Genomic DNA, 48,399 nt, shown 5'->3' on the forward strand with positions numbered 1-48,399 from the left:
TGGTGTGGGGTGGCGGTGGTTGAGCCCGGGGTGGGGGCGGGGGTCGGGCGGCCCCCCCCCCCCCCCCCCCCGCGGGGGCCCCCCCCCCGGCCCCCCCCCCCCCCCGCCCCCTGGGGACTCCCCGGCGCCGGGCCGGGGGACGTGACGAACGACTCGTCCGGGATCAGCCGGCGAGCCTGGCGAGGGCCGCGTCGATGCGGGCGAGGGTCTTCTCCTTGCCCAGGATCTCCAGCGACTCGAAGAGCGGCAGGCCGACCGTGCGTCCGGTGACGGCGACGCGGACCGGCGCCTGGGCCTTGCCGAGCTTGAGGCCGTGGGCCTCGCCGGCGGCCAGGACGGCCTCCTTGAGGGACTCGGCGCTGTTCCAGTCCGCGGCGTCGAGCTTCTCGCGCGCCGTGGTCAGCAGGGCCGCCGGGTCGCCCTTCATGGCCTTCTCCCAGGAGGCCTCGTCGAAGACGGGCTCGGGGAGGAAGAGGAAGTCGACGTTGGCGGTGATGTCCGACAGGACGGTCACGCGGGTCTGCGCGTGCGGCGCGATGGCCTCCCAGGCCGCCTCGTCGAACTGCTCCGGGGTCCAGGGCGCGTGCGGGGCCTGGAGCCAGGGGGCGCAGGCGTCCGCGAAGGCCTTGGGGTCGAGGCGGCGGATGTGCTCCGCGTTGATCGACTCGCACTTCTTGAGGTCGAAGCGGGCCGGGTTGGCGTTCACGTCGGCCACGTCGAACTTCGCCACCATCTCGTCGATGGTGAAGAGGTCCTGGTCGGCGGAGAAGGACCAGCCGAGCAGCGAGAGGTAGTTGAGCAGGCCCTCGGGGAGGAAGCCGCGCTCGCGGTACAGGTTGAGCGAGGACTGCGGGTCGCGCTTGGAGAGCTTCTTGTTGCCCTCGCCCATGACGTACGGCAGGTGGCCGAAGACCGGGATCTCCTTGGCGACGCCGAGCTCGATCAGCGCCTTGTAGAGCGCGATCTGGCGCGGGGTGGAGGAGAGCAGGTCCTCGCCGCGCAGGACGTGCGTGATCTCCATCAGCGCGTCGTCCACCGGGTTGACCAGGGTGTAGAGGGGGGCGCCGTTGGCCCGCAGGATGCCGTAGTCCGGCACGTTCTCCGGGGTGAAGGTCAGCTCGCCGCGGACCAGGTCGGTGAAGGTGATCGGCTCGTCGGGCATGCGGAAGCGGACGATCGGGGTGCGGCCCTCGGCCTCGTACGCGGCGCGCTGCTCGTCGGTCACCACGCGGCAGGTGCCGTCGTAGCCGGACGGGCGGCCCTCGCGGCGGGCGAGCTCGCGGCGCTCGTCGAGCTCCTCGGTGGTGCAGTAGCAGTGGTACGCGTAGCCGCCGTCGATGAGCTTCTTCGCGACGTCCGCGTAGATGTCCATCCGCTGGGACTGGCGGTACGGGGCGTGGGGGCCGCCGATCTCCGGGCCCTCGTCCCAGGTGAAGCCGAGCCACTTGAGGGAGTCGAGCAGCTGCTCGTACGACTCCTCGGAGTCGCGGGCCGCGTCGGTGTCCTCGATGCGGAAGACGAACGTGCCGCCGTTGTGCCGGGCGTAGGCCCAGTTGAACAGGGCGGTGCGGACCAGGCCCACGTGGGGGTTGCCGGTCGGCGAGGGACAGAAACGTACGCGGACGGGGGTCGCGTTAGCCACGCTTGATCACCTTGTTGGTGAGAGTGCCGATACCTTCGATGGTGACGGCGACCTCGTCGCCGACGTTGAGGGGGCCGACCCCGGCGGGGGTGCCCGTGAGGACGACGTCGCCCGGGAGCAGCGTCATGGCCTCGCTGACGTGCGCGATCAGGTCTTCGACGGAGCGGACCATGTCGCTGGTCCGGCCGAGCTGGCGCTGGACGCCGTTGACCGTGCACTGGATGGTGAGGTCACCCGGGTCGAGGTCCGTCTCGATCCAGGGGCCGAGCGGGCAGGAGCTGTCGAAGCCCTTGGCCCGGGCCCACTGCTTCTCGCGCTGCTGGACGTCGCGGGCGGTGACGTCGTTGGCGCAGGTGTAGCCGAGTACGACGTCCTTCACGCGCTCGCGCGGGACCTCGCGGCACATCCGGCCGATGACGACGGCGAGCTCGGCCTCGTGGTGGAGCTCGTTGGAGAAGGAGGGGTACGCGATGGGGTCGCCGGGGCCGACCACGGAGGTGGAGGGCTTGAAGAAGGCGACCGGCACCTCGGGGACCTCGTTGCCGAGCTCCGCCGCGTGCTCCGCGTAGTTGCGGCCGATGGCCACGACCTTGCTGGGGAGCACGGGCGGCAGGAGCCGGACCTTGCTCAGCGGAACCTTCGTACCCGACAGCTCGAAGTCCGCGAACGGGATGCCCTTGATGATGTCGAGGACGAGCTCGTCGGGGGCGCTGCCCTCGACCGCGCCGAAGGCGACATTGCCGTCGATGGAGAACCTGGCGATGCGCACGGGAAGGTTTCGCCCCTCACTGGTGTGTCCGGAGTCTGGTCACACCAGGCTATCCCGGGCGGGAGGGGCGGTCCGGCGGCGCGCTTACGGAGCGGTCTGGGCGGCGGGGGCCGTCATCAGGACGGTGCGGCGGGGGTTCGCGGTCTGCGTCGGGAGGTCGACGGAGTGCTCCGGCAGCTCCGGCGCGGCGGTCAGCTCCTCGGCGTCCTTGAGGTGCGCGAGGGTGGTGCGGCGCGGGTTGGCTATGTTGCGGAACATCATCGTCGTCTTCATCGCTGTGTCGGAACCTTGTCGGTGACGGGCACCTGTCGGCGCGGTTGTCGGATTTGCCATCCCTGTAAAGGGCCAGGCTAAACATCGGAGCGCACCGGAAACTCTGGAACTCCCGCCTCCGGGCATGTGAGTTTGCTCACGAGCTGACGGGCAATTCCGACATAATCGACAGTCAAGTCTGGACCAGGAAACGGACATTGCGCCACTGAACGCGCCATTCCGCTCCCGATCATCGCGACTGGGACATGCCAACTCCGTAAGCGATTCATAAAGCTAAGTCCGATTCGCCCCGAATCACCGTCCACGTGCTGTAGCGCCGTCGACACGGGCGGTCACGGATCACGGGGGCCGGTACTCGCACCTTGTTGGAGATCCTGCACTGTGCTGGAATTCCGGGGACCGCCGCGGAATCAGCCGGCGCGCAGAGGGCGCAACTCAGCGCCGGGCGGCGGTATGAAAGGGAAAACGCGCCGGTCACCGACGACCACCATGGGGCTCGTTAGTGCCCCACGACTCGACACCGTCCCGCCCTTCACCGGAGGGACGCCTGGTCCAGAGGTTGCGACGCTAGTGCAGGGACGTTTCAAGAGGGATGGCAGCGCTGCGGCGGAGCAGGAGCCGCGCGGCGGAAACGACCGTGGCTCCTCGCCCCAGCACGCCCAGAACCTGGGGCCGGCGGCGGACGGGGCGGGTTCCGACCCCACGGCCGCGGTGAAGCCCAAGGGCAAGGGCAAGGGTGGCAAGGCCAAGAAGGCCGAGCCCAAGGACAAGGACCAGCCCCAGGGCCAGCGGATACCCGCGGCCCCCAGTGGGCCCGGCTCCCGGCTCGCCCTGCAGAACTGGCGCATCTCGACGCGCCTGGTCTCGCTGCTGGCGCTCCCCGTCGTCGCCGCCACCTCGCTCGGTGGCCTCCGTATCAACGAGTCGATGCAGGACATCGCGCAGCTGGAGCACATGCAGCTGCTGACGACGATGACCAAGCAGGCGACCAACCTCGCGCAGGCGCTCCAGGAGGAGCGCGACAAGTCGGCCGGTCCGCTGAAGAACAACCCGGACAAGCCCAACAGCCTCGTCCAGGGCGTCCGCGACACCACCGACGCCGCCTCCGCCGCCTTCATCACGGCGACCGAGGACATCGACGACGAGGACAACCGCGACGAGACGCTGGACTCGATCCGCAACAACGTCCTGCAGATCAGCCGCCAGCTCTCGGGCCTCGAAGAGATCCGCAAGTCCGCCTACAAGACGGGCGCGCAGCAGACGGTCACCGAGTACAGCCAGCTGATCACCTCGCTGCTCAGCCTCTCCCAGGACATGGCGCAGGCCACCTCCAGCCCGGAGATGATCAAGCGCACGCGCGCCCTGGCCGCGTTCTCCTCCGCCAAGGAGTACGCCTCCATCCAGCGCGCGGTCATCGCGTACTCGCTGCCCGACAGCAACACCAAGGCCGGCAAGCTGGAGGAGAACGACCGCCTCTACGCGCTGTCCGCCCAGAAGGCCGAGAGCCAGGCCCGCAAGACCTTCGACCTCGTCTACCAGGGCAAGGCCGAGGACCTGACGGAGACCCTCAACGAGGGCCACGCCGAGATCTCCAGCGCCGAGCACTACGCCCGGCGTGTGCTGGTGACGCCCGAGCAGTTCGCCAAGGAGAAGAACCGCTCCTGGATGGACTGGTACGACCAGGACGACACCAAGATCCAGGCGATGAAGCAGATCGAGCTCTCGCTGCTCGACGACATGGAGCAGAAGGCCCGCGAGCTGAAGAACGAGTCGCAGCGCGACGCGATCATCAACGGTGCGCTGGTCCTCCTCGTCCTCGGCGTCTCGCTCGTCGGCGCCTTCGTCGTGGCCCGCTCCATGATCCGCTCGCTGCGCCGCCTCCAGGACACCGCGACCCGGGTCGCCCAGGAACGCCTGCCCGAGCTCGTCAAGCAGCTCTCCGAGGCCGACCCGCAGGACGTGGACACCTCCGTGGAGTCCGTCGGTGTGCACTCCCGCGACGAGATCGGCCAGGTGGCCGCGGCCTTCGACGACGTGCACCGCGAGGCGGTCCGCCTCGCCGCCGAGCAGGCCCTCCTCCGGGGCAACGTCAACGCGATGTTCACCAACCTCTCGCGCCGCTCGCAGGGCCTCATCCAGCGCCAGCTCTCGCTCATCTCCGAGCTGGAGTCGCGCGAGGCCGACCCGGACCAGCTGTCCTCGCTCTTCAAGCTCGACCACCTCGCGACCCGCATGCGCCGTAACGGCGAGAACCTCCTCGTCCTCGCGGGCGAGGAGCCGGGCCGCCGGTGGACCCGCCCGGTCCCGCTGGTCGACGTCCTCCGTGCCGCCGCCTCCGAGGTGGAGCAGTACGAGCGCATCGAGCTGGCCTCGGTCCCGTCGACCGAGGTCGCCGGCCGCGTCGTCAACGACCTCGTGCACCTCCTCGCCGAGCTGCTGGAGAACGCCACGTCGTTCTCCTCCCCGCAGACCAAGGTCAAGGTGACCGGTCACGCCCTGCCGGACGGCCGGGTGCTGGTCGAGATCCACGACACCGGCATCGGCCTCTCCCCCGAGGACCTCGCCGCGATCAACGAGCGGCTCGCGTCGCCGCCCACCGTGGACGTCTCGGTCTCGCGCCGCATGGGTCTGTTCGTGGTCGGCCGCCTGTCCCTGCGACACGGCATCCGCATCCAGCTGCGTCCCTCCGACTCCGGCGGTACGACGGCGCTCGTCATGCTCCCGGTGGACGTCGCCCAGGGCGGCAAGAAGCCCGGTCCGGTCCCCGGTGCCCAGGGTGGCGCGCAGGGCGGTGTCCCCGCGGGCCGTCCCGGCGGTGCCCCGCAGGGCGGTGCGGCCGCGCGCCTCGCCGCCGGCGCCTCCGCCGGCCGCGGCCAGGTCGCCTCGGGCGGGCAGCGTGCCGCGCTGCCGGGCCGCGACGGTGCCGGCCAGCGTGCGCCGCAGGGCGGGCGTCCGCAGGGTCCCGGGCAGGGCCCGGGCCAGGGTACGAACGCCTTCGGCGCCGGTGCGCCGATGAGCGGTCCGCGCCCCGGTGCGGGTGGCCCGCAGGGTGGTGGCCGTCCGGCTCCCGCCCCGGCGCCCCAGGGCGGTTTCCCGCAGTCCAACGGCTTCGAGCGCCCGCAGCCTCCGGCCCAGCCGCAGGCCCCCCAGGCGCCGCAGGTCCCGCAGGTCCCGCAGGTCCCGCAGCCGGCGCGCGCCGACGCGGCCGGCCCGCAGGGCCCCCGCCCGCAGCTGCCGCCGCGCGGCAACGCACCGCGCGCCGAGCTGCCCGGCGGCCCCCAGGGCATGCCCGGGAACGCCCAGACCACCAGCTGGGGCATGGACGCCGGCCGCGGCGCCCAGGACGCCCCGCGCGGCCACGACGACCTGCAGGGTCCCGGCGCCACCGCCGAGTTCCCGCGCCCGGACTTCAACGCGCCGGCCCCCCAGGGCAACAGCACGACCGGGCAGTTCGAGCGCCCGGACGTACGCGGCCCGATGGACCCGTCCACTACCGGCCAGTTCGCCCGGCCGGACCACCAGGACCCGTCCACCACGGGGCAGTACGCCCGTCCCGGGTACCAGGACCCGTCGACCACCGGTCAGTTCGCCCGGCCCGGCCAGCAGGACCCGGCCGGCACCGCGCAGTTCGAGCGCCCGGACTTCCAGGCCCCGCGCCCCGGCGGCCCCGGCGTCGGCAGCTACGCCCCGCAGCAGGCCCCGCAGGCGGACGGCTACGGCGTGCCCGCCGCCCGCCCGGGTGCCCCGCGCCTGCCCCAGGGCCACCAGCCGGAGGCCCTGCCGCCGGCCCAGAACCCCGGTGACGGCCGCACCCCGCTCTTCGACAACCTGGAGTCGAACTGGTACCCGCAGCAGGGCCAGCAGGCCCCGCAGGGACAGTCCGTACCCCAGCAGCCGCAGCAGCAGTACCAGCCGCAGGCCCCGGCCGCGCCGCAGCGCCCGGCCGGCCCGCAGCGCGCGCAGGAGCGCGGCAACGACGCCCTGACGTCGACCGGCGCCATGCCGACGGTCAGCTGGCGCAGCTCGCCGAACGACGAGCTGATGAAGCAGGCCGAGCGGGTGCGCCAGCCCGCCGCCGGCGGCATCACCACCTCGGGCCTGCCCCGCCGGGTCCCGCGCGCCAACCTGGTCGCGGGCACCGCGCAGCAGTCGTCCGACACCCAGACCGGTCCGTCCGTCTCGCGCGCCCCCGACGACGTGCGCGGCCGTCTGACCAACCTCCGCCGCGGCATCCAGCAGGGTCGCCAGGCGGGCGGCAACGGTCCGGCGACCGGCAGCTTCCACGTCGGCCCCACTCACCAGCAGGAGCGTTAGTTGAGTTCGATGAGCCAGGCGGCACAGAACCTGAACTGGTTGATCACCAACTTCGTGGACAACACCCCCGGGGTGTCCCACACCGTGGTGGTCTCCGCCGACGGCCTCCTGCTGGCGATGTCCGAGGGCTTCCCGCGGGACCGTGCCGACCAGCTGGCGGCGGTCGCCTCCGGCCTGACCTCGCTGACCGCGGGCGCGTCCCGGATCTTCGAGGGCGGCGCCGTCAACCAGACCGTGGTCGAGATGGACCGGGGATTCCTCTTCCTCATGTCCATCTCCGACGGCTCCTCCCTGGCCGTGCTCGCCCACCCGGAGTGCGACATCGGCCTCGTGGGCTACGAGATGGCCCTCCTGGTCGACCGCGCGGGCAGCGTCCTCACCCCGGACCTCCGCGCGGAGCTGCAGGGAAGCCTGCTCATCTGACCGCCACTCCCCCGGCCGGGCGGTACTTCCGGCCGGGGATCCGGGGCAGCGCCCCGGAACCATCCCAGTACCACCGTCCGGCCGCACGCCCGTCCCCCCACCGGCCCCGTCAGACGGCACGCTGACCACTGCTGTCCAGCCCGGAGGATCAATGACCCCGCCCCCCGCCTTTCCCGACTCGTACGGTGATCAGTCGTACGCGGAAGGCGACCAGCCGCTGGTGCGTCCGTACGCGATGACCGGCGGCCGGACCCGGCCCCGCTACCAGCTCGCGATCGAAGCCCTGGTCAGCACCACGGCCGACCCGGTCCACCTCGCGGGCCTGCTTCCCGAGCACCAGCGCATCTGCACGCTGTGCCGCGAGGTCAAGTCCGTCGCCGAGGTTTCGGCACTTCTGTCGATGCCCCTCGGTGTGGCCCGGATCCTCGTGGCCGACCTGGCCGAGGCCGGCATGGTGGCCATCCACCAGCCGGGCAATGGAGAGACCGGCGGAACGCCGGACGTTACGCTGCTCGAAAGGGTGCTCAGTGGACTTCGCAAGCTCTAACGGCAGTTCTCACGCCGGGGCGACGCGCTCCACCACCTCCGCGAAGATCGTGGTGGCGGGCGGCTTCGGCGTGGGCAAGACCACGTTCGTCGGCGCGGTCTCCGAGATCAACCCGCTGCGCACCGAAGCCGTCATGACCAGCGCCTCCGCCGGCATCGACGACCTCACCCACACCGGTGACAAGACGACCACCACGGTCGCCATGGACTTCGGCCGCATCACCCTCGACCAGGACCTCATCCTCTACCTGTTCGGCACCCCCGGACAGGACCGCTTCTGGTTCATGTGGGACGACCTCGTCCGCGGCGCCATCGGCGCCGTCGTCCTCGTCGACACCCGCCGACTCGCCGACTGCTTCCCCGCCGTCGACTACTTCGAGAACAGCGGCCTCCCCTTCGTCGTCGCGCTCAACGGCTTCGAGGGGCACCAGCCCTACACCCCCGAAGAAGTCCGCGAGGCCCTCCAGATCGGACCCGACGCACCGATCATCACCACCGACGCACGCCACCGCGCCGACGCCAAGTCCGCGCTCATCACGCTCGTCGAACACGCTCTCATGGCTCGTTTGAAGTAGTCGGCGCTGTTCCGAGGAGATCCGGTGAAAAGCCGGAACATCAACTTCGCGGCGGGCTGTGTCCTTTGACACGGCCCGCCGCGGCGTTCATAACGTTTCGACAGAGAATTGCTGCGCGTCGGACACCCCTCGCATTCACACGGTGCCGCTGCGCGCACGAACCACCCGTCATTTGAGAAAGCTCGCTCCTTATGTCCGACTTATGTGGGGCTCGGAGCTCTGGAAGCGGCCGGTTTCAACTGTTTGGAACACGGCCGTTACCCGTGCTGGAATTCAACGAACTAGCTAGTAGCGCCGCCGAGAGGTTGTTGGTCGAGTGAGGCGAAGCAACGAGAGCCCCGCGGAGGAACCGGCGCGGGGCAACTTCACCCCGCCGCAGCGCGCGGCCGTGGCCGCCGCGGACCTGCCGGCCGACGAGCCCGTCCGCCCCGGCAGTCAGAGCCGGTTCTCCCCCCGCAACTGGCGTGTGCCCACGCGTCTGAACGCGATCCTGCTCATCCCGGCCCTCGTCGGCCTGGTGATGGGCGGCTTCCAGGTGAAGGGATCCGTCGACACCTGGAACGAGGCCAAGGACGCCGAGAAGACCGCCCGCGTGGTCCAGGCGGCCGCGGAGTACGGCCAGGCGCTGCTCAACGAGCGTGACCTCACCGCCGAGCCGCTCCTCAAGGGCGACCGCACCGCCGACGCCGTGGCCCAGGCCCGCTCGGCGACGGACGCCGCCAAGGAGAAGTTCGACGCCGCCGTCGAGGAGATGCCCGACAAGGCGAACCTCCAGCGGCGTCTGAAGCTCTTCCGCGAGGAGGAGCCGAAGCTCGAGGCCATCCGCAAGTCGGCGTACCTCAAGCAGATCGAGACGGCCAAGAAGAGCGCCAAGGACCTGGGCCCCGTGCCCACCGAAGAGGGTTACGTGCTGGTCCAGCACTACCTCATGTCCTTCGCCAACGAGCTGGGGCTCGGCACCGGGAACGTGACCGCCTACGGCCGCATGGTCTACGCGATCCAGCTCGCCAAGGCCGCGAACTCCCTCCAGCGCTCCATCGGCACCCACCTCCTCGTACGCCCCAACGACGACAAGGACGTCCACGCGGCCCAGCTGGTTGCGTTCTCCTCGTACGCGTACCTGGAGGAGATCGCGATCGGCGAGTACGTCTCCGCCGGCACCGAGCAGGACACGGCCAACCTCAAGGCCGTCATGCAGAAGAAGTCCGACGAGGGCGCGCAGAAGCTCCTCCAGGCCAAGCAGGAGGCCGAGAACCAGGGCGTGCCCTTCAAGGCGCCCCCGGTGGTCAACGGCTCCGCCCTGGAGGGCATGACCGAGGCGATAGCCAGCGGCGAGTCGCCGAAGGCGCTCGCCAAGGAGGGCACCAACGCCGTCTTCTGGCAGGCCGGTGCCACCGCCAAGTTCGAGGGCTACACCGAGGTCGAGAAGGACCTCGTGGCCAAGGCCGTGGACGAGGCCGTGAAGGTCGCCGAGGACGCCCGCAACGACGCCATCATCAACGGTGCGGTCGTCGTCGTGGCCCTGCTGACCGCGTTCATCCTGGCCGGCTTCATGGCCCGCCAGATGGGCCGCTCGATGCGCCGCCTGCGCGGTGCCGCCTTCGACATCGCCGAGCAGCGCCTGCCGAGCCTGGTCGACCAGCTCTCCCGTACCGACCCGGGCAAGGTCGACACCCGCGTCCGGCCCATCCCGATCGACTCCCAGGACGAGATCGGCGAGGTCGCCCGCGCGTTCGACCAGGTCCACCGCGAGGCCGTCCGGCTCGCCGCCGAGCAGGCCCTCCTGCGGGGCAACGTCAACGCGATCTTCACGAACCTCTCCATGCGCAACCAGTCGCTGATCGAGGGCCAGCTGACCCTGATCACCGACCTGGAGAACAACGAGGCCGACCCGGACCAGCTGGAGAACCTCTTCCGCCTGGACCACCTGGCCACCCGCATGCGCCGCAACGGCGAGAACCTCCTCATCCTCGCGGGCGAGGAGCCGGGCCGCCGCTGGGACCAGCCGGTCCCGCTGGTCGACGTCCTGCGCGCCGCCTCCTCCGAGGTGGAGCAGTACGAGCGCATCGAGCTGACCGGTGTCCCGGACGCCGAGATCCACGGCCAGGCCGTGACCGACCTCGTGCACCTGCTCGCCGAGCTGCTGGAGAACGCCACCACGTTCTCCTCCCCGCAGACCAAGGTCCGCGTGACCGCGACCCGTCTCCCCGACGGCCGCGTGATGGTCGAGATCCACGACAAGGGCATCGGCCTCACCGCCGAGGACTTCGCGGACATCAACCACAAGCTGGCCAACCCGCCGACCGTCGACGCCGCGATCTCGCAGCGCATGGGTCTGTTCGTGGTCGGCCGCCTGTCGGACCGGCACGGCATCCGCGTCCAGCTCCGCCCCTCGGGCGAGCAGGCCGGCACCACCTCGCTGGTCATGCTGCCGGACGCCATCACCCACGGTGGCGGTGGCGAGGGCCTGCCCGAGGACGACTTCACGGTCTCCTCGATCATCCCGGAGCAGCAGTCGTACGAGGGCGCCCCGATGCGCACCGCCGCCGAGCTCGGCTTCGACGACTCGCGGTACGACAACCCGCAGTCGCCCGGCCTCGACCCGGTCGGCCGTTCCCTCGTCCGCGAGGAGCGCCGCGCCACGCTGGAGGCCCAGGCCTACGGCGGCCAGGACGGCGGCTACGAGGACCGGCAGGGCTACCCGCAGGAGCCTCAGCCGGAGCACGGGTACCAGCAGTACCAGGGCGAAGCGGAGGGCGCGTACCACCAGGACGGCTACGGCTCCGGGTACGAGCAGCAGGACGGTTCCTACGAGCACCAGGACGCCGCGTACGAGCAGCAGGCGGACGCCGGCTACCAGGCCTACGGCCAGGACGGCTACGCCTATGCGGAAGGCGGCTACCAGGACGCCCAGACGGGCGGCCAGGAGTACGACGGCGGTTACGAGCCCCAGGCCAGCCAGGCCGAGTGGCCGGAGCAGAACACGTACCAGGGCGGCTACCAGCAGGATTACGGGACCGAATCGGAATCCCCGACCGGTCCCGAAGCCGCCCAGGACCGCGTAGGCTTCGACCGTTCGGGCACCGCCGCCGGGACCGGTCACGAGATGACCGGAGCGGGCCTGCCGCGTCGTGGCAGCCAGCAGCAGTGGCAGCCCGCACAGCAGCAAGCGGAGTCCAAGCCGTTCCCCGCTCAGCCGCAGGCACCGCAGGCGGCCGCGGACAACGGTGTGACGCCCGAGAGCGGCTGGCGCTCGCGCAACGACGAGCGCTGGCAGCAGGCGGGCAAACTCCGTGACCCGAAGGCGGGCGGGGTCACCTCGTCCGGTCTCCCTCGGCGCGTGCCCAAGGCCAACCTGGTCGAGGGCGCCGCGGAGTCGACCCCGCAGGGCGGCCCCCAGGTCTCCCGCGCTCCCGAGGACGTGCGGGGCAGGTTGAGCAACCTGCGCCGCGGTGTCCAGCAGGGACGCAGCGCGGGATCAGAGCAGTCCAGTAACACCTATGACCAGGAGCGTTAGTGTGAGCCCGATGAGCCAGGCGGCGCAGAACCTGAACTGGTTGATCACCAACTTCGTGGACAACACCCCCGGGGTGTCCCACACCGTGGTGGTCTCCGCCGACGGCCTCCTGCTGGCGATGTCCGAAGGGTTTCCGCGCGACCGTGCCGACCAGCTGGCGGCCGTCGCCTCCGGCCTGACCTCGCTGACCGCGGGCGCGTCCCGGATCTTCGAGGGCGGGGCCGTCAACCAGACCGTGGTGGAGATGGAGCGCGGCTTCCTCTTCCTCATGTCGATCTCGGACGGTTCCTCGCTGGCGGTCCTCGCCCACCCGGAGTGCGACATCGGCCTCGTGGGCTACGAGATGGCTCTCCTCGTCGATCGCGCGGGCAGTGTCCTCACCCCGGATCTGCGCGCGGAACTGCAGGGAAGTCTTCTCAACTAGCAGACAGGCAGTGCGTTTCGCGTCATCGCACCATAAGGTGCGGTGGCGCGGTGCTACAGGGAGTACTGCGTTTTGGAGTCGGAGGAGGAAACGTGACAACACCCCCAGGAGGACATCCGTATGGCGGCGCACAGCAGCCGCAGGGTGGGCACGACCAGAACCGCTTCAACTTCCCCTCCGCTCCCAGCAGGCACCTGTCGGGGCAGCCGGGCCCGTACGACCAGTCGTACGGGCAGCAGCCCCACCAGCCTCCGCACATGACGCCGCCGGCTCCCCGGCAGGCGTCGCGTGCGGCGGCGCCCAAGGCCAGCAACCCCCTGGTGCGCCCGTACGCGATGACGGGCGGCCGGACCCGGCCGCGCTACCAGCTCGCCATCGAGGCCCTGGTCAGCACCACGGCCGATCCCGCCCGGCTGCAAGGGCAGTTGCCCGAGCACCAGCGGATCTGCCGCCTGTGCCAAGAGATCAAGTCGGTCGCCGAGATCTCGGCACTCCTCTCCATTCCCCTCGGCGTCGCCCGAATCCTCGTCGCCGACCTGGCCGAGGCCGGCCTCGTCGCGATCCACCAGCCCGGCGGCGACGAGTCCGCGGGCGGCCAGCCAGACGTGACACTGCTCGAAAGGGTGCTCAGTGGACTTCGCAAGCTCTAACGGCGGAGCGGCTCGCTCCACCACCTCCGCGAAGATCGTGGTGGCGGGCGGCTTCGGCGTGGGCAAGACCACGTTCGTCGGCGCGGTCTCCGAGATCAACCCGCTGCGCACCGAAGCCGTCATGACCAGCGCCTCCGCCGGCATCGACGACCTCACCCACACCGGTGACAAGACGACCACCACGGTCGCCATGGACTTCGGCCGCATCACCCTCGACCAGGACCTCATCCTCTACCTGTTCGGCACCCCCGGACAGGACCGCTTCTGGTTCATGTGGGACGACCTCGTCCGCGGCGCCATCGGCGCCGTCGTCCTCGTCGACACCCGCCGACTCGCCGACTGCTTCCCCGCCGTCGACTACTTCGAGAACAGCGGCCTCCCGTTCGTCATCGCCCTCAACGGCTTCGACGGACACCAGCCGTACACGCCGGAGGAGGTCCGCGAGGCCCTCCAGATCGGACCCGACGCACCGATCATCACCACCGACGCACGCCACCGCGCCGACGCCAAGTCCGCGCTCATCACCCTGGTCGAGCACGCCCTGATGGCTCGCCTGCGGTAGAGCACCCCTGCACTGCTCCGGAACGCCGGAACCCTCCACGGGTTCCGGCGTTCCGCGTTTCAATGGCTCCCGGAGGTGGGGCGGGTGAGCGCCGAGGCGGCAGCGGTCGGTCTGGGTCGGGTGGTGGCGACCCGCGCGGTGGGGCTCTGGCTGGGGCCGCGCCGGCGGGACCAGGAGGGCAGGAGCGACCTGTCGGAACTGATCCGGGTCCGGGTGCCGGGGCTGCGCGCACAGCGTGGCCTCGCGCGACAGTTCGAGCAGATCGCCGACGCGGTGGCCGAGCGGCTGGAGCCGCTGCTCGCGCACGAGTTCCGCGGGCTGACGGCCGCGGGGCGCCGGGCCGCCCTGGACGCGGTCACGGACACCTTCGTACGGGCCGACCTCTCGGACGGCGCGATCATCGGCGCGGACGCCGACCCGGCCGAACTGGCCCGCCGGATCCGCCGGGCGGTGCCGGTCCCGCCCGGCCTCGACGAGCCGGCCGCCGCGCTGTTCGAGCTACTGTTCGCGGAGTGCTGCGACTGCTACGTCCGGGTGCTGAAGCGGCTGCCGGTGTACACCGAGCGGGCGGTCACGGAGCTGCTGGCCCGCGCCACCTCACTGTCCGCCGAGCTGTCGGTCGTCCTGGGGCGGCTGCCGGTCCGCTCCCTGTACTCCCCTCAGGGCGAGGGGCAGGACGAGGGCTTCCGCCGCGAGTACCTGGAGTACGTCAGCCGCTCGCTGGACGAGGTCGAGCTGTTCAGCTTCGCTGCGGAACGGGTGGCGCGGACCAGGCTGTCGGTGGCGTACGTGAGCCTCCGGGCGTCGGGCGAGGAGCAGCAGGCCTCGCGGATCCTGCGGGCGGGGGAGGACGGGGCCCAGGACCGCCAGGTCGAGGCGGTGCTCAAGGACACCTCGCGGGTGCTGCTGCGCGGGGAGGCCGGGTCGGGCAAGACGACCCTGCTGCACTGGCTGGCGGTGACGGCCGCGCGCAACGCGTTCGAGGGTGCGCTGTCCGACTGGAACGGCCTGGTGCCGGTGCTCGTGAAGCTCCGCCGGTACGCCGGCCGGGACCTGCCCCGCCCGGAGACGATGCTGGACCAGACCGCGGGTGCCCTGACCGGCCACATGCCCGCCGCGTGGGTGGACCGGCAGCTGCGGGCGGGGCGGGTGCTGCTCCTGGTGGACGGCGTCGACGAACTCGCCGCCGAGGAGCGGGGCGCGGTCCGGACGTGGCTCCGGGGGCTGTTGCACGCCTATCCGGAGAACCGGGTGGTCGTCACCTCCCGGCCGGCGGCGGCCCGGGGCGACTGGCTGCGCCCCGAGGGCTTCCGCCCCGTGCAGCTGGACCGGATGCGCCCGGCCGATCTGGTCACCTTCGTGCGGAGGTGGCACGAGGCGGTGCTGGAGCCGGGCGAGGACCTCCCCCACTACGAGCGCACCCTGCTGGCCAGCCTCCAGGACCGGCCGCACCTCCAGTCCCTGGCCAGCACTCCCCTGCTGGCCGCCTTGCTGTGCGCGCTGCACCTGAACCGCCGGGGCCGGCTCCCGCGCGACCGGATGGAGCTGTACCGGATCGCGCTGGAGATCCTGCTGGAGCGCCGCGACTCCGAGCGCAGCGTGCCGAGCGCCGACCGGGTGCGGCTCTCCCTCGCCGACAAGCTCAGGCTGCTCCAGGACCTGGCCTGGCGGCTGTCGGACAACGGCCGCAACGAGATCGCCTCCGACCGGGCGGCCGACCACGTGCGGCACGCGCTGGAGGGCATGCGCCATCTGGCCGGCGTCGACGCGGAGTCGGTGCTGGAGCACCTGGTGGCCCGCTCCGGGGTGCTGCGGTCCCCGGCCGAGGGGCGGGTGGACTTCCTCCACCGTACGTTCCAGGAGTACCTGGCCGCGGCCGACGCCGCGGCGCAGGACCACATCGGCAACCTGGTCGGCCGGGCGCACCTCGACGTCTGGTACGAGACGGTCGTGATGACGGCCGGGCACGCCAACCGCCCCCAGCGGGTCGAGCTGATGGAGGGCATCCTGGGCCGGGCCGCCGCGGAACCCCGGCACGCACGGCGGCTGCGGCTCCTGGCGGCGGCGTGTCTGGGCACGATGGACGCGGTACCCGAGGAGGTACGCGCTCCCCTGGACGGCACGCTCGACGCGCTGGTTCCGCCGCGCCGCATCGCGGAGGCGGCATCGCTCTCGATGGTGGGCACGCCCCTACTGCGCCGGCTGCCCGAGTCCCTGCACGGGCTGTCCGATGCGGAGGCGAAGGCACTGGTGAGAACGGTGACGAGGGTCGGCGGCGGAGACGCGCTGGACTTGCTGGAACGGTGGGCGGGGGACGAGCGCCCGGCGGTGCAGTGGCAACTGGGCACGGAGTGGGAGTACTTCGATCCCGATGAGTACGCCAGCCGGGTACTGCGGCGGCTGCGGCTGGAGCACGTGTGGCTCTCGCTGACCCATCCGACCCAGTGGCACGCCCTGCTCTCCCTGCCGGGGGCGCGTATGGTCGCCGTCCAGTACCCCTTCACCCGCGGGCTCGGGGCGGTGACGGAGCTGCGGGACCTTGATCTGCTCTGGATGCCCCGGCTGCGCCACGAGGCGGATCTTTCACCGCTCACCGTCCATCAGGGCCTCACCAACGTCTCCGTGTGGGGCGACGTACCCCTGCAGGACCTGGGTCCGGTGCGGGAGCTGCCGGACCTGCGCTACCTCCAGCTGCAGGAGTGGCCCTCCTTCCCGGACCTCGACGGGCTGCCCGGTCTCTCCCGGCTCAACGGCCTGGGCGTCGGCGTGCTGGACGAGGACACCGACCTTTCCTCCCTGACGGCACGACCCACCCTGGAGTTCCTGGTCGTGCAGGGAAGGGGGCGGCCCCGCGAATTCGATCACCTCGGCGCGCTCTGGAAGCTCATCACGCTGTCGCTCGCCGGGTTCGACCTGGCGGAGTGGCTGCCCTCGATCCGTTCGGCCCCGGCGCGGCTGAAGACCCTCACACTGAGCGGCTGCGTCCTCCCGGACGACCTGAGCGGGCTCGCGGTGTTCGGGCGGGCGCGGGTCACCTGTTACAACTGCCGGACGGCCGACGGCCGCCTCCCGGACCGGGATTCCGTCCCCGAGGGGGTCAGGATCCGGTTCCGTTGAGGCGGCCGTCGAAGGCGGCGGGTGTCAGCCCTGCCAGCTGTGCGGGGCGCGGAAGCCCGGGGTGCGCTCCAGGCGGCGCCAGCCGGCGGTGCTGCGGGCGGCGTTGGCGGGGGCCTCCGGGGTGGCGGCCGCGCGGGCGAGCAGGATCGCGGTGATCGCGGCCAGCTCCTCCGGCTCGGCGTGGCCCTTCTCGACGCGCAGCAGCGTATCGGTGCTCATGGGTGGCAGGTCTCCTTTACGGCGGCGGTTTGCGGGGCGGGGCGGGGTGGACTACTGGGGCGGGTTGCCGTGCTTGCGGGACGGCAGGTCCGCGTGCTTGTTGCGGAGCATCGCGAGGGCGCTGATGAGGACCTCGCGGGTCTCGGCGGGGTCGATGACGTCGTCGACGAGGCCGCGCTCGGCCGCGTAGTACGGGTGCATCAGCTCCGCCTTGTACTCCTTGACCATGCGGGCGCGCATGGCCTCGGGGTCCTCGGCCTCGGCGATCTGCTTGCGGAAGATGACGTTGGCCGCGCCTTCGGCGCCCATGACGGCGATCTCGTTGGTGGGCCAGGCGTAGGTGAGGTCGGCGCCGATGGACTGGGAGTCCATGACGATGTACGCGCCGCCGTAGGCCTTGCGCAGGATCAGCGAGATGCGCGGCACGGTGGCGTTGCAGTACGCGTACAGCAGCTTGGCGCCGTGCCGGATGATGCCGCCGTGCTCCTGGTCGACGCCCGGCAGGAAGCCGGGCACGTCCAGCAGCGTGACGATCGGGATGTTGAAGGCGTCGCACATCTGGACGAAGCGCGCGGCCTTCTCCGAGGCCTCGATGTCCAGCACACCGGCCAGCGACTGCGGCTGGTTGGCCACGATGCCGACGACCTGGCCGTCGAGGCGGGCCAGGGCGCAGATGATGTTGCGGGCCCAGCGCTCGTGGATCTCCAGGACGTCGCCGTCGTCGACGAGCTCCTCGATGACCTTGTGCATGTCGTACGGGCGGTTGCCGTCGGCGGGCACCAGGTCGAGCAGCACGTCCGAGCGGCGGTCGGCCGGGTCGTCGGTCGGGTGGACCGGCGGGTTCTCGCGGTTGTTCGACGGCAGCATCGAGATGAGGTAGCGGACCTCGGCGATGCAGGTCTCCTCGTCGTCGTACGCGAAGTGCGCGACGCCGGAGGTCTCGGCGTGCACGTCCGCGCCGCCCAGGCCGTTCTGGCTGATCTCCTCGCCGGTCACCGCGCGGACCACGTCCGGGCCGGTGATGAACATCTGCGAGGTCTCGCGGACCATGAAGACGAAGTCGGTGAGGGCCGGGGAGTACGCGGCGCCGCCGGCACACGGGCCCAGCATCACCGAGATCTGCGGGATCACGCCCGAGGCCCGGGTGTTGCGCTGGAAGATGCCGCCGTAACCGGCGAGCGCGGAGACGCCCTCCTGAATGCGGGCGCCCGCGCCGTCGTTGAGGGAGACCAGCGGGGCACCCGCCGCGATGGCCATGTCCATGATCTTGTGGATCTTCGTCGCGTGGGCCTCGCCCAGCGCACCGCCGAAGATCCGGAAGTCGTGCGCGTAGACGAAGACCGTCCGGCCCTCGACCGTGCCCCAGCCGGTGATCACACCGTCGGTGTAGGGCTTGCGGGCCTCCAGGCCGAAGCCGGTCGCCCGGTGGCGGCGCAGCTGCTCGACCTCCTTGAAGGAACCGGCGTCGAGCAGCAGCTCGATGCGCTCGCGGGCGGTCAGCTTGCCCTTGGCGTGCTGCGCCTCGGTCGCACGGTCACTGGGGCCGCGCCGCGCCTGCTCGCGGAGGGCGTGCAGCTCGGCCACGCGGCCGCGGGCGTCCGTCGGCTCGCCGGGGGTCTGGTCCACAACGGTCATGTACCGACCTTACGAAGCCGACCAAGCAAATCCCTCCGTCGGCTCTCCACAGTCTCGCGCGCCATCCGCTGTCCGGCCCGGACAGAACCGGGAGCCGCTGTGAGCGACCCACCAGTAGGGACCAAAGGCCTTTGTGGGTGTCCTACAAAACACCCCCGGACGGACGCAGGTGGTTGAAATTTGAACGAAGCGGGTCTACAGTCGAACGCGTTGGAGGTCGTTGAAGATTTAACGACCTGATCGAACCCCCCGTCCCAGGAGGACACCATGGCTCTCTTCAACCGCCGCGCCAAGGAGACCACCGGCAACGCCGCCCCCGCCGGCCACGTCAGCACCCCGCAGGTGGACCCCGCGCTCGCCGCGCTCACCGGCGACTACGCCATCGACCCGGCGCACAGCAGCATCGGCTTCACCGTCCGCCACGCGATGGTCACCAACGTCCGCGGCAGCTTCGGCGAGCACGAGGGCACCCTGCACCTGGACGGCGCCGACCCGTCGCGCTCCACCGCCACGATCGACGTGAAGACCGCGTCCGTGGACACCGGCATCGCGGACCGCGACGGCCACCTGCGCAGCGGCGACTTCTTCGACGCCGAGACCTTCCCGCTGATGACCTTCCGCTCGACCGGCGCCGCCTTCCTCGGCGGGGACACGTACCGCATCACCGGCGACCTGACCATCAAGGACGTCACGCGGCCGCTCTCCATCGACCTGGAGTTCAACGGCTCCGCCACCGACCCCTACGGCAACCAGCGCGTGGGCTTCGAGGGCAGCACCCAGATCCTGCGCTCCGAGTGGGGCCTGACCTGGAACGCGGCCCTGGAGACCGGCGGCGTCGTGGTCAGCGACAAGGTCAAGCTGACCTTCGACATCTCCGCGATCAAGCAGGCCTGACCGGCCCCACGGACGGTACGGGCACCCGGGGGCGGCACGGCGGCCGCCCCCGCCGCCGGCTAGAAGCCGCCCCCGCCGTCGAAGCCGCCGCCACCGCCGAAGTCCCCGCCCCCGAAACCGCCGCCGCCGAAGTCTCCCCCGCCGAAGTCCGACGGGCTGAAGTCGGCGCCGGAGACGTCTCCGCCCTCGAAGCCGCTCTCGTAGCCGCCGAAGTCCGAGGCGTAGGCCGGGGTCGACATCATCGAGCCGAGCATCGTGCCCACCAGCAGGCCGGGCAGGATGCCGCCGCCGAAGTAGCCGCCCGCCCAGGGGCCGTACGCCGGCCCCGCGTCGTAGTACGGGCGCGGCCCGTGCTCGGTGTCCACGGTGCGGACCATCGGGTCCCGCCCGTCGCGCAGCCGTACGGCGTCCGCGGCGCAGACCGGCACGGTGCGCACCGCACCCCCGGCCGGGGCCCAGTCCGCGTCCTCCGTGGCGGGCCCGTGACGGGGGTCGAAGAAGCAGGGCGAACGGCGCTCGGGCAGCGGCCGCCCCTCACGGCGCGCGGCCAGCACCGCCAGGGCGAAGCGGCCGTCCTCCAGCGCCTGGGTCACCCCTCGCACCTCGTCGGGGTGCCGGACCCCGGCCATGATCTGCTTGGCCCGGTCGTACGAGTCCAGGGCCCGCTCCCAGTCCGCCCGCATCGCGTCGTCCGCGCCGGGCTCGGCCGGGTGGAAGTCCAGCCGTTCGAGCTCCTCGCCGAAGGCGGTGATGTCCTCGTCGACGACCACGGCCAGCTTGCGCACGGCCTCGCGCTCGCGCTCCTCCTTCTTCCGCCGGTTGCGCCGGACCACGGCGTACGCGCCGCCGCCGCCCACCAGGGCGAGCGCCCCGATCGTCACCAGACCGGCGACCGGCACCCCGGCACCGTCCGAGCCGCCGCCGGAGTCCCAGGAGGCCGGGGCGCTGCCCCGGGTCTGGGGCAGGGCCTGGTCGACGAAGTCGTTCAGCTGGGTGGCCGCGTCGACCGGGCCGCCCGCCTTGACCGCGTCGGTGAGGTTGCGGACGGCGCGGTTGGGCATGACGCTCCGGTCCGCGCCCGCGTTGAAGCCGTCGCCGAGCCGGATGGCGTACAGGCCGGTGATCCCGGTCTCGGTGCGCACGGTGCGCAGCACGCTGTCGGCCGGGAACTCCGCGGTCGCGGGCAGGACGGCGACGAACAGCGGCTTCCCGGCGTCCTCGATCTTCTTGGCCAGAGCGTCCGCCTCGGCCCTGGACAGCTGTCCCTCGGCCCGCGGGTCGACGTACACCGGGCCCTGCTTGAGCGCTGCGGCCACGGCCGCCGGGCCGGTGGCCGGGTCCGTGGCGGCGACCGCCGCGGGAGCCGCACCGACCGCCGCGATGCCGAAGACGAGCAGCAGGGGGGCGAGTGCGCGTATCAGCCTGGTCCTCATACCTTGACGCTACCCGAACGGGTGAATTCGGGCGTTAGCGGAACATAAGGACCAGAGCCGCTTGGCGCGCTACTCCGTGGGCTGGATCCCCTGGCGGAGCAGGCCGTAGGTGAAGGCGTCGACGATGGCCTGCCAGGAGGCGGCGATGACGTTGTCGGCCACGCCCACGGTCGACCACTCCGTGACGCCGTCGGTGGTCTGGATGAGCACCCGGGTCGTGGACTCGGTGCCGTGCTTGCCCTCCAGGATGCGGACCTTGTAGTCGCTCAGCTCGAACTTGGCGAGCTGCGGGTAGAACCGCTCCAGCGCCACGCGGAGCGCGCGGTCGAGCGCGTTGACCGGGCCGTTGCCCTCGGCGGCGGCCACGATGCGCTCGCCCTTGGCCCACAGCTTGACGGTGGCCTCGTTGGCCATGCTGCCGTCGGGGCGCATCTCGGCGATGGCGCGCCAGGACTCCGTGCGGAAGTAGCGGCGGGCGCGTCCCTCGACCTCGGCGCGCAGCAGCAGCTCGAAGGAGGCGTCGGCGGCCTCGTACGTGTAGCCGGCGAGCTCGCGCTCCTTGACCCGCTCGACCACCCGGGCGACCAGGGCGCGGTCGCCGCCGAGGTCGACGCCCAGCTCCTTGCCCTTGAGCTCGATGGAGGCGCGGCCGGCCATGTCGGAGACCAGCATCCGCATGGTGTTGCCGACCCGCTCGGGGTCGATGTGCTGGTAGAGGTCCGGGTCGACCTTGATCGCGGAGGCGTGCAGGCCGGCCTTGTGGGCGAAGGCGGAGACGCCGACGTACGGCTGGTGGGTGGAGGGGGTCAGGTTGACCACCTCGGCGATGGCGTGGGAGATCCGGGTCATCTCGGCCAGGGCGCCGGCGGGGAGCACCTTGCGGCCGTACTTGATCTCCAGCGCGGCGACCACGGGGAAGAGGTTGGCGTTGCCGACCCGCTCGCCGTAGCCGTTGGCGGTGCACTGCACGTGGGTGGCGCCGGCGTCGACGGCGGCCAGGGTGTTGGCGACGGCGCAGCCGGTGTCGTCCTGGGCGTGGATGCCGAGGCGGGCGCCGGTGTCGGCCAGCACGGTGGAGACGACGGCCTGGATCTGGGCCGGCAGCATGCCGCCGTTGGTGTCGCAGAGGATGACCACGTCGGCGCCGGCCTCGTACGCGGCGCGGACCACGGACTTGGCGTACTCGGCGTTGGCGCGGTAGCCGTCGAAGAAGTGCTCGCAGTCGACGAACACCCGGCGGCCCTGCTCGCGCAGGTACGCGACGGTGTCCCGGACCATCTCCAGGTTCTCTTCGAGGGTGGTCCGCAGGGCCAGCTCGACGTGCCGGTCGTGCGACTTGGCGACCAGGGTGATCACCGGCGCGCCGGACTGGAGCAGGGCCTTGACCTGCGGGTCCTCGGAGGCCTTGCCGCCCGCGCGGCGGGTGGCGCCGAAGGCCACCAGCTGGGCGTGCTTGAACTGGATCTCCGCCTTGGCGCGGGCGAAGAACTCGGTGTCGCGGGGGTTGGCGCCCGGCCAGCCGCCCTCGATGAAGCCCACGCCGAAGTCGTCCAGGTGCCGGGCGATCGTCAGCTTGTCCGCGACAGTGAGGTTGATGCCTTCGCGCTGGGCGCCGTCGCGCAGCGTGGTGTCGAAGACATGGAACGCGTCGTCGATGACCTCTGTCGTCATGCTGATCTGACTCCTGTCGGATGAGTGGTCCGGATGCCCGGGATCCACTTGCCCCCATCGTCGCGCGCGGCCCGTCCCCCGGCAGGTGGGGCCGGGAAACGAAAAAACCCCTCGCGGGTGCGAGAGGTCTGCGCGCGGGTCTGGGGCACGATGGCCGCGCCGTGGGGTGTGTCCACGGTCAGCGGTCACTGCGGACCGGCGCGCTGCTTCCCATAATCATGGTGGATGCAAGCACGCCCGCAGTCTGACACAGCGCCGTCCGGCGCAGGGGCCGCGTCTCACGATGCGGTCTTGGTTTTGGTCACATGGCGGGCAGGCGCGGCCCGGTCGCCGGCCGGCGGGGGTGGTCCGGCCGGCAGAGGTGGTCCGGTCAGCCGGCGGCCGGGCTCAGCCCGTCCTCCAGGAACTCCCGTACGTGCGCCAGGATGCCGGCGCGGTCCAGTCCGGGCAGTCCCACGGCGAGCTGGATGCTGAAGCCGTCCAGGAGCGCGCGCGTGCGCGTGGCGAAGCGGTCGGCGTCCACCGGGCGGAACTCTCCCCGTGAGACGCCCTCGGCGAGGAGGGCGACCAGGTCGCGGTGCCAGGCGCCCTCGATGGCGGACTGCCGGTCCCGCTCCTCCGGGCCGGCTTCCTGCGACCGGTTCCAGACCTCCAGCCAGAGGGTCCAGTGCGGGTCGCGGGGGCCGTCCGGCACGTACAGGTCCACGTACGCGGCGAGCCGGTCGCGGGCCGGCTCGCGCCGGGAGAGCAGGGCGGAGCGTTCGGCGCCGAGCGCCGCCTCGCTCCACTCCAGGGTGCGCAGCAGCAGCTCGTCCTTGGTGCGGAAGTAGTAGAGCAGGTGGCCGCTGCTCATGCCGACCTCGCGGCCCAGACCGGCCATGGTGAGCCCGTCCAGGCCGCGTTCGGCGATCATCGCCATGGCGGCCGCGAGGACCTCCTCGCGCGGCGGCGCGTTCTTCCGCGCACGCGCCCCACCCGCCATGTCCGCTCCTCTTCCCTATGCCTTGGGCTGCTGCTGGGTGATGCAGTGGATGCCGCCACCCCCGGCAAAGATCGTACGTGCGTCCACGAGCGTCACGGTGCGGTCCGGGAAGAGGTTGCGGAAGATCTCGGCGGCCTCCTCGTCGCGCGGGTCGTCGAAGGCGCAGAGCACGATGCCGTCGTTGCAGATGAGGTGGTTGATGTACGAGTAGTCGACCCACTCGCCGTCCTCCTCCAGCACCGTCGGCGCGGGGATCTCCACGACCTCCAGCTGCCGGCCCTGCGCGTCGGTGGCGGCGCGCAGCAGGGCCGCGATGGTCTTGCAGCGCTCGTGGTCGGGGTGGGCCGGGTCGGGCTGGGTGTGCACCATCACGACGCCGGGGCGGGCGAAGGCGGCGACGATGTCCACGTGGCCCTGGGTGCCGTAGGTGCCGTAGTCGCCGGCGAGGCCGTACGGGAGCCAGATGGCCTTGGTGGTGCCGAGGTGGGCGTGGATCTCGGCCTCGACCTGCTGGCGGGTCCAGCCGGGGTTGCGGCCCTCGCCGAGCTGCACGGTGTCGGTGAGCAGGACGGTGCCCTCGCCGTCCACGTGGATGGCGCCGCCCTCGTTGACGAGGGCGGTGCTGTACGTGCGGGTGCCGGCGAGGTCGGAGACGTAGCGGGCGATCTTGGAGTCGTGGTCCCAGCGGGCCCACTCCTGCGCGCCCCAGCCGTTGAAGGTCCAGTCGACGGCGGCGATGCCGCCCTTGCCGTCGGTGACGAAGGTGGGGCCGATGTCGCGCATCCAGGCGTCGTCGAGCTCGCGTTCCACGATGGTCAGCTCGTGTCCTCCGCCGGCGCCGGCGATGGCGCGGGCGCCCTCGGCGTCGCCGGGGCTCACCACGAGGGTGACCGGCTCGTACGCGCGGACGGCGCGGGCCACGGCGCCCCAGGCCTCGCGGGCCTCGGCCAGCTCGGCGTCGTTGGTGAAGGTCGGGTTGGGGCTGGGCCAGGCCATCCAGGTGCGCTCGTGGGGAGCCCACTCGGCGGGCATGCGGAAGCCGTCGGCGGCGGGGGTGCCGGCAGGGTGCGTCATGGTGGGGGTCCTTCGCGGGATCACAGGAAGTACAGGCGGTTGAGGGCGATCGAGTCGGCGGCCGGGGATTCCAGGGGGCTGCCGTCGAGGGTGACGAGGCCGCTGGTGCGGTCCACGTCGACCGCTCCGACCCGGGAGTTGAGGAGCAGGTCCTTCGGGCCGATGCCGCGGGTGCCGCGGACGGCGACCCGGCGCCTGCGGGTGGGCATCCGGTCGTCGCCCAGGGCGGCGGCCGCGGCGGAGACGAAGGCGACCGAGATGTCGGCCGCGGTGGCTCCGTAGGCACCGAACTGGGGCCCGAGCACCAGCGGTTCGCAGGTGTCGGTGGCGGCGTTGGGGTCGCCGGTGACGCCGTACGCGGGGAAGCCGGACTTGAGGACCAGCTGCGGCTTGGCGCCGAAGAACTGCGGGCGCCAGAGCACGATGTCGGCGAGCTTGCCGACCTCGATGGAGCCGATCTCGTGGGCCAGGCCGTGCGCGATGGCGGGGTTGATCGTCAGCTTGGCGATGTAGCGGAGCACGCGGGCGTTGTCGTCGCCCTCCCCGTCGCCCTCCAGCGGGCCCAGCTCGGCCTTCATCTTGGCGGCCATGGCGAACGTCCGGCGTACGGTCTCGCCGGCCCGGCCCATGCCCTGGGCGTCGGAGGAGGTGATGCCGATGGCGCCCAGGTCGTGCAGGACGTCCTCGGCCCCCATGGTGCCGGCGCGGATCCGGTCGCGGGCCATGGCCGCGTCGCCGGGGAGGTCCGGCTTGAGGTCGTGGACGGAGACGATCATCCCGTAGTGCTCGGCGACCGCGTCGCGGCCGAAGGGCAGCGTGGGGTTGGTGGAGGAGCCGATGACGTTCTCCACACCGGCCATCTTCAGCACGTTCGGGACGTGCCCGCCGCCGCAGCCCTCGATGTGGAACGCGTGGATCGTACGGCCTTCGAGCACGCGCAGGGTGTCCTCGACGGACAGGCACTCGTTGAGGCCGTCGCTGTGCAGGGCGACCTGTACGTCGTGCTCCTCGGCCACCCGCAGGGCGGTGTCCAGCGCCCGGGTGTGGGCGCCCATGTCCTCGTGCACCTTGAAGCCGGAGGCGCCGCCCTCGGCCAGCGCCTCGACCAGCGGGGCCGCGTCGGAGGAGGAACCGCGGGCCAGGAAGCCGATGTTGACGGGCCACGCGTCGAAGGCGTTGAAGGCGTGCCTCAGCGCCCAGGGCGAGTTGACGCCGACGCCCCAGACGGGGCCGAACTCCTGGCCGATGATCGTGGTGACGCCGGCGGCCAGCGAGGCCTCCATGACGCGCGGGGAGAGCAGGTGGACGTGGGTGTCCACGGCACCGGCGGTGGCGATCAGGCCCTCGCCGGAGACGATCGACGTGCCCGTGCCGACGACCACGTCGACGCCGTCGAGGGTGTCGGGGTTGCCGGCCCGGCCGATCGCGTGGATGCGGCCCTCCCGGATGCCGATGGAGACCTTGCGGATGCCGAGGACGGCGTCGATGACCAGCACGTTGCTGATCACCACGTCACAGGTCTCGCGCACGGCCGCGGCCTTGAGGTGCAGTCCGTCGCGGGCGGTCTTGCCGAAGCCGGCGAGGAACTCGTCCCCGGGCTTCTGCGCGTCGGACTCGACCCGCACGGTCAGCCCGGAGTCGCCCAGGCGCACGCGGTCCCCGGCGCGCGGGCCGAAGACGGCCGCGTACTCGCGCGGGTCGATGTGGCGGCTGCCGGGGGCGCAGTGGTCGCTGTGCTTGGTGGGCCTGCTCATCGCTGTGTTTCCTCCACTCCCAGGTAGCCGCAGGCCGCGGCGCGGCGCAGGGCTTCTTCTCGGGCGCCCGGGGCGTCGAGCGGGCCGTCGACCAGGCCCGCGAAACCGATGGCGATCCGGTCTCCGCCGATCGGGACCAGGCCCACTTCCTCCTCGCCCAGGGGGTCGAACCGTACGGACGACCCGGCGGGCACGCACAGGCGCATGCCGTAGGCGGCGGAGCGGTCGAAGTCGAGGCGGGGGTTCGCCTCGAAGAAGTGGAAGTGCGAGGTCACGCTGACCGGGACGGTCGCGGTGTTGCGCACGGTCAGGCGCACCTCGGGCTCGGGAGCCGGGGTCTCGGGGCCTGGTACGACGGCGCCCGGGGCGTCGTCGCCGAGGCCCGTGGCGCCGCGGATCGGCGAGGACACCACGGCGAGGCGGGATCCGTCGTCGAAGACGGCCTCCACGTGCACCTCGGTGACCACGTCCGCGACGCCGGGCAGCACGTCGTCGGGGCCGAGGACGGAACGGGCCGCCTCGATGGCCTCGGAGAGCCGGCTGCCGTCACGGGCCGCCTCGCAGACCGTGTCGGCGATCAGGGCCGTGGCCTCGGGGACGTTGAGCCGCAGACCGCGGGCGCGCCGGGCCCGGGCCAGTTCCGCGGCACCGAACAGCAGCAGCCGGTCGCGCTCGGTTGGGGTCAGCCGCACGACGTTCCACCACACTTCCACTCGACGGGTTTAGAGCATCACTCTAACTCTAGATTTCATTGGCGTGAATCATTGACCGGAGGCTTCGAGATAGGTCACATTGAGTGTCGCTCAAAGAAGTGGAGCCAAGTGATCCGCTCTTTGCCCGCCACTCGTCGGGAAGCGTCCGTCCACGTTTCGTACTGCCAGGGAGCCCCTTCATGCCCATAGAACAGCGCGGCGTCGACACGATCCCCGACGAGGAGCGCACCAGCGGTCCCCGCGACCTCGTCTCGATCCTGCTCGGCTCGAACCTCTGCCTCGGCGTGATCGTCTTCGGCTGGCTGCCTCCGTCCTTCGGCCTCGGACTGTGGCCCTCGGTCACCGCGATCGTCGCCGGAACCCTCGTCGGAATCGCCTTCACCGCGCCGCTGGCGCTGATCTCCCTCCGGACGGCCACCAACCTGTCCACCTCCAGCGGGGCGCAGTTCGGCGTGCGCGGGCGCCTGGTCGGCTCGGTGGTGGGCCTGCTGCTCTCCCTCGGCTACACGGCGCTGACCCTCTGGATCGGCGGCGACGTGATGGTCGGGGTGCTCTCCCGGCTCACCGGCCTGCCGAACACCGGCCTCACCCGCGCCCTGATGTACGGGCTCCTGGCCGCCTGTACCGTCGTGGGGGCCGTCTTCGGCTACCGGCTCCTGCTGCGCCTGAGCAAGGTGCTGGCCATCGGCATGGTGGTACTGCTGCTGGTCGGCGTGGTGGCCTACTCCGGCGACTTCACCACCGCCGCTCCCCCGGACACCCCGTACCTGCTGGGCTCGTTCTGGCCGACCTGGCTGCTGGCCGCCGTCGCCGCGGGCCTGAGCGGCCCGGTCGCCTTCATCACGCTGTTGGGCGACTACACCCGCTACATCTCGCCGAAGCGGCACCGGTCCCGCACCGTGTACTGGGCCACCTGCGCCGGTCTGCTGGTCGGCCTGCTCGTCCCGCAGCTCTTCGGCACGTACACCGCGCTGGCCGCCCGGGCCGGCCTCGACTACGCCGGCCCGCTCGTCGACGCCGCGCCCTTCTGGTACCTCGTGCCGCTGCTGCTGGCCGCCTCCGCGGGGTCGGTGGGCAACGCCGGCCTGATGCTCTACTCCATGGGCCTCGACCTGGACGCGATCGTCCCGAAGACCACCCGTACCAAGGCCACCGTGATCGCCGCGGTCGTCGCCACCGCCTTCGTGTTCATCGGTTCGTTCGAGTGGAACGCGCAGGCCGCGATGACCTCGTTCGTCCTGCTGCTCACCGCGCTCGGCACCCCCTGGGCCGTGATCACGCTGATCGGCTTCGTCCGCTGCCGGGGCGCGTACGACCCCGACGCCCTCCAGGTCTTCAACCGGCGCTCCCGCGGTGGCGTCTACTGGTTCCGCGGCGGCTGGAACCCGGCCGCGACGGTGTCCTGGGTGCTCGGCGCCGGCGTGGGCCTGTGCGCGGTGTCCACCACGGTCTACGAGGGCCCCCTGCTGGCCCTGACCGGCGGCGTGGACTGCAGCTTCATCCTCTCCGGCGTGGTCGGCGGCCTGGCGTACGCGCTGCTGACCGCCCGCTCCTCCGCCCCCGTCCCGGCCGCCGCCCCCGCGGCGTCCGAGCCCGCGGAGGCCAGTGCCTGACCGGATCCTCACCGGTCACGGAAAAGGGCCCGCCCCCGGTTTCCTCGCCGGGGGCGGGCCCTTTTCCGTGACCGTCAACCATTCCCGCCCCTGCCGCGTCTTCGCAGGTGACCGAGGTGGGCGCCCGGAGCGGCGCGGAGCAGGGGGAAGCACGATGGAAGAGCTGGCGTACGTGGTGGGCAAGGTCGCCAAGGGTGTGGCGGAGCTGGCGTCCGTCGTCGGCGACGCCTTCGTGACCGGCGGTGGGACCCCGGAGACCCGCGCGAAGTCCACGGACGGGGACGAGACCGAGGGCCGGGGCGAGGACCCGGCCCGGCCCGGGCACTGAACCGGGTACGACGACGCAGGCCCCCGCGCGGTGCGCGGGGGCCTGCGTGCCGTCCGGGGCCCTTCGGGCCGTCCGGCTAGCCGAGCGGGTGCATCCAGCCGTGGGTGTCGGCGGTCCGGCCGGTCTGGAGGTCGAGCAGCGCCTTGCGCAGCTTCATGGTGACCTCGCCGGGCTCGCCGTTGCCCTGCGTCCACGCGGCGCCGTTGGACTTGACCGAGCCGACCGGGGTGATGACCGCGGCGGTGCCGCAGGCGAAGACCTCGGTCAGGGTGCCGTTCTCGTTGTCGCGCTTCCAGTCCTCGGTGGAGATGCGGCCCTCTTCGGCGGTGTAGCCGAGGTCGCGGGCGATCTTCAGGAGCGAGTCGCGGGTGATGCCGGGCAGCAGCGAGCCGGTGAGCTCGGGGGTGACGATGCGGTCGCCGTACACGAAGTACAGGTTCATGCCGCCCATCTCCTCGATCCAGCGGTGCTCGACGGCGTCCAGCCAGACGACCTGGTCGCAGCCGTGCTGGGCGGCCTCGGCCTGGGCGACCAGGGACGCGGCGTAGTTGCCGCCGGTCTTGGCCGCGCCGGTGCCGCCCTTGACCGCGCGGACGTAGTCCTCGGAGAGCCAGACGGAGACGGGCTTCACGCCGCCGGAGAAGTAGGCGCCGGCCGGGGAGGCGATGACCATGAAGAGGAACTCGTTGGCCGGGCGGACGCCCAGGCCGACCTCGGTCGCGAACATGAAGGGCCGCAGGTACAGGGAGGCCTCGCCGGAAGAGGGCACCCAGGCGCGGTCCTGCTGGATCAGGGCGTCGCAGGCCGCGATGAACAGCTCGGTGGGCAGCTCGGGCATGGCCATGCGGCGGGCCGAGGCCTGGAAGCGCTCGGCGTTGGCCTCGGGGCGGAACGTGGCGACGGTGCCGTCGGGCTGCTGGTAGGCCTTGAGACCCTCGAAGATCGTCTGCGCGTAGTGCAGGGTCATGTTCGCCGGGTCGATGGACAGCGGGGCGTACGGAACGAGTTCCGCGTCGTGCCAGCCGCGCCCCTCGGTCCACTTGATCGTCACCATGTGGTCGGTGAAGTGGCGGCCGAATCCGGGGCTGGCCAGGATCGCCTCGCGCTCCGCGGCGGACAGCGGGTTCGAGGAGGGCTTGAGCTCGATCGTGGGCGTCGTCATGAGTGCTAGTCCTTCACCGGTTGTGTGTGACGGACCGCGCTCACGCCGTGCTAGGACGTCCGAGCTTCCCCGCATGGCGCGGCCCCACGTTCGATTATCGCGCGGGGGCGGGCTTCGGAGAAACGGGTGAAAGCGGCCCAGGGGAGATGGTGGCACCCCCGGACCGCGCAAGAGAAGCCGCCGGGGGCTCCGAAAGGAGCGACCCGGCGGCCGTTCGCTAGGTGTGCGAGCGCCGGGTCAGCCGGCTACTCGCGCGGCGAGCGCGTCGCCGATCCGGTCCGTGGACCGGAAGGTCCCGTCGCGCTCCGCGAGGTCGGCGGAGACGGCGTCCTCGATGCGGGCGGCCTCGGCCTCGTAGCCGAGGTGGCGCAGCAGGAGGGCGACGGAGAGGATCGTCGCGGTCGGGTCGGCCTTGCCGGTGCCGGCGATGTCCGGGGCCGAGCCGTGGACGGGCTCGAACATGGACGGGAAGGCGCCGGTCGGGTTGATGTTCCCGGAGGCGGCCAGGCCGATGCCACCGGTGACGGCGGCGGCCAGGTCGGTGAGGATGTCACCGAAGAGGTTGTCCGTGACGATGACGTCGAAGCGCTCGGGCTGCGTGACGAAGAAGATCGTCGCGGCGTCGACGTGCAGGTAGTCGGTGGTGACCTCGGGGTACTCCTGGCCGACCTTGTCGAAGATGTTCTTCCACATGTGGCCCGCGTACACGAGGACGTTGTTCTTGTGGACGAGCGTGAGCTTCTTGCGCGGGCGGGAGTTGGCCCGCTCGTACGCGTCGCGCACCACGCGCTCCACACCGTACGCCGTGTTGACGCTGACCTCGGTGGCCACCTCGGCGGGGGTGCCGGTGCGCAGCGAGCCGCCGTTGCCGGTGTACGGGCCTTCGGTGCCCTCCCGGACGACGACGAAGTCGATGTCCGGGCGGCCGGCCAGCGGGGTGGCGGTGTTCGGGAACAGCTTCGACGGCCGCAGGTTGATGAAGTGGTCGAAGGCGAAGCGGAGCTTGAGCAGCAGCCCGCGCTCCAGGACGCCGGAGGGGACCGAGGGGTCGCCGATGGCACCGAGCAGGATCGCGTCGTGCTGCTTGAGCGCCTCCAGCTCCGCGTCCGGGAGGGTCTCGCCGGTGCGGTGCCAGCGCTGGGCGCCGAGGTCGTACTGCTTGGTCTCCAGCTTGACGTCCTGGGGGAGGACGGCGGTGAGGACCTTCAGGCCCTGCGCCACGACCTCCTGGCCGATGCCGTCGCCGGGGATCACTGCGAGATTGATGCTGTGCGCCATGTCGGCACCGTACTCCCTGTCCCAGCCCCTGACACGTCACGTCCACATGATGGACGGCGCGGCGTGTCAGGGGGACGGGCGCGCGCTCAGTGGCCGGTGGCGCCGCCGTTGTCACGGCGGTCGAGGGCGCGCTGCAGGGCGGCGGCGGCGTTCTTGCGGTCGGCCTCGCCGGTGGAGGAGCGGCGGACGCGACGGGCGGGGGTGGTGGTGTGCATGGTGATCGACTCCTTGAGATCACGGCACGGCACGGGCCGCGGATGAGGGGTTCCTTCAAGGCGCCGGAAGAGGCGGGGAGCAGTGCGCCGCAGGGGTTGCCTGCGCGGGGCGCGCGCTCACGGCCGCCATTCGCTGGATCAGCGAGACGTTCGGCTTCTACAAAGCTAGGACAGGTCGGGCTGTATGTCTCCGCAATTACTCGGACTTCCTACTATCTGAGACGGCGAACCGCCCGGAAGGACGCCTCCGGCGCCTCCGCCACGGCCCTTCAAGAGAGCCGAAATAGCTGGTCAGAGCACTTCTGTGCGGATGGACACCCGATTCCGGCACGGTGACGCATCCCACGCTCCGGACCGGCCCCCCGGAGGGCCGGTCCGGTGACGCGTCCGCCGAGGCCGGGCGTTACGGGCGCCGCTGCCCGAGGATGCAGAACTCGTTGCCCTCCGGGTCCGCCAGGACGACCCAGGACTGCTCGCCCTGGCCGATGTCGACGCGCCGCGCGCCGTGCGCCACGAGCCGGGCCACCTCCGCCTCCTGGTCGTCGGGCCGGAAGTCGAGGTGCAGCCGGCTCTTGGACTTCTTGCTCTCGGCGAGCCGTACGAAGTCCAGCCCCGGCATCCGGTCCGGCGCCGGGCGGATCTCGAACTCGTCGTCCGAGGAGTACACGACGACCCAGCCGAGCGCGTCGGCCCACCACTGGCCCAGAGCGGCCGGGTCTTCCGAGTGGACGATTACCTGTTCCCATTCCAAGGTCATCCGGCGAGCTTAGACCGGCCGGCGCGGGGTGGACACGCGGATTTCGGCAGCCATATTGGTTCTCAATCACACCAATTGCTCGGGAGCGGTACGGAGCCGGAGAACCCTGACAGTTCAGGGCCTCTGAGGGCCGGCCCGGCATCCGCCACCCGAAGTTAACCGATGCATTACTGCACGGATCTAGACCTTTAACGTCCGCGCCCTCACCCTTGCCTCGTCGTGCCACTGGGGCACGTGTGACGCGAAGGGCGGGGCATGACTCCCATCAGCCGCAGGGGATTCGTCGGGATCGGGGCCGGGCTCGTGGCCGGGGCGGCGGTGCCCGCGGCCGCGGGTTCCGCCTCGGCGGCCGCGCAGGCCGCGACCGGCACGATCAAGGACGTCAGGCACGTCGTCGTCCTGATGCAGGAGAACCGCAGCTTCGACCACTACTTCGGCCGGCTGAAGGGCGTACGCGGCTTCGGTGACCGGGCCGCGGTCAACCTCCCGGGCGGCTGGGGCATGTTCAACCAGCCCAACTGGGGCGGCCGCCAGTACCCGTGGAAACTCAGCGCCACCCCCGACGCCGGCGGCGCGGACGGCGAGACGCTCGCCCAGTGCAACGGCGACCTGCCGCACAGCTGGACCTCGCAGCACGCCGCCTGGAACAAGGGCCGGCTCGACAACTGGGTGACCGGCGTGGGCAACACCCGCACCCTCGGCTACCTGGACCGGGGCGACATCCCCTTCCACTACGCGCTCGCCGACCACTACACCATCTGCGACGCGTACTTCTGCTCCGCGCTCAGCGCCACCGGCCCCAACCGCACGTACCTCTGGAGCGGCCGGATCGACGCCGCCAGCAAGGACGGCGGCGAGGAGTCCGGGCTGACCTGGGAGACGTACGCCGAGGCGCTGGAGCGCGCCGGGGTGAGCTGGAAGGTGTACCAGAACGCCCAGGACAACTACGGCGACAACGGCCTGGCCTACTTCAAGAAGTTCACCGACGCCAGGCCCGGCAACCCGCTGTGGGACAAGGGCATGGCCTCGGTCCCCCGCGTCACCGGCTCCACGCCCGACGACATCGCCGCCGCCATCCGGGCCGACGCGGTCGCCGGCACCCTCCCGCAGGTCTCCTGGGTGGTGTCCAACCAGGCCTTCAGCGAGCACCCGTACGCCCCGCCCGCCGACGGCGCCCACTTCGTGGACCTGGTCTACCGGGCGCTCGCGGCGAACCCGGAGGTCTTCGACTCCACGGTGCTCTTCCTCAACTACGACGAGAACGACGGCTTCTTCGACCACGTGCCGCCGCCGGTCGCCCCGCCCGGCACCCCGGGCGAGTACGTCGACGGCGTCCCCATCGGCCTCGGCTTCCGCGTCCCGATGCTGGTGATGTCGCCCTGGACGCGCGGCGGCTGGGTCAGCTCGGAGGTCTTCGACCACACCTCCGTCCTGCGCTTCCTGGAGACCTGGACGGCGGCCCTCGGCACGCCCGCCACCTGCCCCAACATCAGCGCCTGGCGCCGGAAGGTCACCGGCGACCTGACCGGCGTCTTCGACTTCGCCCGCCCCGTGTACGGCGTGCCGGCGGGCCTCCCCGCCACCGACGAGATCATCGGCATGGGCACCTGCGGCCCGCTGCCCAACCCGGCGCCCCAGGACAACGCGCTGCCGGCGCCCGAGCCCGGCACCCGTCCCGCCCGCGCCCTCCCGTACCAGGTCAACGGCAACCTGGACCGCTTCGAGTTCGGCACCATGGGCAAGATCACCGCCTGGTTCTCGATGACGAACCAGGGCCCGCAGGCCACCAGCGCCGCGCACTTCTCGATCCACCCGCACCAGTACCGCGACACCACGGCCTGGCAGTACACGGTCGACCCGGGCGGCACGGCCACGGACTGGTTCCAGATCGGCCTGGGCAGCGGCTCCGGCAAGTACGACATCTCGATGGCCGGCCCCAACCGCTTCCTGCGCCGCTTCATCGGCGACACGAACAAGGCCGGCAGGGACTACGAGGTGGCGGCGCGCTACGCGGTCGAGCCCGGCACCGGCAAGCTCGCCGTGTACTTCAGGATCACGAACCGTTCGTCCGCCGCCGCGTCCTTCACCATCCGCTCCAACAACTACCGCTCCGACGGCCCGTGGACGTACACGGTCCCGGCCGGCGGCTCGACCGAGGACTACTTCAACGCCGTCGCCTACACCGGCGGCTGGTACGACTTCACCGTCCTGGCCGCCTCCGACGGCAGCTGGTCCCGCCGCTACACCGGGCACATCGAGACGGGGGCGCCGAGCGTCAGCGGCTGACCCGTGCCCTCCGGCCGGCGGGGCTCACGGGCGTTCGAAGAACTGCAGGGCCCCGCCCACGGAGAAGCACAGGGCACCGGTGAAGGTGCCCCAGTTGGCGAGGTTGACGTTGACCATGCTGCCGGTGGACGGATGGGTGAACGCGGCCAGGGCCGAGACCATGAAGAGCACGGAACCGAGCTGGTTCACCACGACGATCCACCAGCCCAGGTCGCGCGCCAGCACCCGGATCCGCCCGTGGCCGACCTCCATCAGGGCCAGGTGCCCGGACACGAGGAAGAGCACGCAGCCCACCACGTCGGGCACCCAGACCAACCGGTTGACCTGCTGCACGCTCAGCCCGTGCAGGAAGGAGTCGACCAGGTTCACGCCGAACACGAGCGTGCCCGCGAACAGGAGGAAGGCGCTCAGCCAGTCCAGCCGCACCGGCTCGAAGCTCCACCACCGCCAGCGGCCGGTGACCAGGCCCCGCTCGCCGACCCGGTGACGGGGCGCGTTGACCACCTGGAGGAGGGAGGCGTAACCGCCGGTGTTGAAGAACAGCCCGCCCGCGAAGTAGATCGAGGCGCTCTCCAGGGCGTCGCCCGAGCCGAACAGGGCGACGCCGGCACCCGCCGCGAACAGGGCCCCGCCGATGACGAAGGCGGTCGCGGCCAGCGCGTTGAGCCGGCGCAGGCGGCCGATCGCGACCTCGTCGGCGCGGGCCTGCCGGACGGGATCCGCACCGGGGGCACGGATGGCGAGCGCCCCCCTGCGCCGGGCCGGCCGCGACTCCCAGACCACCGTGCCGCCCTCGGGCAGCGGCCAGCTGACCCGGGTGGCGAAGGGTCCCACGCCCTCGACGTGCTGCTCAGGTTGCCCCACGGACCGAGCCTAGACCGGGCACCCGCTCACAGCACGTCGCCGTCCCGCCAGTCGAACCACAGCTCCCCCGCCGGGTCGGGCACGGCCCCGCCCGGTGGCGTCCACAGGTACGTGGACCCCTCCTCCTCCGGCAGCCGTACGGGTCCCCCGGGGCCCAGCGCCCCGATCCGCCCGGGCCACACGCTCCAGCCGCGCCCCGCGTACAGTGCGGCGCCCTCCTCGGAGGCGGACAGCGCGCCCAGTACGTACGCCCGCCCGATCACCGCCTCCAGCCCGGCCATCACGCGGCCGCCGATCCCGCGCCGCCGGCGGTCCGCCCGTACCGCGACGGCCTCCACGTACCCGGTGCGCAGGGCCCTCCCGCGGTGGAGGACCCGGCGCTGCACGACGCTGCCGTGGCCCACCAGCACGCCGTCCTCCCGGACCAGTACGTGCATGCCGCCCAGCCCGTGCTCGAAGTCCTCGTCGGAGAAGTCGCCCTCGAAGGCGTCGGTCAACAGGGCCCGGATCGCGGCCAGTTCGGCGTCCGGCAGCTGTGAGGTGTGCGCGGTGACGATGTCCACATCCGGACGCTACCAGGGCGCGCGGGGCGCCAGGAAAGGCCGGAAAGGGGCGCGCGTTCCCGAGGTCCGGGACCCGAGACTCAAGGTCATGTCGCCTACTACGCAGCCGTGGACGCCCACGCACGGGCAGCCCTACCACCCCGTCCCCTACCGGCCCGAGCGGATGCCGCGGGCGGAGTCGGTCGCCGAGGCAGCGCGCCTGCGGGCGCGCATGGACGAACGCCGCACGGTCCGGCAGTTCTCCGCCGACCCGGTCCCCGACGAGGTGGTCCGCGACGCCATCGCCTGCGCGGCGACCGCGCCCTCCGGGGCGCACCAGCAGCCGTGGACCTTCGTACTGGTCAGGGACCCGGCGGTGCGCCGGCAGATCCGGGCCGCCGCCGAGCAGGAGGAGCAGATCTCCTACGACGGCCGGCTCGGGGACGAGTGGCTGGCCGCACTGCGCCCGCTGGGCACGGACGCCGTCAAGACCCACCTCACGGACGCGCCGGCGCTGGTCGTGGTCTTCCAGCAGCGGTACTGGCTGGGACCGGACGGCACCAAGCGCAAGCACTACTACGTGGACGAGTCCGTGGGCATCGCGGTCGGCATGCTGCTGACCGCCCTCCACCTCTCGGGTCTCGCCGCCCTGATCCACACGCCGAGCCCGATGCGGTTCCTGGGCCACGTCCTGAACCGCCCGGAGAACGAGAAGGCCTTCGCGGTGATCCCCATCGGCTACCCGGCGGACGACTGCCAGGTCCCCGACCTGGTGCGGAAGTCCCTGGACCAGGTCATGACCGAGGTCTGAGCGGCCACCGGGACCGGGCGCTCGGATCACGTCACGCATGGTTTCCACGCCTGGGGGGCTCACACCATGACTCCGGCGCAATGGAGACCGCCCCCGTTCCGGACTTGGGGGTACCGGAACGGGGGCGGGGTTCGGGGGGCGTCGGCCCCGGGGCGGACCCGTGCGGGTCAGCCCATGTGCGGGTAGCCGTACTCGGTCGGCGGGACCAGCGTCTCCTTGATGGAGCGCGTGGAGGTCCAGCGGAGCAGGTTCGACGCGGCGCCGGCCTTGTCGTTGGTGCCGGAGGCGCGGCCGCCACCGAAGGGCTGCTGGCCGACCACGGCGCCGGTCGACTTGTCGTTGATGTAGAAGTTGCCCGCGGCGAAGCGGAGCTTCTCCATCGCGTCGGCCGCGGCGTAGCGGTCGGCGGCGATGATCGAGCCGGTCAGGGCGTAGGCCGAGACGGACTCCATCTGGGCCAGCATCTCGTCGTACTTCTCGTCCTCGTAGACGTACACCGCGAGGATCGGGCCGAAGTACTCGGTCGTGAAGACCTCGTTCTCCGGGTCGGTGCACTCGATGACCGTCGGGCGCACGAAGTAGCCCTCGGAGTCGTCGTACGTGCCGCCGGCGACGATGGTGCAGGTCGGGTCGGCCTTGGCGCGGTCGATCGCGGCCTTGTTCTTGGCGAAGGAGCGCTCGTCGATGACGGCGCCGATGAAGTTCGACAGGTCGCGGACGTCACCCATGGTGATGCCGTCGACCTCGGCCGCGAACTGCTCCTTGAAGCCGTCGTTCCAGATGGAGGCCGGGACGTAGGCGCGGGAGGAGGCCGAGCACTTCTGGCCCTGGAACTCGAAGGAGCCGCGGGTCAGGGCGGTCTTCAGGATCGCGCGGTCCGCGGACGGGTGCGCGACGACGAAGTCCTTGCCGCCGGTCTCGCCGACCAGACGGGGGTACGAGCGGTACTTCTCGATGTTGTTGCCGACCGTCTTCCACAGGTACTGGAAGGTCTTGGTCGAGCCGGTGAAGTGGATGCCGGCCAGCTCGGGGTGGTTCAGCGCGACCTCGGAGACGGCGATGCCGTCGCCCGTGACCAGGTTGATGACGCCCTTGGGCAGGCCCGCCTCCTCCAGCAGCTGCATCAGCAGCACGGCGGCGTGGGTCTGCGTCGGGGACGGCTTCCACACGACCACGTTGCCCATGAGGGCGGGGGCGGTGGGCAGGTTGCCCGCGATGGCCGTGAAGTTGAACGGCGTGATCGCGTAGACGAAGCCCTCCAGCGGGCGGTGGTCGCTGCGGTTCCACACGCCGGCGGAGTTGGCGACCGGCTGCTCGGCCAGGATCTGGCGGGCGAAGTGGACGTTGAAGCGCCAGAAGTCGACGAGCTCGCAGGGGGTGTCGATCTCGGCCTGCTGCGCGGTCTTCGACTGGCCCAGCATGGTGGAGGCGGCCAGCGTCTCGCGCCACGGGCCGGACAGCAGCTCGGCGGCGCGCAGGATGATCGCGGCGCGGTCGTCGAAGGACATGGCGCGCCAGGCCGGGGCCGCGGCCAGGGCGGCGTCGATGGCGTCCTGGGCGTCCTGCCGGGTGGCGTTGGCGTAGGTGCCGATGACCGACTTGTGGTCGTGGGGCTGCACCACGTCGAAGCGGTCGCCGCCGCCCATGCGCTTCTCGCCGTTGATGGTCATCGGGAGGTCGATGGGGTTCTCGGACAGCTCCTTGAGCTTGGCCTCGAGACGGGCGCGCTCCGGGCTGCCGGGGGCGTAGCTGTTGACCGGCTCGTTGACCGGCGCGGGGACCTGGGTCACTGCGTCCATGGGACTGGTAACTCCTTGACCTAGTTCTTGGTGATCATCGAGCGGACGAAGAAGAGGAGGTTGGCCGGCTTCTCGGCCAGGCGGCGCATGAAGTAGCCGTACCAGTCGGTGCCGTACGCCGTGTAGACGCGCATCCGGTGGCCCTCGGCGGCCAGCCGGTGGTGCTCCTCGCTGCGGATGCCGTAGAGCATCTGGAACTCGTACTCGTCCAGCTTGCGCCCGGCCTGGCGCGCGAGCTCCTGGGTGATGGCGATGAGCCGCGGGTCGTGGGACCCGATCATCGGGTAGCCCTCGCCCTCCATGAGGATCTTGAGGATGCGGACGTACGCCTTGTCGATCTCGCCCTTGTCCTGGTAGGCGACGGAGGCGGGCTCCTTGTAGGCGCCCTTCACGATCCGGACGCGGCTGCCGGCGGCGGCCAGACGGCGGGCGTCGGCCTCGGTGCGGAACAGGTACGCCTGGATCACGCAGCCGGTCTGCGGGAAGTCCTTCCGCAGCTCCTCGTGGATGGCGAACATCGAGTCGAGGGTGGTGTGGTCCTCGGCGTCCAGCGTGACGGTGGTGCCGATCGCGGCGGCGGCCTCGACGACCGGGCGGACGTTGGCGAGGGCGAGCTCGTGGCCGCCCTCCAGCGCCTGGCCGAACATCGAGAGCTTGACCGACATCTCCGCGGTCTCGCCGAGCTCCAGCTCCTTGAGGTGCTCGATGAGCTCCAGGTACGCGTCACGGGCGGCGTACGACTGCTCGACGGTGGTGATGTCCTCGCCGACGACGTCGAGGGTGACCTCCAGGCCCTTCTGCGTGAGGTCCACGACGATCGGGATGACCTGGTCGACGGTCTCCCCGGGGATGAACCGGTTCACCACGGGCTTGGTCACCGGAGCGGCAGAGACGATTTTGCGCATCTTGTCGCTGCGGGAAGCGGCGAGGATCACGGGACCCAGCACGGGGGCACCTCCAACGGGTGGCAGAAAGACAGGTCACCGCCCGCCGGGGCAGTGGCCGTAAAGGGAACGCAAGTAAAACCACCGTGAAACCTAAGGACCGTCTCGATCCTCGGCCATCGACAGCTGTCACGCATCCGTGGCCGCGATCTCATACAGATGTCTGAAGCAGGCCGGCCCGGGTGGGAGAATGGCTCGCGTGAAGGGCGATTACCAGGATCTGGTGGACGAGATCTCGGCGCTGCTCGGCGCCCCGGCGACCCTGGAGAACCGGGACTTCCGGCTGATCGCCTTCGGTGCGCACGACAGCGACGACGACCTGGCGATGGACCCGGTCCGCACCCGGTCGATCCTGACCCGCCAGTCCACGGCGGCGGTGCGCAGCTGGTTCGAGGGGTTCGGCATCACCCGGGCGACCGGCCCGGTGCGGATCCCCGCCGCCCCCGACGCGGGGGTGTTCCGCGGGCGGATCTGCCTGCCCGTGCGGCACCGCGGGATCGTCCACGGGTACGTGTGGCTGCTGGACGCCGAGCCGGGGCCCGACCCGGAGCAGCTGGCCGCGGCGATGGAGGTCTGCGAGCGGATCGGCGTACTGCTGGCCGACGAGGCCAAGGCGGGCGCGGACCTGTCGCGGGAGTTCCGGGCGGTGCTGACCGCGGGCCGGGGCTGGCAGCGGGACATGGCGGTGGCCGCGCTGCGGGCGGCTCTCGGGCCGGGGGCGGACGGGCTGCACGTGGTGGTGTGCGTGGCGCCGTGGCCGGGCGAGATGCCCCAGTCGGTGCCGGGGGTGGCCGCCGTGTGCGCGGCGCCGGGTCCCGGGGCGCCGGACCCCGCCGGGGGCGGCCCGGGGCCGGACGGGGCGCGGCCGGTGGACGGTGAACCCCCGGCCGGCGGCGGTGCGGCCGACCGGGCGCTGGCGCTGCTGGTCAGGCTGCGGACACCGGAGGCGCTGGGGCCCGCGGTGAACGCGGCCGGGCGGCTGCTGCCGGGCGGCGCGGGCGGTACGGGGCCGGGTGCCGGTGCGGCACCGGGCGGCCGGGCGACGGGAGTTGGGGGCCCGGGCGGCGGTACGGGGGCCGGGGGCGGCAGGGGCGCCGGGAGCGCGAAGGGGGCCGGCGGCACCGGGAACGGCCGGGGTGCCGGAACCGGTACGGGGGCGCGGGCGGCGGGAGTGTCAGCCCCGGTACGGGGCCTCGGCGAGCTGGCCGGTGCCTGGCGGCAGGCCTCGGCGGCGGCGCGGGCGGCGGTGGCGCAGCCGCGGCTGGGGCCGGTGGCGGAGTGGTCGGCGATCGGCCCGTACCGGATGCTCGCGGCGCTGCCCGCGGAGCGCGCCGACGACCCGGCCACCCGGGTGCTGCTCGGTCCAGGCAACCCCGAACTCGCCCGCACGGCCGAGGTGTTCCTCGACTGCGCGGGCCAGGCGGGGCGCGCGGCGGCGGCCCTGGGCATCCACCGGCAGACCCTCTACTACCGGCTCTCGCGCGTGGAGCAGCTCACCGGGCTCGACCTGGACGAGGGCGAGGACCGGCTGCTGCTGCACATGGCGCTGAAGGCGGCCCGGCTCCGCCCCTGACAGCCCCACGACCCGCCGCCCCGTCGAGCTGTCGACCAGTCGAGCCGTCGACCCGTCGAGCTGTCGACCCGTCGAGCTGCTGCGTCGTCCCGCGGGCCGCTCGGGCCTGCCCGGCTCCGCCCGCCTGGGGTTCGCCGCGCCTCAGTCGCCGGTCTCGCGCTGCCGCCCCTGGAACATCACCGGTCCCCCGGTGAGCGCGTCGACCGGCACCCGGGCGGCAAGCGGGCGGCCCAGGCGCACGGTGACCGTCTGCATCAGCAGCTGCGCCGTGCACGGCGCGCCCGGGTCCGGACCCGGCTTGACCGAGCCGGCCAGCACCACCGTCTCCGCCGACTCCAGCACGTCGACCTTCGCGCCGGCGTCGCAGGCCCCGTGTCCCGCCTTGAGCGTGAGGACGGTGCCGTCGGCGGAGACGCCCTCCAGCGACAGGTCGGGGGCGATCTCCTCCCGCGGGCCGATCGGGTTCTTCGGCGGTGCCGACTCGGCCACCGCGACCCGGGCGACCGGGGTGGCGTACCCCTCGACCGTGTACAGCCAGGCCGGCACGGTGGCGCGGCCACGGCTGGTGACCATGTCGAGCGAGCCGTGGCGCCAGGCCGTGATCTTCAGCGGCGGCGGGCCCTCGCCGCCCTGCTCGGCCGCCGGGTCCATCGGCAGCGCCTGCCGCGGGTCGAGCAGCCGCAGGTCGAGGGTCTTGCCGTCCGCCCACTTCACCGGCGCGGTGGACGGGATCTCCGCGATGGTGTTCGACCGCCAGACCACGCGGTGCCCGAGCCAGGCCTCCTTGTCGGCCCCGCTGTGCCAGGCGTCCTCGGGCAGCCGGGTCAGCGGCTCCAGCGGGTAGAAGCCCTCCCGCCAGGCGCGGGCCGCGGGCGACCCGTCCCAGGCGTCGGCCACCGCCCGGGACCGGTCGGCCGGGTCGGGGACCGGTCCCGGCTTGTCCTCCACGCTCCCGCCCGGGGCCGAACAGCCCGCGAGCAGCGCCGCCACCGCGCCGAACCACACCAACCGCCGCATGGTCTCCCCCTCCACCGCGCCCGGACCGGCCGGTCCGGGTCGCCGCTGTGACGCGCCCCGGGGGCGGACGGTTCCCGGACCCCGGAGGCGCCGGCCACCGGAAATCGGTTCAGTGACCGAACCGATGGGGTTAGGGTCGTGTCCATGACGCTTCCGCGCGACTACAGCGGCCAGACCTGCTCCCTCGCCCGCTCGATGGAGGTCATCGGCGAGCGGTGGACGCTGCTGGTCGTCCGCGACGCCTTCTTCGGGGTGCGCCGGTTCGGCGAGTTCGCCGCGCACCTCGGCATCCCGCGGGCGGTGCTCGCCGACCGGCTCGCCACCCTGACCGGGGCGGGGGTGCTCGCACGGGAGGCGGCCGGCACCGGGCGGCGCGAGGTGTACGCGCTCACCCCGAAGGGCGTCTCGCTCTGGCCGGCGGTCCGTGCGCTCACCGCCTGGGGCGAGGAGCACTACGGCGCACCGGCCGGGCCGCGCAGGGTGTTCCGGCACGTGGCCGACCAGGCACCGGTGGCGGCCGACGGCCGCTGCGGGGGCTGCGGGGAGCCGGTGGCACCGGCGGACCTGCTGGTCACACCGGGTCCGGGGCTCGCTCCGCCCGGAGCGGGCGGGGACGATCCGGTGACCGCCGCCCTGCGCGCACCGCACCGCCTGCTGACCCCGCTGCGACCCTGACCAGGCCCCGGCACCACCCGCGGATGCCGCCGCACCGCTCCCGGCGGCCGCCCCACTCCCCTGCCGCGCACCCTGCATCCGGGACGCGGCGGCACCCACGACGAAAGGCTGACCCGCATGCGCATCCTCGTTGTCGGCGCCGGAGCCACCGGCGGATTCTTCGGCGCCCGCCTGGCCGGCTCCGGGCGCGACGTCACCTTCCTGGTCCGGCCGGGCCGGGCCGCCGCACTGCGCGAGCGCGGGCTGCGCCTGACCGGCGTGACGGAGGAACTCCTGCCCGCTCCGCAGCTGGTGACGGCCGGTCATCTCGACGGCCGGTACGACCTGGTGCTGCTCTCCGTGAAGTCGACGGCGCTGGAGGAGGCGGTGGCCGCCCTCGGACCCGCGGTCGGCCCCGGCACGGCGATCGTCCCGATGCTGAACGGGATGGCCCATCTGGACCTGCTGGAGCGGGCGTTCGGCCCGGAACCGGTGCTGGGCGGCGTCGCCAAGGTGGTCACCACCCTCGGCCCGGAGGGCGAGATCGTACGCATGGCCCCGCTCGCCCACCTGGCCCTCGGCGAGCGGGACGGCCGCGACTCGGCACGCGTCGAGGAGATCCGTACGGCGCTGGCCGGCGCCGGCGTCGACAGCCCGCCGACCCCGGACATCGTGGCCGCGATGTGGCACAAGTGGGCCTTCATCAGCACCATGGGCGCCCTGACCTGCCTGGTGCGCGGCAGCGTGGGCGAGGCGGTCGCGGCCCCGGGCGGCCCGGAGCTGGCCCGTGCGGTGGTCGCGGAGGCCGCCGCGGTGGCGGCGGCCGCGGGCCACCCGCTCCCGGCGGCCGAACGCGAGGCGACCACGGCCGTGGCCACGCAGCCCGGTTCGCCGCTGACGCCCTCGCTCTACCGGGACGTGCTGGCGGGCGCGCCGACCGAGGTCGAGCACATCTTCGGCGACCTCACCGCCCGCGCCCGGGCGCTCGGCGTGGCGACGCCGCTGCTGGACCTGGCCACGCTCCAGCTCCGCGTCCACCAGGCCCACGCGACGGCCGCCTGACGAGGACGCCGGCCGGTGCCGGCCCGGGGCCCGCTGCACCGCCCCGGGCCGGGCCGGCACGCACCGCCCGGGCCGTCAGCCCTTGCCCAGCACCCCCTCGGCAGCCCGGCGCAGGCCCTCCGTGAGGTCCTCCGCCGTGGCGGCCGAGGCCGGGTCGAACACCCACTGCAGCATCAGCCCGTTGAGCAGCGCCTGGTAGAAGGCGCCGAGCGTCCGCAGGTCCGCCTCCTCCAGCTCGTCCTCCGGGATGCCGGTGAACATCGAGACCAGCCCCCTGCGGCCCTCGGCCTGCGAGGCCGCGAGCAGCTCGCGCAGCTGCGGCAGCCGGTCGCCGTTGAGCGCGACCTCCATGCTGGCCGACCACACGGGCCGGTTCTCCTCCTCGCGGCGCAGGAAGTTCTCCCAGACGGCCCGGAACCGTTCCAGCGAGCCGTCCGCGCCCTCCCCCGCCGGGTCGAAGCCCTCGCCCATCCGCTCCATCAGCGCGATGAACGCCTGCGTGAGCAGCGCGTCCTTGGAGCCGTAGTGGTAGCCGATCGAGGCGAGGTTCGCGCCGGACGCGTTGACGATGTCGCGTGCCGTCGTCCGGACGAACCCCTTTTCCAGCAGGCACTGCTTCGCGCCTTCGAGCAGATCTTCACGGTGTCCCATGGGGCAGAGCCTAGCGCCGTTTCCGTACAGGCGTCATAGACAATCGTTCTAGACAGACGTTTATGACGCCTGTACATTTGCCGCCATGACGAACCCCGCCGCGCACCTCGCCGGGCGCAAGGAGTGGACCGCGTTCACCGTCCTCCTGCTGCCCCTGCTGCTGGTCTCCATGGACGTCTCCGTCCTCTACTTCGCCATCCCGGCCATCTCCCGGGACCTCGCCCCCACCGCCACCGAACAGCTGTGGATCTTCGACAGCTACGGGTTCGCCCTCGCGGGCCTGCTGATCACGATGGGCTCCCTGGGCGACCGCATCGGCCGCCGCCGGCTCCTGCTGGCGGGCGCCGCCGCGTTCGGCCTGGCCTCGGTCGGCGCGGCGTACGCCCACAGCGCCGAGATGCTGATCGCCGCCCGCGTCCTGCTCGGGATCGGCGGGGCCACCCTGATGCCCTCGACCATGGCACTGGTGCGGAACCTGTTCCGGAACGACGCCCAGCGCAGCAAGGCCATCGGCATCTGGTCCGCCGCCATGGCCGGCGGCATCGCCCTCGGCTCGGTCCTCGGCGGCCTGCTGCTCAACCACTTCTGGTGGGGTTCGGTCTTCCTCGTCAACGTGCCGGCCATGGTGCTGCTGCTGGTCCTGGTCCCGGTGCTGGTGCCGGAGTTCAAGGATCCCGCGCCCGGCCGGTTCGACCTGCTGAGCGTCCCGCTCTCCACGGGTGCCGTGCTGCCCGTCGTCTACGGGCTCAAGGAGACGGCCGCCGAGGGCTTCCAGGCCGGGTACGCCGCCTGCGTCGCCGCCGGCCTCGCCATCGGCGCCCTCTTCGTCCTGCGGCAGCGCCGGCGCGAGGACGCCATGATCAGCCGGGCGCTGTTCCGCGCCCGGGGCTTCGGCGCCGGCGTCACCCTGAACACCCTGGCCACCTTCGCGATGATGGGCTCCGCCTACTTCACCACCCAGTACCTCCAGTCGGTGCTCGGCATGGGCGCGCTGGAGGCGGCCCTGTGGAGCCTGGCGCCCTCGGTGGCGGTCGGCGCCGCGGCCCCCGTCGCCACCGCGCTCGGCGGGCGGGTGAACCGCGCGTACGTGATCGCCGGCGGGTTCGTCACCGCGGCCGCCGGCTTCGCCGTGTTCGGCCTGGTCGGCACCGATTCCCTCTGGCTCCTGCTGACCGGCGCGGCCGTCCTCGCCTCGGGCATGGTCGCCGTCATGGCCCTGGTCTCCGACCTGGCACTGTCCGCCGCCCCCGCCGAGAAGGCCGGCTCGGCCGCCTCGCTGCTGGAGACCGGCCAGGAGTTCGGCGGCGCCCTCGGCATGGCCGTGCTGGGCAGCGTGGGCACCGCGGTCTACCGGGCCGACCTGGACGGCGCCGCCCCCGCGGTACGGGAGACCCTGGGCGGCGCGGCGGCCACCGCCGGGCAGCTCGGCGGGGAGGCCGGCGAGGCCCTGCTGGCTGCCGCCCGCACCGCCTTCGTGCACGGCATGCACTACGCCGCCCTCGGCGGTACGGCGCTGCTGCTGGCCGGCGCGGTGCTCGCCCCGGCCCTGCTCCGCCGGGCGGCCGACGCCCCGGCCCCGCGGCCCGCGGCGGACGAGCCCGCACCGGCCGGTGCGGCGCGCTGACCCCCCGTAGCGGAGGCGGGAGGCCGCAGCCGGCAGCAGCAGGGGAACGCGAGAAGGGCCCGGGAGAACCCGGGCCCTTCTCATGTCCTGTCACACCGGACGGTCGCTCAGCTGAGGTTCACCGAGCGGGCTGAGGTGGCGCCGATCTCCTCGGAGATCTCGGCCAGCACGGCCGGCGGGACGGTGTCGTCCACGGTGAGCACCGCGAGCGCCTCGCCGTGCTCCTCCGCACGCGCCACCTGCATGCCCGCGATGTTCAGTCCGGCCTCGCCGAGGATCCGGCCGACGGTGCCGACGACACCCGGGCGGTCCTGGTAGCGGAGCACCACCATGTGGTCGGCGAGCGAGAGGTCCACGTCGTACTCGCCGACGCCGACGACCTTCTGGTGGTGCTTGGGACCCGCGAGGGTACCGGCGACCGAGACCTCCTGGCCGTCGGAGAGGGTGCCGCGCACGATCACCACGTTCCGGTGGTCCGGGGACTCCGAGGTGGTGGTCAGGCGGACCTCGACGCCGCGCTCCTGCGCGAACAGCGGGGCGTTGACGTAGGACACGGTCTCGTCGACCACGTCCTCGAACACGCCCTTGAGCGCGGAGAGTTCGAGCACCTTCACGTCGTGCTGGGTGATCTCGCCGCAGACCTCGACGTCGAGGCGCACCGCGACCTCGCCCGCGAGGGCGGTGAAGATGCGGCCGAGCTTCTCGGCGAGCGGCAGGCCCGGACGGACGTCCTCGGCGATGACGCCGCCCTGGACGTTCACCGCGTCCGGGACGAGCTCGCCGGCGAGGGCGAGGCGCACCGACTTGGCGACGGCGATGCCGGCCTTCTCCTGGGCCTCGTCCGTGGAGGCGCCGAGGTGCGGGGTGCAGACGACCTGGTCGAGCTCGAACAGCGGGGAGTCCGTGCAGGGCTCCTTGGCGTACACGTCGAGGCCGGCGCCGGCGACTCGGCCCTCCTTGAGCGCCGAGTACAGCGCGGCCTCGTCGACGATCCCGCCGCGGGCGGCGTTGACGATGCGGACGCTCGGCTTGACCTTGTGCAGCGCCTCGTCCCCGATGAGACCGATGGTCTCGGGGGTCTTGGGCAGGTGGACCGTGATGAAGTCCGCGACCTCGAGGAGCTCGTCCAGCGTCAGCATCTTGACGCCCATCTGGGCGGCGCGCGCGGGCTGCACGTACGGGTCGTACGCGACGACCTTCATGCCGAAGGCGGACATCCGCTGGGCCACCAGGACACCGATGCGGCCGAGGCCGACGACGCCCAGGGTCTTCTCGCTGAGCTCGACGCCCGTGTACTTGCTGCGCTTCCACTCGCCGTTCTTCAGGGCGGTGTTGGCCTGCGGGATGTTGCGCGCGGTGGCGACCAGCAGGCCGCACGCCAGCTCGGCGGCGGTGACGATGTTGGAGGTCGGGGCGTTCACGACCATCACGCCGGCCTTGGTGGCGGCGGACACGTCGACGTTGTCCAGGCCCACACCGGCGCGGGCGACGACCTTCAGCTTCCCGGCGGCCGCGATGGCCTCGGCGTCCACCTTGGTGGCGGAGCGGACCAGGATCGCGTCGACGTCCGCGATGGCGGGCAGCAGCTCCGCGCGGTCGGCGCCGTTGACGTGGCGGATCTCGAAGTCAGGGCCGAGCGCGTCCACCGTGGCGGGCGACAGCTCTTCGGCGATGAGTACGACAGGTTTCGAGCTCACGTGGGTCCTCACAAATCCAGTGCGGACGGCCGTCCCGACGGCCGCATGCGGTGGAGGGGGTAGCCGCGTGGAAGACGCACGACACTGTGGGCCTGACGCGTATGTGTTGAGCAGTGTAGTGGCGGAAGCCGGATCGTTTTCCGCCTGTCCGGAAGGATCACCCGTCCGTGGTTGGACGGCGTGGACAAGCCACGCTACGGGAGGTCCACATTCCGGCACGGCGGGGGCGGGGCGCGGTCGTGCCCGCCCCGCCGCGGTGGATGCGCTGACCTACGGGTGCCCCCAGCAGTAGATGGGTCGCAGCGTGTTTCCGGGGGTGGACAGCGTGTGCTGGG

General features: G+C 72.1%; 40 protein-coding genes. 18 read left to right on the forward strand and 22 right to left on the reverse strand.

Annotated elements, in window-relative coordinates; translation table 11 throughout:
• Window positions 1-163: 163 nt before the first annotated feature.
• The 3 genes from gltX to ACIQUR_RS10990 all read right to left on the reverse strand — a co-directional run bounded on the left by gltX (window position 164) and on the right by ACIQUR_RS10990 (window position 2,684).
• A complete protein-coding gene (gene gltX / locus ACIQUR_RS10980) occupies window positions 164-1,642 on the reverse strand; it encodes a glutamate--tRNA ligase (protein ID WP_403661698.1) in 1,479 nt (492 codons plus the stop codon).
• Window positions 1,635-2,411 (reverse strand): fumarylacetoacetate hydrolase family protein, encoded by a 777-nt coding sequence (locus ACIQUR_RS10985; RefSeq protein WP_403661701.1) that lies wholly within the window; start codon window positions 2,409-2,411, stop codon window positions 1,635-1,637. The genes gltX and ACIQUR_RS10985 overlap by 8 nt, the downstream gene beginning before the upstream one ends.
• 84 nt (window positions 2,412-2,495) lie before the next feature.
• Entirely contained in the window at window positions 2,496-2,684 is a 189-nt protein-coding gene (locus ACIQUR_RS10990) for a hypothetical protein (protein WP_403661704.1), read from the reverse strand.
• A 570-nt stretch (window positions 2,685-3,254) separates the two neighbouring features.
• Here ACIQUR_RS10990 and ACIQUR_RS10995 point away from each other — a divergent pair.
• The 9 genes from ACIQUR_RS10995 to ACIQUR_RS11035 all read left to right on the forward strand — a co-directional run bounded on the left by ACIQUR_RS10995 (window position 3,255) and on the right by ACIQUR_RS11035 (window position 16,812).
• On the forward strand, window positions 3,255-6,998 hold the full coding sequence (locus tag ACIQUR_RS10995; RefSeq protein WP_403661707.1) for a nitrate- and nitrite sensing domain-containing protein: 3,744 nt from the start codon (window positions 3,255-3,257) through the stop codon (window positions 6,996-6,998).
• A gap of 9 nt (window positions 6,999-7,007) precedes the next feature.
• A complete protein-coding gene (locus ACIQUR_RS11000) occupies window positions 7,008-7,421 on the forward strand; it encodes a roadblock/LC7 domain-containing protein (protein WP_403662663.1) in 414 nt (137 codons plus the stop codon).
• A 151-nt stretch (window positions 7,422-7,572) separates the two neighbouring features.
• Entirely contained in the window at window positions 7,573-7,968 is a 396-nt protein-coding gene (locus ACIQUR_RS11005; RefSeq protein WP_399953028.1) for a DUF742 domain-containing protein, read from the forward strand.
• Window positions 7,949-8,542, forward strand: a complete 594-nt coding sequence (locus tag ACIQUR_RS11010) for a GTP-binding protein (protein ID WP_399953030.1) — start codon at window positions 7,949-7,951, stop codon at window positions 8,540-8,542. Before ACIQUR_RS11005 ends, ACIQUR_RS11010 begins: the two co-directional genes overlap by 20 nt.
• Window positions 8,543-8,858: 316 nt before the next feature.
• On the forward strand, window positions 8,859-12,059 hold the full coding sequence (locus ACIQUR_RS11015) for a nitrate- and nitrite sensing domain-containing protein (protein WP_403661711.1): 3,201 nt from the start codon (window positions 8,859-8,861) through the stop codon (window positions 12,057-12,059).
• Between the two features lie 10 nt (window positions 12,060-12,069).
• The gene (locus ACIQUR_RS11020) at window positions 12,070-12,483 is read left to right on the forward strand and encodes a roadblock/LC7 domain-containing protein (protein WP_078910683.1); all 414 of its coding nucleotides are present in this window, start codon (window positions 12,070-12,072) and stop codon (window positions 12,481-12,483) included.
• Between the two features lie 92 nt (window positions 12,484-12,575).
• Window positions 12,576-13,133, forward strand: a complete 558-nt coding sequence (locus ACIQUR_RS11025) for a DUF742 domain-containing protein (RefSeq protein ID WP_403661714.1) — start codon at window positions 12,576-12,578, stop codon at window positions 13,131-13,133.
• Window positions 13,114-13,695, forward strand: a complete 582-nt coding sequence (locus tag ACIQUR_RS11030; RefSeq protein ID WP_037792108.1) for an ATP/GTP-binding protein — start codon at window positions 13,114-13,116, stop codon at window positions 13,693-13,695. The genes ACIQUR_RS11025 and ACIQUR_RS11030 overlap by 20 nt, the downstream gene beginning before the upstream one ends.
• Before the next feature lie 84 nt (window positions 13,696-13,779).
• Entirely contained in the window at window positions 13,780-16,812 is a 3,033-nt protein-coding gene (locus ACIQUR_RS11035; RefSeq protein WP_403661717.1) for an NACHT domain-containing protein, read from the forward strand.
• 24 nt (window positions 16,813-16,836) lie between these two features.
• On the opposite strand, the gene ACIQUR_RS11040 is transcribed toward ACIQUR_RS11035, so the two are convergent.
• A complete protein-coding gene (locus ACIQUR_RS11040) occupies window positions 16,837-17,031 on the reverse strand; it encodes an acyl-CoA carboxylase subunit epsilon (protein ID WP_403661720.1) in 195 nt (64 codons plus the stop codon).
• Window positions 17,032-17,082: 51 nt separating this feature from the next.
• The gene (locus ACIQUR_RS11045; RefSeq protein WP_403661723.1) at window positions 17,083-18,666 is read right to left on the reverse strand and encodes an acyl-CoA carboxylase subunit beta; all 1,584 of its coding nucleotides are present in this window, start codon (window positions 18,664-18,666) and stop codon (window positions 17,083-17,085) included.
• Between the two features lie 267 nt (window positions 18,667-18,933).
• Here ACIQUR_RS11045 and ACIQUR_RS11050 point away from each other — a divergent pair, with 267 nt between their 5' ends.
• Complete coding sequence (locus tag ACIQUR_RS11050; RefSeq protein WP_403661726.1) at window positions 18,934-19,560, forward strand: YceI family protein; 627 nt, start codon at window positions 18,934-18,936, stop codon at window positions 19,558-19,560.
• 59 nt (window positions 19,561-19,619) lie between these two features.
• On the opposite strand, the gene ACIQUR_RS11055 is transcribed toward ACIQUR_RS11050, so the two are convergent.
• The 6 genes from ACIQUR_RS11055 to ureA form a co-directional block, all read right to left on the reverse strand.
• Window positions 19,620-20,993 carry a hypothetical protein gene (locus ACIQUR_RS11055; RefSeq protein ID WP_403661733.1) on the reverse strand — a complete coding sequence of 458 codons (1,374 nt, stop codon included), beginning with the start codon at window positions 20,991-20,993 and terminating at the stop codon, window positions 19,620-19,622.
• Between the two features lie 69 nt (window positions 20,994-21,062).
• Window positions 21,063-22,664: a citramalate synthase gene (gene cimA / locus ACIQUR_RS11060; protein ID WP_403661736.1), complete on the reverse strand. Its 1,602-nt coding sequence runs from the start codon at window positions 22,662-22,664 to the stop codon at window positions 21,063-21,065.
• 370 nt (window positions 22,665-23,034) lie between these two features.
• A complete protein-coding gene (locus ACIQUR_RS11065) occupies window positions 23,035-23,646 on the reverse strand; it encodes a TetR/AcrR family transcriptional regulator (RefSeq protein ID WP_403661739.1) in 612 nt (203 codons plus the stop codon).
• A gap of 15 nt (window positions 23,647-23,661) precedes the next feature.
• Window positions 23,662-24,720, reverse strand: a complete 1,059-nt coding sequence (locus ACIQUR_RS11070) for an agmatine/peptidylarginine deiminase (protein ID WP_403661742.1) — start codon at window positions 24,718-24,720, stop codon at window positions 23,662-23,664.
• Window positions 24,721-24,740: 20 nt separating this feature from the next.
• Window positions 24,741-26,474 (reverse strand): urease subunit alpha, encoded by a 1,734-nt coding sequence (locus tag ACIQUR_RS11075; protein WP_403661745.1) that lies wholly within the window; start codon window positions 26,472-26,474, stop codon window positions 24,741-24,743.
• Window positions 26,471-27,166, reverse strand: a complete 696-nt coding sequence (gene ureA, locus ACIQUR_RS11080; protein WP_403661748.1) for an urease subunit gamma — start codon at window positions 27,164-27,166, stop codon at window positions 26,471-26,473. Before ureA ends, ACIQUR_RS11075 begins: the two co-directional genes overlap by 4 nt.
• Window positions 27,167-27,366: 200 nt before the next feature.
• On the opposite strand from ureA, the gene ACIQUR_RS11085 reads away from it, so the two are divergent.
• A complete protein-coding gene (locus ACIQUR_RS11085; protein ID WP_403661751.1) occupies window positions 27,367-28,800 on the forward strand; it encodes a cytosine permease in 1,434 nt (477 codons plus the stop codon).
• Window positions 28,801-28,954: 154 nt separating this feature from the next.
• Window positions 28,955-29,128, forward strand: a complete 174-nt coding sequence (locus ACIQUR_RS11090; RefSeq protein ID WP_403661754.1) for a hypothetical protein — start codon at window positions 28,955-28,957, stop codon at window positions 29,126-29,128.
• A gap of 76 nt (window positions 29,129-29,204) precedes the next feature.
• Here the strand turns inward: ACIQUR_RS11090 and ACIQUR_RS11095 are convergent, their stop codons facing one another.
• The 4 genes from ACIQUR_RS11095 to ACIQUR_RS11110 all read right to left on the reverse strand — a co-directional run bounded on the left by ACIQUR_RS11095 (window position 29,205) and on the right by ACIQUR_RS11110 (window position 32,540).
• A complete protein-coding gene (locus ACIQUR_RS11095; RefSeq protein ID WP_403661757.1) occupies window positions 29,205-30,290 on the reverse strand; it encodes a branched-chain amino acid aminotransferase in 1,086 nt (361 codons plus the stop codon).
• Between the two features lie 237 nt (window positions 30,291-30,527).
• Window positions 30,528-31,568, reverse strand: a complete 1,041-nt coding sequence (locus ACIQUR_RS11100; RefSeq protein WP_403661760.1) for a 3-isopropylmalate dehydrogenase — start codon at window positions 31,566-31,568, stop codon at window positions 30,528-30,530.
• Window positions 31,569-31,654: 86 nt separating this feature from the next.
• Complete coding sequence (locus ACIQUR_RS11105) at window positions 31,655-31,783, reverse strand: hypothetical protein (protein ID WP_403661763.1); 129 nt, start codon at window positions 31,781-31,783, stop codon at window positions 31,655-31,657.
• A 403-nt stretch (window positions 31,784-32,186) separates the two neighbouring features.
• Complete coding sequence (locus tag ACIQUR_RS11110) at window positions 32,187-32,540, reverse strand: VOC family protein (protein ID WP_403661766.1); 354 nt, start codon at window positions 32,538-32,540, stop codon at window positions 32,187-32,189.
• 255 nt (window positions 32,541-32,795) lie between these two features.
• Between ACIQUR_RS11110 and ACIQUR_RS11115 the strand changes: the two genes are divergently transcribed.
• Complete coding sequence (locus ACIQUR_RS11115) at window positions 32,796-34,826, forward strand: phosphocholine-specific phospholipase C (RefSeq protein WP_403661768.1); 2,031 nt, start codon at window positions 32,796-32,798, stop codon at window positions 34,824-34,826.
• A 24-nt stretch (window positions 34,827-34,850) separates the two neighbouring features.
• Here ACIQUR_RS11115 and ACIQUR_RS11120 read toward each other — a convergent pair whose 3' ends face one another.
• Window positions 34,851-35,690 carry a hypothetical protein gene (locus ACIQUR_RS11120; protein ID WP_403661771.1) on the reverse strand — a complete coding sequence of 280 codons (840 nt, stop codon included), beginning with the start codon at window positions 35,688-35,690 and terminating at the stop codon, window positions 34,851-34,853.
• Window positions 35,691-35,716: 26 nt separating this feature from the next.
• Window positions 35,717-36,253 carry a GNAT family N-acetyltransferase gene (locus ACIQUR_RS11125; RefSeq protein WP_403661774.1) on the reverse strand — a complete coding sequence of 179 codons (537 nt, stop codon included), beginning with the start codon at window positions 36,251-36,253 and terminating at the stop codon, window positions 35,717-35,719.
• A gap of 88 nt (window positions 36,254-36,341) precedes the next feature.
• Here ACIQUR_RS11125 and ACIQUR_RS11130 point away from each other — a divergent pair, with 88 nt between their 5' ends.
• Complete coding sequence (locus tag ACIQUR_RS11130) at window positions 36,342-37,043, forward strand: nitroreductase family protein (RefSeq protein ID WP_403661777.1); 702 nt, start codon at window positions 36,342-36,344, stop codon at window positions 37,041-37,043.
• Window positions 37,044-37,210: 167 nt separating this feature from the next.
• On the opposite strand, the gene pruA is transcribed toward ACIQUR_RS11130, so the two are convergent.
• Complete coding sequence (gene pruA, locus ACIQUR_RS11135; protein ID WP_403661780.1) at window positions 37,211-38,842, reverse strand: L-glutamate gamma-semialdehyde dehydrogenase; 1,632 nt, start codon at window positions 38,840-38,842, stop codon at window positions 37,211-37,213.
• Window positions 38,843-38,862: 20 nt separating this feature from the next.
• On the reverse strand, window positions 38,863-39,789 hold the full coding sequence (locus tag ACIQUR_RS11140) for a proline dehydrogenase family protein (RefSeq protein WP_403661783.1): 927 nt from the start codon (window positions 39,787-39,789) through the stop codon (window positions 38,863-38,865).
• Window positions 39,790-39,976: 187 nt separating this feature from the next.
• On the opposite strand from ACIQUR_RS11140, the gene ACIQUR_RS11145 reads away from it, so the two are divergent.
• Entirely contained in the window at window positions 39,977-41,359 is a 1,383-nt protein-coding gene (locus tag ACIQUR_RS11145; RefSeq protein WP_403661786.1) for a PucR family transcriptional regulator, read from the forward strand.
• Between the two features lie 141 nt (window positions 41,360-41,500).
• Here the strand turns inward: ACIQUR_RS11145 and ACIQUR_RS11150 are convergent, their stop codons facing one another.
• A complete protein-coding gene (locus ACIQUR_RS11150; RefSeq protein WP_403661789.1) occupies window positions 41,501-42,376 on the reverse strand; it encodes a hypothetical protein in 876 nt (291 codons plus the stop codon).
• A 144-nt stretch (window positions 42,377-42,520) separates the two neighbouring features.
• On the opposite strand from ACIQUR_RS11150, the gene ACIQUR_RS11155 reads away from it, so the two are divergent.
• Both ACIQUR_RS11155 and ACIQUR_RS11160 read left to right on the forward strand, forming a co-directional pair.
• Window positions 42,521-43,051: a winged helix-turn-helix transcriptional regulator gene (locus tag ACIQUR_RS11155; RefSeq protein ID WP_403661792.1), complete on the forward strand. Its 531-nt coding sequence runs from the start codon at window positions 42,521-42,523 to the stop codon at window positions 43,049-43,051.
• Window positions 43,052-43,168: 117 nt separating this feature from the next.
• A complete protein-coding gene (locus tag ACIQUR_RS11160) occupies window positions 43,169-44,092 on the forward strand; it encodes a 2-dehydropantoate 2-reductase (RefSeq protein ID WP_403661795.1) in 924 nt (307 codons plus the stop codon).
• Between the two features lie 75 nt (window positions 44,093-44,167).
• On the opposite strand, the gene ACIQUR_RS11165 is transcribed toward ACIQUR_RS11160, so the two are convergent.
• Window positions 44,168-44,743, reverse strand: coding sequence for a TetR/AcrR family transcriptional regulator (locus ACIQUR_RS11165; protein WP_403661798.1), 576 nt, complete (start codon window positions 44,741-44,743; stop codon window positions 44,168-44,170).
• Window positions 44,744-44,828: 85 nt separating this feature from the next.
• Here ACIQUR_RS11165 and ACIQUR_RS11170 point away from each other — a divergent pair, with 85 nt between their 5' ends.
• Complete coding sequence (locus ACIQUR_RS11170) at window positions 44,829-46,367, forward strand: MFS transporter (RefSeq protein WP_403661801.1); 1,539 nt, start codon at window positions 44,829-44,831, stop codon at window positions 46,365-46,367.
• Window positions 46,368-46,474: 107 nt separating this feature from the next.
• Here ACIQUR_RS11170 and serA read toward each other — a convergent pair whose 3' ends face one another.
• Window positions 46,475-48,064, reverse strand: a complete 1,590-nt coding sequence (gene serA / locus ACIQUR_RS11175) for a phosphoglycerate dehydrogenase (RefSeq protein WP_403661804.1) — start codon at window positions 48,062-48,064, stop codon at window positions 46,475-46,477.
• Window positions 48,065-48,399: the final 335 nt, after the last annotated feature.

Origin of the sequence: Streptomyces sp. NPDC101132 (assembly GCF_044759225.1) — a bacterium.
In the GTDB taxonomy this organism is placed as follows: domain Bacteria; phylum Actinomycetota; class Actinomycetes; order Streptomycetales; family Streptomycetaceae; genus Streptomyces.

Excerpts from the sequence above, each read along its gene's own strand:
- ACIQUR_RS10990 (WP_403661704.1), bottom strand. The coding sequence starts at position 2,684 with ATGAAGACGACGATGATGTTCCGCAACATAGCCAACCCGCGCCGCACC.
- ACIQUR_RS11000 (WP_403662663.1), top strand. The coding sequence starts at position 7,008 with ATGAGCCAGGCGGCACAGAACCTGAACTGGTTGATCACCAACTTCGTG.
- ACIQUR_RS11005 (WP_399953028.1), top strand. The coding sequence starts at position 7,573 with ATGACCCCGCCCCCCGCCTTTCCCGACTCGTACGGTGATCAGTCGTAC.
- ACIQUR_RS11020 (WP_078910683.1), top strand. The coding sequence starts at position 12,070 with ATGAGCCAGGCGGCGCAGAACCTGAACTGGTTGATCACCAACTTCGTG.
- ACIQUR_RS11040 (WP_403661720.1), bottom strand. The coding sequence starts at position 17,031 with ATGAGCACCGATACGCTGCTGCGCGTCGAGAAGGGCCACGCCGAGCCG.
- ACIQUR_RS11045 (WP_403661723.1), bottom strand. The coding sequence starts at position 18,666 with ATGACCGTTGTGGACCAGACCCCCGGCGAGCCGACGGACGCCCGCGGC.
- ACIQUR_RS11050 (WP_403661726.1), top strand. The coding sequence starts at position 18,934 with ATGGCTCTCTTCAACCGCCGCGCCAAGGAGACCACCGGCAACGCCGCC.
- ACIQUR_RS11055 (WP_403661733.1), bottom strand. The coding sequence starts at position 20,993 with ATGAGGACCAGGCTGATACGCGCACTCGCCCCCCTGCTGCTCGTCTTC.
- cimA (WP_403661736.1), bottom strand. The coding sequence starts at position 22,664 with ATGACGACAGAGGTCATCGACGACGCGTTCCATGTCTTCGACACCACG.
- ACIQUR_RS11065 (WP_403661739.1), bottom strand. The coding sequence starts at position 23,646 with ATGGCGGGTGGGGCGCGTGCGCGGAAGAACGCGCCGCCGCGCGAGGAG.
- ACIQUR_RS11070 (WP_403661742.1), bottom strand. The coding sequence starts at position 24,720 with ATGACGCACCCTGCCGGCACCCCCGCCGCCGACGGCTTCCGCATGCCC.
- ACIQUR_RS11075 (WP_403661745.1), bottom strand. The coding sequence starts at position 26,474 with ATGAGCAGGCCCACCAAGCACAGCGACCACTGCGCCCCCGGCAGCCGC.
- ACIQUR_RS11085 (WP_403661751.1), top strand. The coding sequence starts at position 27,367 with ATGCCCATAGAACAGCGCGGCGTCGACACGATCCCCGACGAGGAGCGC.
- ACIQUR_RS11090 (WP_403661754.1), top strand. The coding sequence starts at position 28,955 with ATGGAAGAGCTGGCGTACGTGGTGGGCAAGGTCGCCAAGGGTGTGGCG.
- ACIQUR_RS11095 (WP_403661757.1), bottom strand. The coding sequence starts at position 30,290 with ATGACGACGCCCACGATCGAGCTCAAGCCCTCCTCGAACCCGCTGTCC.
- ACIQUR_RS11100 (WP_403661760.1), bottom strand. The coding sequence starts at position 31,568 with ATGGCGCACAGCATCAATCTCGCAGTGATCCCCGGCGACGGCATCGGC.
- ACIQUR_RS11105 (WP_403661763.1), bottom strand. The coding sequence starts at position 31,783 with ATGCACACCACCACCCCCGCCCGTCGCGTCCGCCGCTCCTCCACCGGC.
- ACIQUR_RS11110 (WP_403661766.1), bottom strand. The coding sequence starts at position 32,540 with ATGACCTTGGAATGGGAACAGGTAATCGTCCACTCGGAAGACCCGGCC.
- ACIQUR_RS11115 (WP_403661768.1), top strand. The coding sequence starts at position 32,796 with ATGACTCCCATCAGCCGCAGGGGATTCGTCGGGATCGGGGCCGGGCTC.
- ACIQUR_RS11130 (WP_403661777.1), top strand. The coding sequence starts at position 36,342 with ATGTCGCCTACTACGCAGCCGTGGACGCCCACGCACGGGCAGCCCTAC.
- pruA (WP_403661780.1), bottom strand. The coding sequence starts at position 38,842 with ATGGACGCAGTGACCCAGGTCCCCGCGCCGGTCAACGAGCCGGTCAAC.
- ACIQUR_RS11145 (WP_403661786.1), top strand. The coding sequence starts at position 39,977 with ATGGCTCGCGTGAAGGGCGATTACCAGGATCTGGTGGACGAGATCTCG.
- ACIQUR_RS11150 (WP_403661789.1), bottom strand. The coding sequence starts at position 42,376 with ATGCGGCGGTTGGTGTGGTTCGGCGCGGTGGCGGCGCTGCTCGCGGGC.
- ACIQUR_RS11155 (WP_403661792.1), top strand. The coding sequence starts at position 42,521 with ATGACGCTTCCGCGCGACTACAGCGGCCAGACCTGCTCCCTCGCCCGC.
- ACIQUR_RS11160 (WP_403661795.1), top strand. The coding sequence starts at position 43,169 with ATGCGCATCCTCGTTGTCGGCGCCGGAGCCACCGGCGGATTCTTCGGC.
- ACIQUR_RS11165 (WP_403661798.1), bottom strand. The coding sequence starts at position 44,743 with ATGGGACACCGTGAAGATCTGCTCGAAGGCGCGAAGCAGTGCCTGCTG.
- ACIQUR_RS11170 (WP_403661801.1), top strand. The coding sequence starts at position 44,829 with ATGACGAACCCCGCCGCGCACCTCGCCGGGCGCAAGGAGTGGACCGCG.